Origin of the sequence: Halomonas saccharevitans, from assembly GCF_900116405.1 — a bacterium.
Taxonomy (GTDB): domain Bacteria; phylum Pseudomonadota; class Gammaproteobacteria; order Pseudomonadales; family Halomonadaceae; genus Halomonas; species Halomonas saccharevitans.
On the sequence record NZ_FPAQ01000002.1, the window covers coordinates 1 to 56,130 of the forward strand.

The 56,130-nt window shown below is 67.5% G+C and carries 55 protein-coding genes (1 of these 55 only partly in view); 31 read left to right on the forward strand and 24 right to left on the reverse strand.

What is annotated here, in order from left to right; genetic code table 11:
- From BM388_RS01155 to BM388_RS01195, 10 genes are all read left to right on the forward strand, one after another.
- A partial coding sequence (locus BM388_RS01155) for an integrase core domain-containing protein (protein ID WP_139233882.1) occupies positions 1-293 on the forward strand: 293 nt, incomplete at its 5' end.
- A 275-nt stretch (positions 294-568) separates the two neighbouring features.
- On the forward strand, positions 569-1,060 hold the full coding sequence (locus tag BM388_RS01160) for a cupredoxin domain-containing protein (RefSeq protein ID WP_089846348.1): 492 nt from the start codon (positions 569-571) through the stop codon (positions 1,058-1,060).
- A gap of 10 nt (positions 1,061-1,070) precedes the next feature.
- Positions 1,071-1,736, forward strand: coding sequence for a response regulator transcription factor (locus BM388_RS01165; RefSeq protein WP_089846350.1), 666 nt, complete (start codon positions 1,071-1,073; stop codon positions 1,734-1,736).
- Positions 1,717-3,051, forward strand: coding sequence for an ATP-binding protein (locus tag BM388_RS01170; protein WP_089846352.1), 1,335 nt, complete (start codon positions 1,717-1,719; stop codon positions 3,049-3,051). Before BM388_RS01165 ends, BM388_RS01170 begins: the two co-directional genes overlap by 20 nt.
- 97 nt (positions 3,052-3,148) lie before the next feature.
- Positions 3,149-4,858, forward strand: a complete 1,710-nt coding sequence (locus BM388_RS01175; RefSeq protein ID WP_089846354.1) for a copper resistance system multicopper oxidase — start codon at positions 3,149-3,151, stop codon at positions 4,856-4,858.
- Positions 4,859-4,895: 37 nt separating this feature from the next.
- Positions 4,896-5,666 (forward strand): copper resistance protein B, encoded by a 771-nt coding sequence (locus tag BM388_RS01180; RefSeq protein WP_089846356.1) that lies wholly within the window; start codon positions 4,896-4,898, stop codon positions 5,664-5,666.
- A gap of 184 nt (positions 5,667-5,850) precedes the next feature.
- Entirely contained in the window at positions 5,851-6,624 is a 774-nt protein-coding gene (locus tag BM388_RS01185; protein WP_217641026.1) for a glutaredoxin family protein, read from the forward strand.
- Between the two features lie 188 nt (positions 6,625-6,812).
- Positions 6,813-7,151, forward strand: coding sequence for a hypothetical protein (locus tag BM388_RS01190; protein ID WP_089846668.1), 339 nt, complete (start codon positions 6,813-6,815; stop codon positions 7,149-7,151).
- Positions 7,152-7,186: 35 nt separating this feature from the next.
- Positions 7,187-7,309: a hypothetical protein gene (locus BM388_RS18145; protein WP_281245162.1), complete on the forward strand. Its 123-nt coding sequence runs from the start codon at positions 7,187-7,189 to the stop codon at positions 7,307-7,309.
- A 43-nt stretch (positions 7,310-7,352) separates the two neighbouring features.
- Positions 7,353-7,655, forward strand: coding sequence for an amino acid permease (locus tag BM388_RS01195; protein ID WP_425431899.1), 303 nt, complete (start codon positions 7,353-7,355; stop codon positions 7,653-7,655).
- Here BM388_RS01195 and BM388_RS01200 read toward each other — a convergent pair.
- Positions 7,629-8,786, reverse strand: coding sequence for an IS30 family transposase (locus BM388_RS01200; RefSeq protein ID WP_089846359.1), 1,158 nt, complete (start codon positions 8,784-8,786; stop codon positions 7,629-7,631). The two genes, BM388_RS01195 and BM388_RS01200, sit on opposite strands and share 27 nt — an antisense overlap.
- Positions 8,787-8,821: 35 nt before the next feature.
- On the opposite strand from BM388_RS01200, the gene BM388_RS01205 reads away from it, so the two are divergent.
- The 3 genes from BM388_RS01205 (at position 8,822) to mntP (ending at position 13,102) form a co-directional block, all read left to right on the forward strand.
- Positions 8,822-9,931: an APC family permease gene (locus BM388_RS01205; RefSeq protein WP_342714216.1), complete on the forward strand. Its 1,110-nt coding sequence runs from the start codon at positions 8,822-8,824 to the stop codon at positions 9,929-9,931.
- Entirely contained in the window at positions 9,928-12,240 is a 2,313-nt protein-coding gene (locus tag BM388_RS01210) for a heavy metal translocating P-type ATPase (protein WP_139233883.1), read from the forward strand. Before BM388_RS01205 ends, BM388_RS01210 begins: the two co-directional genes overlap by 4 nt.
- 286 nt (positions 12,241-12,526) lie before the next feature.
- Positions 12,527-13,102 (forward strand): manganese efflux pump MntP, encoded by a 576-nt coding sequence (gene mntP / locus BM388_RS01215; RefSeq protein WP_089846364.1) that lies wholly within the window; start codon positions 12,527-12,529, stop codon positions 13,100-13,102.
- Positions 13,103-13,194: 92 nt separating this feature from the next.
- Here mntP and BM388_RS01220 read toward each other — a convergent pair whose 3' ends face one another.
- From BM388_RS01220 to BM388_RS01230, 3 genes are all read right to left on the reverse strand, one after another.
- Entirely contained in the window at positions 13,195-13,758 is a 564-nt protein-coding gene (locus BM388_RS01220; protein ID WP_245781423.1) for an invasion associated locus B family protein, read from the reverse strand.
- A 253-nt stretch (positions 13,759-14,011) separates the two neighbouring features.
- Entirely contained in the window at positions 14,012-15,679 is a 1,668-nt protein-coding gene (locus BM388_RS01225; protein ID WP_245781424.1) for a BCCT family transporter, read from the reverse strand.
- 50 nt (positions 15,680-15,729) lie between these two features.
- Complete coding sequence (locus tag BM388_RS01230) at positions 15,730-16,152, reverse strand: universal stress protein (protein ID WP_089846367.1); 423 nt, start codon at positions 16,150-16,152, stop codon at positions 15,730-15,732.
- Positions 16,153-16,615: 463 nt separating this feature from the next.
- Here BM388_RS01230 and BM388_RS01235 point away from each other — a divergent pair, with 463 nt between their 5' ends.
- The 3 genes from BM388_RS01235 (at position 16,616) to ahpF (ending at position 19,435) form a co-directional block, all read left to right on the forward strand.
- Positions 16,616-17,008 (forward strand): ribonucleotide reductase subunit alpha, encoded by a 393-nt coding sequence (locus tag BM388_RS01235; protein ID WP_089846369.1) that lies wholly within the window; start codon positions 16,616-16,618, stop codon positions 17,006-17,008.
- 137 nt (positions 17,009-17,145) lie between these two features.
- Positions 17,146-17,709: an alkyl hydroperoxide reductase subunit C gene (ahpC, locus tag BM388_RS01240; RefSeq protein WP_089846371.1), complete on the forward strand. Its 564-nt coding sequence runs from the start codon at positions 17,146-17,148 to the stop codon at positions 17,707-17,709.
- 172 nt (positions 17,710-17,881) lie between these two features.
- Entirely contained in the window at positions 17,882-19,435 is a 1,554-nt protein-coding gene (ahpF, locus tag BM388_RS01245) for an alkyl hydroperoxide reductase subunit F (protein WP_089846375.1), read from the forward strand.
- Positions 19,436-19,558: 123 nt separating this feature from the next.
- Here ahpF and BM388_RS01250 read toward each other — a convergent pair whose 3' ends face one another.
- From BM388_RS01250 to BM388_RS01295, 10 genes are all read right to left on the reverse strand, one after another.
- Positions 19,559-19,924 carry a DUF6164 family protein gene (locus BM388_RS01250; protein WP_089846377.1) on the reverse strand — a complete coding sequence of 122 codons (366 nt, stop codon included), beginning with the start codon at positions 19,922-19,924 and terminating at the stop codon, positions 19,559-19,561.
- A 12-nt stretch (positions 19,925-19,936) separates the two neighbouring features.
- The gene (locus BM388_RS01255) at positions 19,937-20,524 is read right to left on the reverse strand and encodes a hypothetical protein (protein WP_245781425.1); all 588 of its coding nucleotides are present in this window, start codon (positions 20,522-20,524) and stop codon (positions 19,937-19,939) included.
- 234 nt (positions 20,525-20,758) lie between these two features.
- Positions 20,759-21,322 carry a nitrous oxide reductase accessory protein NosL gene (locus tag BM388_RS01260; protein WP_089846379.1) on the reverse strand — a complete coding sequence of 188 codons (564 nt, stop codon included), beginning with the start codon at positions 21,320-21,322 and terminating at the stop codon, positions 20,759-20,761.
- Between the two features lie 28 nt (positions 21,323-21,350).
- Complete coding sequence (locus BM388_RS01265; RefSeq protein ID WP_089846381.1) at positions 21,351-22,175, reverse strand: ABC transporter permease; 825 nt, start codon at positions 22,173-22,175, stop codon at positions 21,351-21,353.
- Entirely contained in the window at positions 22,172-23,116 is a 945-nt protein-coding gene (locus tag BM388_RS01270) for an ABC transporter ATP-binding protein (protein ID WP_089846384.1), read from the reverse strand. Before BM388_RS01270 ends, BM388_RS01265 begins: the two co-directional genes overlap by 4 nt.
- Positions 23,113-24,459, reverse strand: a complete 1,347-nt coding sequence (locus BM388_RS01275) for a nitrous oxide reductase family maturation protein NosD (protein WP_089846386.1) — start codon at positions 24,457-24,459, stop codon at positions 23,113-23,115. The genes BM388_RS01270 and BM388_RS01275 overlap by 4 nt, the downstream gene beginning before the upstream one ends.
- A 58-nt stretch (positions 24,460-24,517) precedes the next feature.
- Complete coding sequence (gene nosZ / locus BM388_RS01280; protein WP_089846388.1) at positions 24,518-26,392, reverse strand: TAT-dependent nitrous-oxide reductase; 1,875 nt, start codon at positions 26,390-26,392, stop codon at positions 24,518-24,520.
- Between the two features lie 3 nt (positions 26,393-26,395).
- Positions 26,396-28,495 (reverse strand): transcriptional regulator NosR, encoded by a 2,100-nt coding sequence (nosR, locus tag BM388_RS01285; RefSeq protein WP_245781426.1) that lies wholly within the window; start codon positions 28,493-28,495, stop codon positions 26,396-26,398.
- A 121-nt stretch (positions 28,496-28,616) separates the two neighbouring features.
- Positions 28,617-28,934: a c-type cytochrome gene (locus BM388_RS01290; RefSeq protein WP_089846391.1), complete on the reverse strand. Its 318-nt coding sequence runs from the start codon at positions 28,932-28,934 to the stop codon at positions 28,617-28,619.
- 186 nt (positions 28,935-29,120) lie between these two features.
- A complete protein-coding gene (locus BM388_RS01295) occupies positions 29,121-29,573 on the reverse strand; it encodes an RrF2 family transcriptional regulator (RefSeq protein ID WP_089846393.1) in 453 nt (150 codons plus the stop codon).
- A gap of 203 nt (positions 29,574-29,776) precedes the next feature.
- Between BM388_RS01295 and BM388_RS01300 the strand changes: the two genes are divergently transcribed.
- A complete protein-coding gene (locus BM388_RS01300; RefSeq protein ID WP_245781427.1) occupies positions 29,777-30,925 on the forward strand; it encodes an NnrS family protein in 1,149 nt (382 codons plus the stop codon).
- Positions 30,926-31,039: 114 nt separating this feature from the next.
- Positions 31,040-32,425: an oxygen-independent coproporphyrinogen III oxidase gene (gene hemN / locus BM388_RS01305; RefSeq protein ID WP_089846397.1), complete on the forward strand. Its 1,386-nt coding sequence runs from the start codon at positions 31,040-31,042 to the stop codon at positions 32,423-32,425.
- Between the two features lie 124 nt (positions 32,426-32,549).
- Here the strand turns inward: hemN and gdhA are convergent, their stop codons facing one another.
- Positions 32,550-33,902, reverse strand: a complete 1,353-nt coding sequence (gdhA, locus tag BM388_RS01310; RefSeq protein ID WP_089846399.1) for an NADP-specific glutamate dehydrogenase — start codon at positions 33,900-33,902, stop codon at positions 32,550-32,552.
- A gap of 614 nt (positions 33,903-34,516) precedes the next feature.
- On the opposite strand from gdhA, the gene ubiT reads away from it, so the two are divergent.
- The 3 genes from ubiT to BM388_RS01325 all read left to right on the forward strand — a co-directional run bounded on the left by ubiT (position 34,517) and on the right by BM388_RS01325 (position 38,105).
- Complete coding sequence (gene ubiT, locus BM388_RS01315) at positions 34,517-35,002, forward strand: ubiquinone anaerobic biosynthesis accessory factor UbiT (protein ID WP_089846401.1); 486 nt, start codon at positions 34,517-34,519, stop codon at positions 35,000-35,002.
- A 73-nt stretch (positions 35,003-35,075) separates the two neighbouring features.
- Positions 35,076-37,187 carry an adenosylcobalamin-dependent ribonucleoside-diphosphate reductase gene (locus BM388_RS01320; protein ID WP_089846403.1) on the forward strand — a complete coding sequence of 704 codons (2,112 nt, stop codon included), beginning with the start codon at positions 35,076-35,078 and terminating at the stop codon, positions 37,185-37,187.
- A 174-nt stretch (positions 37,188-37,361) separates the two neighbouring features.
- Entirely contained in the window at positions 37,362-38,105 is a 744-nt protein-coding gene (locus BM388_RS01325; protein WP_089846405.1) for a ribonucleoside-diphosphate reductase, read from the forward strand.
- A 153-nt stretch (positions 38,106-38,258) separates the two neighbouring features.
- Here BM388_RS01325 and BM388_RS01330 read toward each other — a convergent pair whose 3' ends face one another.
- The 6 genes from BM388_RS01330 to ubiU all read right to left on the reverse strand — a co-directional run bounded on the left by BM388_RS01330 (position 38,259) and on the right by ubiU (position 44,043).
- Positions 38,259-38,978 (reverse strand): anaerobic ribonucleoside-triphosphate reductase activating protein, encoded by a 720-nt coding sequence (locus BM388_RS01330; RefSeq protein ID WP_089846407.1) that lies wholly within the window; start codon positions 38,976-38,978, stop codon positions 38,259-38,261.
- 79 nt (positions 38,979-39,057) lie between these two features.
- Positions 39,058-39,228, reverse strand: a complete 171-nt coding sequence (gene nrdD / locus BM388_RS01335) for an anaerobic ribonucleoside-triphosphate reductase (protein WP_089846409.1) — start codon at positions 39,226-39,228, stop codon at positions 39,058-39,060.
- A gap of 189 nt (positions 39,229-39,417) precedes the next feature.
- On the reverse strand, positions 39,418-41,181 hold the full coding sequence (locus BM388_RS01340; protein WP_089846411.1) for a ribonucleoside triphosphate reductase: 1,764 nt from the start codon (positions 41,179-41,181) through the stop codon (positions 39,418-39,420).
- A 200-nt stretch (positions 41,182-41,381) separates the two neighbouring features.
- A complete protein-coding gene (locus BM388_RS01345) occupies positions 41,382-42,122 on the reverse strand; it encodes an anaerobic ribonucleoside-triphosphate reductase activating protein (RefSeq protein ID WP_089846413.1) in 741 nt (246 codons plus the stop codon).
- Complete coding sequence (locus BM388_RS01350) at positions 42,119-43,039, reverse strand: U32 family peptidase (protein WP_089846415.1); 921 nt, start codon at positions 43,037-43,039, stop codon at positions 42,119-42,121. Before BM388_RS01350 ends, BM388_RS01345 begins: the two co-directional genes overlap by 4 nt.
- Positions 43,040-43,047: 8 nt before the next feature.
- On the reverse strand, positions 43,048-44,043 hold the full coding sequence (gene ubiU / locus BM388_RS01355; protein ID WP_089846417.1) for a ubiquinone anaerobic biosynthesis protein UbiU: 996 nt from the start codon (positions 44,041-44,043) through the stop codon (positions 43,048-43,050).
- A gap of 198 nt (positions 44,044-44,241) precedes the next feature.
- On the opposite strand from ubiU, the gene BM388_RS01360 reads away from it, so the two are divergent.
- The gene (locus tag BM388_RS01360) at positions 44,242-44,673 is read left to right on the forward strand and encodes a globin (protein WP_089846419.1); all 432 of its coding nucleotides are present in this window, start codon (positions 44,242-44,244) and stop codon (positions 44,671-44,673) included.
- 79 nt (positions 44,674-44,752) lie between these two features.
- On the opposite strand, the gene BM388_RS01365 is transcribed toward BM388_RS01360, so the two are convergent.
- The 3 genes from BM388_RS01365 to BM388_RS01375 form a co-directional block, all read right to left on the reverse strand.
- Positions 44,753-45,922, reverse strand: coding sequence for a globin domain-containing protein (locus BM388_RS01365; protein WP_089846421.1), 1,170 nt, complete (start codon positions 45,920-45,922; stop codon positions 44,753-44,755).
- A 136-nt stretch (positions 45,923-46,058) separates the two neighbouring features.
- Positions 46,059-47,261: a cytochrome D1 domain-containing protein gene (locus tag BM388_RS01370; protein ID WP_089846423.1), complete on the reverse strand. Its 1,203-nt coding sequence runs from the start codon at positions 47,259-47,261 to the stop codon at positions 46,059-46,061.
- 52 nt (positions 47,262-47,313) lie between these two features.
- Entirely contained in the window at positions 47,314-47,649 is a 336-nt protein-coding gene (locus BM388_RS01375; RefSeq protein WP_089846425.1) for a c-type cytochrome, read from the reverse strand.
- Positions 47,650-48,050: 401 nt separating this feature from the next.
- Here BM388_RS01375 and BM388_RS01380 point away from each other — a divergent pair, with 401 nt between their 5' ends.
- From BM388_RS01380 to BM388_RS01420, 9 genes are all read left to right on the forward strand, one after another.
- Positions 48,051-49,781: a nitrite reductase gene (locus BM388_RS01380; RefSeq protein WP_342714215.1), complete on the forward strand. Its 1,731-nt coding sequence runs from the start codon at positions 48,051-48,053 to the stop codon at positions 49,779-49,781.
- A gap of 70 nt (positions 49,782-49,851) precedes the next feature.
- A complete protein-coding gene (locus BM388_RS01385; RefSeq protein WP_089846427.1) occupies positions 49,852-50,352 on the forward strand; it encodes an Lrp/AsnC family transcriptional regulator in 501 nt (166 codons plus the stop codon).
- Positions 50,349-50,882 carry a siroheme decarboxylase subunit beta gene (gene ahbB / locus BM388_RS01390; protein WP_089846429.1) on the forward strand — a complete coding sequence of 178 codons (534 nt, stop codon included), beginning with the start codon at positions 50,349-50,351 and terminating at the stop codon, positions 50,880-50,882. The genes BM388_RS01385 and ahbB (BM388_RS01390) overlap by 4 nt, the downstream gene beginning before the upstream one ends.
- Positions 50,879-51,337 (forward strand): Lrp/AsnC family transcriptional regulator, encoded by a 459-nt coding sequence (locus BM388_RS01395; protein ID WP_217641027.1) that lies wholly within the window; start codon positions 50,879-50,881, stop codon positions 51,335-51,337. The genes ahbB (BM388_RS01390) and BM388_RS01395 overlap by 4 nt, the downstream gene beginning before the upstream one ends.
- On the forward strand, positions 51,312-51,869 hold the full coding sequence (ahbB, locus tag BM388_RS01400) for a siroheme decarboxylase subunit beta (RefSeq protein WP_175535011.1): 558 nt from the start codon (positions 51,312-51,314) through the stop codon (positions 51,867-51,869). The genes BM388_RS01395 and ahbB (BM388_RS01400) overlap by 26 nt, the downstream gene beginning before the upstream one ends.
- An 18-nt stretch (positions 51,870-51,887) precedes the next feature.
- Positions 51,888-53,105 (forward strand): heme d1 biosynthesis radical SAM protein NirJ, encoded by a 1,218-nt coding sequence (nirJ, locus tag BM388_RS01405; RefSeq protein ID WP_089846431.1) that lies wholly within the window; start codon positions 51,888-51,890, stop codon positions 53,103-53,105.
- Positions 53,106-53,120: 15 nt separating this feature from the next.
- Complete coding sequence (gene cobA, locus BM388_RS01410; RefSeq protein WP_089846433.1) at positions 53,121-53,969, forward strand: uroporphyrinogen-III C-methyltransferase; 849 nt, start codon at positions 53,121-53,123, stop codon at positions 53,967-53,969.
- A complete protein-coding gene (locus tag BM388_RS01415; protein ID WP_089846435.1) occupies positions 53,969-55,549 on the forward strand; it encodes a nitrite reductase in 1,581 nt (526 codons plus the stop codon). Before cobA ends, BM388_RS01415 begins: the two co-directional genes overlap by 1 nt.
- 96 nt (positions 55,550-55,645) lie before the next feature.
- On the forward strand, positions 55,646-56,130 hold the 5' end (the start) of the coding sequence (locus tag BM388_RS01420; RefSeq protein ID WP_089846438.1) for an NnrS family protein. Its footprint extends 727 nt past the window's final position; only the first 485 of its 1,212 coding nucleotides appear in the window; it begins with the start codon at positions 55,646-55,648; the stop codon falls past the right edge of the window.

Below are 56,130 nucleotides of genomic sequence, written 5' to 3' on the forward strand. Positions count from 1 at the left end.
ATCAGGGATGCCAGTTCACCAGCCAGGCCTTCACCGATGTCCTGGAGACTCATGGCGTGACCATCAGCATGGACGGCAAGGGTTGCTACCGGGACAACATTTTCGTGGAGCGACTCTGGCGCAGCGTGAAGTATGAATGCGTCTACCTGAAGGCCTTCAAGGATGGAGCGCACTTGAAGCAGGAGCTGGGCCGCTACTTCACCTGGTACAACCGGGATCGTCCCCACCAAGGACTGGACGATGCGACACCCGATGAGCTGTATTTCCCTCAACCACTGAACAAGGCGGCCTGACGCTGATAATGACCCGATCCGAGCTTAGATGACCTGTCAGGTGGTCCGAAGGATGGGGTCCACTTCAGTGCGTATGGTAGGAACGAGGCCTTCCCCGATGGGAAGACACTGGCAACTATCATTATGAGCTTACAACCGTTATGAGCTTACAACCCTTGGGTGGCCCCTAGGTCAAGCGTCCCGCCAGAGCGTGATGCCGAGGCCCGGTTTCAGTCTCGTTTCAGGTTGCTAGGGTACAAAGGACACTCCCCGATACGACGCGAGAGGTACCCGCGATGCGCAAGACGCTACTGGCCCTGACCCTGGGGCTTGTCACCAGCACCGCCTTCGCCGCCGGCGAGCACGGTGGTTCCCATGCGCCGGCCGGCGACGCCGAGGTCGACCGCACCATCCGCCTCGAGGCGGGCGACATGTGGTTCGATGCCGAATCGCTGAACGTTGAACCTGGCCACACGATTCGCTTCGAGATCACCAACACCGGTCATCTAGCCCACGAGTTCGTGATCGGCGACGCCCAGGCCCAGGAGGCTCACCGGGAAATGATGCAGCAGATGAGCGGCGGTCATGGCGGTCATGGCGATCATGGCGGCCACGACATGGCCGAGGGGCAGCACGGCGGCCAGATGCCTGCCGTGAACCTGGCACCGGGAGAGCGCGCCACACTCGTCTGGACCGCTCCGAAGAATGTGGATAGCCTCGAATACGCCTGCAACATTCCCGGGCATTACGAATCGGGTATGTCGGGCAACATCGATCTTCAGGGGTGATGCGCCGTCAATGAAACTGTTGCTTCTCGAAGATGACGACCTGCTGGCCGAGAGCCTGGTCGATTGCCTCAAGGACAACGGTTATCGCACGGACCTGGCCACGTCGTTGCACGTGGCCAGGTCGCTCATGGCCACCGAGCACTATGAGCTGGCGATCCTCGATCTCGGCCTGCCGGACGGCTCGGGACTGGAGCTTCTGAAGCAGTGGCGCCGGGCCGGCCATGACCTGCCGGTGCTGATCCTCACCGCGCGCGACACCTGGGAAGACAAGGTGGTCGGGCTCGAGGGCGGTGCCGACGACTACCTGACCAAGCCCTTCCACGACGCCGAGCTCATCGCCCGGATCATGGCGCTCTTGCGCCGCAAGTCCGGGCGCCTGTCCCAGGCGCTTTCGCAGGGCGGCGTCTCGCTGGACGAGGCGAACCGCTGCGTGCGCCTCGATGGTGGCCCCTGGCACTCGCTCACCGGCACCGAGTTCCTGCTGTTGCGCTACTTCATGCACCATCCCGGACGCGTGCTCTCCAAGGATCAGCTGCTCCATCAGCTCTATGCCCTGGAGCAGGACGCCGCGGCGCCCAACCTCATCGAGGTCTACATCGCGCGGCTGCGGCGCTACCTGGGCAAGGCGATCATCCAGACCCGGCGCGGCCAGGGCTATGTCTTCGTTGCGCGTTGATCGGCGCAGCCTGCGTGTCAGGCTGCTGGCCTGGCTGTCGGGCATCGCCTTGGTGGTCACCGGGATGACCTGGCTGCTGCACGGCATCCTGCTCAACGATCTGGCCCGTGACTTCCTCGGCGCGCGCCTGGAGCGCGAGGCCGCCCATGCCATCGAGCAGCTGCGCCGCGATGATCGCGTCTCTGCCGGCGTGCTGGAGTCGGCCAGTCGCGGCTTCCAGGTCTTCCATCATCTCTACGTGCTGCGCCTCGGTGACGACCTCTCGGCCTCCGACCCGCGCTGGCAGGTGGCGCTGCAACCGCTGCTCGAGGCGTCCCGGGATGCCCTGACGGAGGTGCGGGAAGATGGGCAGCACCTGCTGGTCTTTCGGCAGGCGTTCGTCCTCAACGGCGAGCGTGGCGTGCTGCTGATCGGCGAGGACTTCTCGCAGGTCGAGGCGGGGCTCCATCGGCTGCACGGGTGGGTCGGCGGCATCGCCGCGGCGGTATTGGTGATGCTGGTGGCGCTGAACCTGCTGGCCGTCAACCGCGGGTTGATTCCCCTCTCTCGGCTGCGCGACCAGCTGGGGGAGCTGCGCCGCGGCGAGCGTGAGCGGCTCTCCCCGGACGTGCCCTCCGAACTGGACGGCCTGGTCGTCCAGCTCAACCACTTCATGGACGAGATCGACGCCCGCCTGCAGCGCTCCCGCGACTCGGTGGCCAACCTCTCCCACGCGCTCAAGACGCCGCTGGCGGCGGTCACGCAGGTGCTGCGCGGCAACCGCCCCATCGACGCGACGCGTCGGCGGCGGCTGCTGGAGCGGCTCGACGCGGTGCATGCCCAGCTGGATGCCGAGCTGCGCCGCTCGCGCATCGCCGGCCCCCATGCCGGGCGCATGACCGAGCTCAGTCGCGACAGCGAGCGGCTGATCGAGATGTTCCGTTCCCTCTACCCCGACAAGCGCTTCACGCTGAGCCTGCCCGCGCAGCGCGACCTGCGGGTCGCGATCGACTCCCAGGATCTCTCCGAGATGCTCGGCATCGTGCTGGATAACGCCGGCAAGTGGGCCACCCGCGAGGTTCACTGCCGGCTGCGCCTCGAGCAGGGCCTCACCATCCTCATCGAGGACGACGGGCCGGGAGTGGCCGAGGCGGACATGGCGCGCCTGGGCCAGCGCGGCACCCGCCTGGACGAGCGCCGCCCCGGCTACGGGCTGGGGCTGGCGATCCTGCACCAGCTGCTGACCCGCTACGCGGGGCGGGTCGACTTCGCGCCGAGCCCTCTGGGCGGATTGCGGGTGGAAATCACGGTGCCGGTCGGCGCAAGCCTGGCCTGAGCCGCAGGGTCAGCGGCGAGAGTTCAGCGGCAAGATTCAGCGCTGATTCAGCTTGGCCCGTCAGGATGGCGCGATCAGTCATCGACGGGAGTCACCCATGCCAGGTTCCGGAGTCATCCATCACCCGCTGACGCGTCGGCAGATCCTCAAGGGCGGCGCGGCGCTGGGCCTGGGCTCGGCCGCCGCCCTGGGCGTGCGCCCCGGCTGGGCCGATCCCTGGGGGCGCACCAGCGTCTATGCAAAGGGCGCCGAGGAGGGGCCCGAGGTGGCGCTGGCCATCCGCCGGGAAGCCCTGCCGATCGACGGCCAGTCGGCCCGGCCGATGACGATCAACGGCACCAGTCCCGGACCGCTGATTCGTCTGAAGGAGGGCCAGGAGGCGGTGCTCAAGGTCACCAACCTGCTCGATGAGCCGACGTCCATCCACTGGCACGGCCTGATCCTGCCGCCCGGCATGGACGGCGTGCCGGGGGTGAGCTTCGCCGGCATCGCCCCCGGCGAGACCTTCACCTACCGTTTCCCGGTGCGCCAGAACGGCACCTACTGGTATCACAGCCACTCCGGCCTGCAGGAGCAGCTGGGCCACGCCGGCCCGTTGATCATCGATGCCGCCGAGCGAGAGCCGTTCCGCTACGACCGCGAGCACGTGCTGCTGCTCACCGACTGGACCTTCGAGGATCCGATGTCGGTCTTTCGCAACCTCAAGACCGCCGAGGGCTACTACAACGCCAAGGAGCGCACCGTCGCCGACTTCTTCGCCGACGTGCGCGAGAAGGGCTTCGCCGCCACCGCCGAGATGCGCAGCATGTGGGCGAAGATGCGCATGAGCTCCCGCGATATCGCCGACGTCACCGGCAGCACCTACAGCTACCTGCTCAACGGCCACGCTCCACAGGAGAACTGGACGGCGCTGTTCAAGCGCGGCGAGCGCGTCCGCCTGCGGGTGATCAACGGCTCGGCGATGTCCTACTTCGACGTGCGCATCCCGGGGCTCAAGATGACCGTGGTGGCGGCCGACGGCCAGCCCGTGCAGCCGGTTCCCGTCGACGAGTTTCGCATCGCCGTGGCCGAGACCTATGACGTGCTGGTCGCCCCCGAGGACGACACGGCCTATACGATCTTCGCCGAATCCATGGATCGCAGCGGCTACGCCCGCGCCACCCTGGCGCCCCGCGAGGGCATGAGCGCGGAGCTCCCCGAGCGTCGCGCCATCGCCGATCGCGGCATGGAGGCCATGGGCGCCCACGGCATGGCGGGCATGGATCACGGGACCATGGCGGGCATGGCGGGTGAGCGCAGCCGGATGAGCGCCAACGGCATGCTGGCGGCAGGCACGGCGCAGCCGGGCTCGCGCTTTGGCCAGGCGGGCATCGGCATCACGCCGGGTGAGCGTCGCACGCTGGTCTATGGCGATCTCAAGGCTTTCACTCCCTGGCCGGATCGCCGTGCACCTGCGCGTGAGCTGGAGCTGCACCTTACCGGCAACATGGAGCGCTATATCTGGTCCTTCGACGGCAAGACGTTCAGCGAGATGACAGGCCCCCTTCACTTCCACCACGGCGAGCGCCTGCGCCTGATCCTGATCAACGATACCATGATGGAGCACCCGATCCATCTCCACGGCATGTGGATGGAGCTCGAGAACGGCCACGGTGAGCTCATCCCTCGCAAGCACACCCTGAACGTCAAGCCCGGCGAGCGCGTCTCGGCGCTGATCACCGCCGATGCCGAGGGCAGCTGGGCCTTTCACTGTCACCTGCTCTATCACATGAAGGCCGGCATGTTCCGAGTCGTCCAGGTCTCGTGAACCCGCTCTCGTGAATCAGGTTTCGCAAGGAGAACGCATGAATACCAGAAACGTTGTGATCGGGATCAGCAGCGCCATGGCCCTGCTGGTGCTGCCCACCGCCCAGGCCGAGGATGGCTACGCGGCCCCCGCCGACTGGCCGCCCCCCATGGTCAAGCATCACCTGGGCATGGTGCTGATCGACCGGCTCGAGTATGCCCTGCCCGATGAGGGGCAGGAGGCGCTGGTGTGGGATCTCCAGGCCTGGTTCGGCGGCGACGTCAACCGGGTCTACCTCAAGTCGGAGGGCGAGAACGTCCAGGGCGACGGCGAGGACGCTGAATTCGAATCGCTGGAGCTGCTCTACAGCCGGCTGATTGCCGACTTCTGGGAGCTGCAGGGCGGCGTCGGCTATCAGGGCGGGGTGTTCTCGGACGACCATGCCGAGCGCGGCTATGGCGTGGTCGGCCTGCAGGGGGTGATGCCCTACGGCATCGAGACCGACGTGGTGCTGCGCCTCAGCGACGCTGGCGATGTCTCGGCAAGCATCGAGGGCGAGTACGACCTGCGCCTGACCCAGCGCCTCAGCCTGCAGCCGCGCACCGAGATCGCCCTGGCCGGCAGCGAGGTCGAGACCTTCGGCGTGGGCGAGGGGCTCAATTCCGTGCGGGTCGGCATGCGACTTGGCTATGCGGTGACGCGCCGCATCACCCCCTATGTGGGGGCCTACTGGGAGAAGCAAGTCGGCGATACCGCCGACCTGTCCCGGGCCGGCGGCGATGCCACCGAGGACAGAGGCGTCGTGGCCGGGGTCAGGCTGCTGCTGTGACCGGCCTCGGCGAGCATCGCCTTGACCCTTGGGTCACACAAGGGTTCTAGTCTGTAGGTAACGTGAGGGGCACCGCCGCGGCCATCGGCAAAAGGAGGGTGGCGGGCAATGGCCCGACGGCGCCATGGCCTTGAGCGTCCGGTCGCCCCGATCCGTTCTCGTTACCGCAAGGAGGTCGATGATCATGAGCAGCACTACCTCGGCAGCGTCTTCGCAGCACGAGTCCGCTCGCCTCTACCGCATGAAGACGGACGAGCATCTGTGCCCGTTCGGCCTCAAGACCCTGGATCTGCTCGAGCGCAAGGGCTACCGGGTGGACGATCACACTCTCGGTTCGCGCGAGGCGATCGAGGCGTTCAAGGAAGAGGCCGGCGTCGACACCACGCCCCAGGTCTATATCGGCGATCGGCGCGTGGGGGGCTACGAGGAGCTGCGCGAGTATCTCGGCATGAGCGTGCCCGGCGAGAAGGAGATCAGCTATCAGCCGGTCATCGCCATCTTCGCGACCTCCCTGCTGATCGGCCTGGCGGTGAGCTGGACGGCCGGCGGTACCCTCGTCTCCGGGCGCATGCTGGAGTATGCGATCGCCGCCGCCATGACCCTGCTGGGGCTCCAGAAACTGCAGGACATCGAAAGCTTCAGCACCATGTTCCTCAACTACGACCTGCTCGCCCAGCGCCACGTCCGCTACGGCTACGTCTACCCCTTCGCCGAGACCCTCGCCGGTGTCCTGATGCTGGCCGGCGCCTGGATCTGGCTGGCCGCGCCTCTGGCGTTGTTCATCGGCACGGTGGGCGTCGTCTCGGTCTTCAAGGCCGTCTATATCGATAAGCGCGAGCTGAAGTGTGCCTGTGTTGGCGGCAACAGCAATGTCCCCCTGGGCTTCGTGTCCCTGACCGAGAACCTGGTGATGATCTTCATGGGACTGTGGATGCCCTTGAAGCAGTTCATCCTGTGATGAGAAGCAGGCAGGGATGATCGAATTCACGGGCGACCGGCCATCGACTGACCCTCTATCCGGCGCTACCGCTGCCGTTACTGGTCGCCTGTCCCTGATGCATCGGCTCATGCGCCGGTGTCATGGCGGGCACGGCGATGGCAGCGGTAGTGATCAACCCTGAGACTTCTGCTGACGAGAGGTTAATCATGTCGAAGAGAGAGCATCGCCTGGGTGTTTCGGAGGCCACGCTGGTCACGCGGACGTTGAAGCTGAAGCCACACGAGTCATGGCGTATGGAGGCCGCCATTGCCCAAGTCGATAATCTATTTGGAATGGATAAGGCATTCTATGATGACGAGCTCAGTCAGCTCCGCCTTGCCTACGATGCCCAGCGGCTATGCATCGATGATGTCGAGAAGGTTCTTGAGCGGCACGGTGTCGATATCAGTTCAGGAAGATGGAACCGGATCAAGGAAGAATACTATCGCTTCGTCGATCAGAATGTGAAGGATAACGCCAAGCAGAAACCCTGGAGCTGCCATTGAGAAGTGCTGGAGGTGCCCTTCAGGAAAAGGGCTGCATGACACGCTTTCCTGGCCTCCAACCACTGCTGCCGTCACCGGAATTTCAGGTGGTGACGTCCACCCTCCGGCCGAACCTGTTCCGGGAGATCCTGTCGCGGCCCTGTGCGGCCATGTCCTGAGGAAGTGCGCGGTTCCATTATCCTGTGACGAGATGAGGTGTGAATGGATAGATCGCCCGAGTATCAGGAGAACAGCCTCTCGCTCATCGGGGCCATCGCGCTGGGGACGGGGGTGATGATCGGTGCCGGCATCTTCGCCCTGACGGGCCAGATGGCGGAGATGACGGGGAAGTTGTTTCCCCTGGCCTTCTTGTCGGCGGCGTTCGTCGTCGCCTTCAGCGCCTACTCCTATGTCAAGTTGTCCAATGCCTATCCGTCAGCTGGTGGCATCGGCATGTACCTCCACAAGGCGTACGGGGCAACACTGCCGACCTTATGCTCAACCGGTCAATGCAACAGTGGTTGATAAGACCTCAGCAGGTGTCTTGTAGCCCAGCGTTTTCCTGGGGCGCTCGTTCAGTCGCATGGCCACCTGATCAAGGTCTTGCTGAGTGAACGTGGATAAATCCATCCCCTTTGGGTAGTACTGTCTCAGCAAACGGTTGGTATTCTCATTGGTCCCCCGCTGCCATGGGCTCTGTGGGTCACAGAAGTAGACCTGGATGTCCGTCGCAACAGTGAAGTCCTTATGTGCCGCCAGCTCTGTGCCCCGATCCCATGTCAGAGATCCCTTCAGAGCAGCCGGCAGGCGCTGTGCCTCTCTTACCAAGCCAGCGATCACACTGGTCGTGTCCTTGCCATCTACCTGAACCAACATGGTGAAACGAGAGTGACGCTCGACCAGGGTAGCGATATGGGAGTTTTTGGCACCGGTGATCAAGTCACCTTCCCAATGCCCCGGAATCGCCCGATCCTCCGCCTCTGGAGGACGCTCGCGGATAGAGACCGCGTCCTTGATCTGCCCGCGTGGCTGGCTCATGGCACGCTTGGAGCGGCGCATCATGCGCTTGGAACGCAGATGCTGCATCAGCTCTTTCTTCAGCACACCACGCGCTTGGATATACAGGCTACGGTAGATCGTCTCATGTGATACCTGCATGCGCCGGTCTCCCGGGAAGCGGAGTTTCAGCCAGCCTGAGATCTGCTCGGGGGACCACTGTAGGGAAAGCTTTTCCACCACGAGCTGTCGTAGTTCGGGAACGGTCGCCAGATGGCAAACCTTGGGGCGCTTTCCCTGCTCCCATGCGGCTTCATCAGCCGTGCTAGCCCGATACTGGTCTCGTCCTCCATGGCGGGCGACTTCCCGGCTCACCGTGGAAACAGAGCGGTCCAGCTGCTTGGCGATGCGCCGAAAGGTTAGGCCTGTGGCGAGACCACGAGAGATCGTTTCCCTCTCGGATAGCGTCAAGTGCCGGCTGGACCGTGAACGCGATTGCGGCGCGATACCACCGTTGCTGGACAGGACACGATGTATCGAGCCAGGGTTCTCGCAAAGCAGGCGACTGATCTCGCTTAAGGATTGCCCCTCCTGCCACTGCTCCCACAACAGCTGCTTCTGGCTTGCGGAAAGTCCTCCAGGGCGTCCTCGTCTGGCCATGTCACTCCTACAAGGTGGCAGTGTTGCGATGATCAATTGAGCGTAAGACCGCCTTCCATGCGCTGCTGATGTATTTTTCCATGGTGATCGCCCAGAGCTTCCTGGCGAGAACCTTCGGCTCCTACACGCTGGAGCTGGTTGACGTAGAAGATAGGGCGTTGCTGGTGCCCCTGCTGGGTGTCGGGCTCTTGCTGTCGGCATTCTTGATCAACCTCTCGGCGAACAAGCTTATCCAGGGGGTAGCGTCAGTCCTCGGCATCATCAAGATAGGCGGCATTATCCTGTTCGGCGTGGCGGGGGTTCTGGTGGCTGATTCCCTCGGCATGGAGACGACGGGAGCGGCACCGGATCCTTCCCTGTCCGGATTCCTTGGGGCAACCGCGCTGGGCATTCTGGCCTTCAAGGGCTTTACCACCATCACCAACAGCGGCGCCGAAATTCAGGACCCCCACCGTAACGTCGGGAGGGCGATCGTCATCTCGATCATCCTCTGTGTCGTGATCTACGCCATGGTCGGGTTTGCCGTATCAACCAACCTGTCGCTGACGGAGATTATCGAGACACAGGATTACTCCCTGGCGGCCGCCGCCAGACCCGCAATCGGTGAGGCGGCCGTCTGGTTCACCGTCGTTCTTGCCATGCTGGCCACTGCAGGAGGGATCATTGCCAGCATTTTTGCGGTATCACGAATGTTGGCCATGCTGACCGAGATGCAGCTGGTTCCCCATCGCCATTTTCACATGCCCGGCAGTATTCAGAAGCACACCCTGGTCTACACGGTAGTGCTCGGTCTGTTCCTGACGGCATTTTTCGATCTCAGTCGTATAGCGGCCCTCGGCATCATCTTCTATCTGGTCATGGATATCGCCATCCACTGGGGGGTGTTCCGCCACCTGCGCGAAGAGGTTGAGGCAAAACCGGCCATACTGCTGGTCGCCATCGTCCTGGACATGGTCGTACTGACCGGCTTCATCTGGGTGAAAGTGATCACGGATCCACTGGTGCTGCTCGTCGCGGCGTGTGCCATGGTCGTCATTCTGGCAGCGGAATACGTGTTTCTTTCCGGGCGTCCCGCACAAGACGCCGACCACCATGCCCATTCGCATGATGCGAAGGGGAACCGTAGCAGGGAGGATGGAACATGACCCAGGAACACGCGGATAAGGTGACGGATCCCGTTTGCGGTATGCAGGTCGATCCTCATGAGACGGCCCATCGCACCACCCACGCGGACACGACCTGGTACTTCTGCTCCGCGAGATGTCGGGAGAAGTTCGAGGCGGATCCCGAGTCTTACCTGGGCGACAGGCCATCGGCGGAATCGGCGCCACCCGGCACGATCTACACCTGCCCGATGCACCCCGAGGTCCGTCAGGAGGGCCCCGGCGACTGCCCCATCTGCGGCATGGCGCTGGAACCCGAGACGGTCAGCGCCGATACCGGGCCTTCCGAAGAGCTGAAGGACATGACGCGCCGCTTCTGGATCGGCCTGGCGCTGGCCCTGCCGGTGCTGGTGCTGGAGATGGGCGGTCACCTGGTCGACCTCGATCATTTGATGGCCCCGCAGGTCTCGAACTGGATCCAGCTCGTGCTGGCCACGCCGGTGGTGGCCTGGGCGGGCTGGCCTTTCTTCGTGCGCGGCTGGCGCTCCGTCGTTCGGCGTAGCCTCAACATGTTTACCCTGATTTCCATCGGCACCGGGGCGGCGCTGGTCTACAGCCTGCTGGCGACGATCGTGCCGGGCATCTTCCCCGCCACCTTCCGCCAGGCCGATGGCTCGGTGGCCGTCTATTTCGAGGCGTCGGCGGTGATCGTGGTGCTGGTGCTGCTGGGCCAGGTGCTGGAACTGCGCGCCCGGGAGAAGACCTCGGGGGCGATCCGTGCGCTGCTCGACCTGGCCCCGGCCACCGCCCGAAGCCTCGACGAGCAGGGGCAGGAGGAGGAGGTCTCCCTCGACCAGGTCCAGGTGGGGGATCGCCTGCGGGTGCGTCCCGGCGACAAGGTGCCGCTGGATGGCGAGGTGCTGGAGGGACGCTCCAACATCGATGAGTCGATGGTCACCGGCGAGCCGCTGGCGGTGCGCAAGGCCGCCGGAGACGGTGTGATCGGCGGCAGCATCAACGGCCAGGGCTCCTTCATCATGCGCGCCGACAAGGTGGGCCGCGACACCATGCTGTCGCAGATCGTGCAGATGGTGGCCAGCGCCCAGCGCAGCCGCGCGCCCATCCAGGGACTGGCTGACAAGGTGGCCGGCGTCTTCGTGCCGGTGGTGATCCTGGTCGCGGTGCTGGCCTTCATCGCCTGGTCGCTGTGGGGGCCGGCACCGCCCATGGCCTTCGGCCTGATCGCCGCGGTCAGCGTGCTGATCATCGCCTGTCCCTGTGCCCTGGGGCTGGCGACGCCGATGTCGATCATGGTGGGCGTGGGTCGCGGGGCCCAGGCCGGCGTGCTGATCCGCGATGCCGAGGCGCTGGAACGCCTGGAGAAGGTCGACACCGTGGTCGTCGACAAGACCGGCACCCTGACCGAAGGCAAGCCGCGGGTGACCGAGCTGCGGCCGGTAGAGGGCGGCGACGCAACCGACCTGCTGCGCCTGGCCGCGGGGCTGGAGCGCGGCAGCGAGCATCCCCTGGCGCAGGCGATCGTCGAGAGGGCCAGGGAGGAAGGGCTCGAACTCTCCGAGGCCACGGACTTTGATTCGCCCAACGGCAAGGGCGTGGTGGGCCGGATCGGTGATCATCGTGTCGCCCTCGGCAATCGCCTGCTGATGGAGAGCGAAGCGGTGAACCTGGCCGAGCTGGAGGACGAGGCCGAACGGCTGCGGGGCGATGGTGCCACCGTGATCTTCGCCGCCGTGGACGGGCGTCTGGCCGGCCTGGTGGCGATTGCCGATCCGGTCAAGGAGACCACCGAGGAGGCGATTCGCGCCCTGCAGGCCGACGGATTGCGGGTCGTCATGCTCACCGGTGACAACCGCACCTCCGCCGAGGCCGTGGCCCGTCGCCTGGGCATCTACGAGGTGGAGGCCGAGGTGCTGCCCGAGGACAAGGGGCGAGTGGTGCAGCGGCTGCGCGATGAGGGGCGGATCGTCGTGATGGCCGGCGACGGCGTCAACGACGCGCCGGCTCTGGCAACCGCCGACGTGGGCATGGCCATGGGCACCGGCACCGATGTCGCCATCGAGAGTGCCGGCGTGACCCTGCTGCGCGGCGATCTGACCGGCATCGTCGAGGCGCATCGCCTCTCCCGGGCCACCATGCGCAACATCCGCCAGAACCTCTTCTTCGCCTTCGTCTACAACGCCGTGGGCGTGCCGATCGCCGCCGGCGTCCTCTATCCCTTCACCGGCCTGCTGCTGTCGCCGATCATCGCGGCGGCGGCCATGTCGCTCTCCTCGGTCAGCGTGATCGCCAATGCCCTGCGACTGCGCATGATAGCCCTGAAGGCGAGCTGACACCTCGAGGCGGGGCGACCTCGAGCCATCGATGGCCCCAGCCTGCTGCATGGCAACATCAAGACTTGGTATACTCCCGCATCGAGGACGGCGGCACGCCCGCCGATCCTCATGCCCTTCGTTGGGGAGTAGCCGGCTCACGGCCCTCGTGAGCATGCTTGTCAACACAGTCGGCCAGATGCCGTGGCAGGTGTACCTCCGGGTTGGCGAGACCATCGATGGTGCGGTGCCCCAGGCCGGGCGCGCCGTGTCGTCGTGGTGACCGCCCGGCCGGGATCGATTCAGGATGACGCTGCTCTCCACCACCTTGCTGGCCTTCTCCATGTCCACCGATGCCTTCGCCGTCGCCATCGGCAAGGGCGCCGTGCTGCGACAGCCGCGCTTTCGCGAGGCGCTGCGCACCGGCCTGATCTTCGGCGTGATCGAGGGCCTGACGCCGCTGATTGGCTGGGCGCTGGGCTACGGGGCCTCGCGCCATATCGAGGCCTGGGATCACTGGGTGGTCTTCGCCCTGCTGCTGCTGCTGGGCGGGCGCATGATCCTCGCCGGTCTCGCCGCGCCCGAGCCGGCGGGCGAGGCGTCGGACCCGCCGCGCCGCCACGGCGGCTGGCTGCTGGTCGCCACCGCCGTCACCACCAGCATCGATGCGCTGACCGTGGGGGTTGGGTTGGCCTTCATGGAGGTCAATATCCTGGTCACCGCCCTGGCCATCGGCCTGGCCACCACCCTGATGGCCACCCTGGGCGTGATGCTGGGCCGCCGCCTGGGCGCGCTGATCGGCAAGCGTGCGGAGCTGCTCGGAGGGGTCGTGCTGATCGGTATCGGTACCGCCATCCTGCAGGACCACATGGGCTTCTGGTAGGCCTGGCCAGGCGGCGCAAGGCGCCGACCCTGCTCAAAATGAAACGCCCCGGCTGAGTGCCGGGGCGTTTGCGTAGCGGGGCGGTGAGTGGCTCAGGGCGCGATGCGCGCGCTGGCGTCGGTGAAGCCCATCAGCGAGATGTCCAGGTCCATGCGGTTGCCGCGTGGGCCGACCAGGCTCAGCGTCGCGTTGCTGCCGCCGCGCAGATCGCTGAGCAGCGCTGGCGGCACCGGCAGGTCGGCGCGGCAGCCCTGCTGCAGGCAGACCTGATAGGGGAACTGGGCCGGCTCACCGCCGCCCACGGCGAGCTGCAGGCCCGCGGCGAGGCGCACCCCCAGCGGCAGCAGGAAGGTCATCGCCGGCCGACCCTCGAGCTCCGGCGGATAGCCCAGGATCACCCGCATCAGCGGATCGTTGCTGTTGGGGTTGGTGACCAGCTGGCTCATGGTGCAGGGGCCCTGGCTTCCCTCGGCCGGGCAGAGCACCTGCCAGTCACGGAACTGCTCGGTCTGGACATTGGCCCCGGTGGCACCCGGCGTCGCCTGCTGGGCGAAGGCCGTGGGCGCGATGGCCAGCAGCGACAGCAGCAGGGTCGTGCACAGGCGTCTGGTCAGACGGTTCGACATCGGTGTTTCCTCCTCGGCCTTCTGGGCCATGAACGCTCGTTGGGTCGCGGCGTTCGGGTCTTGCCCGCTGCGGGGAGGGGGCCTCCATCGCGGCGAGAATCCCGAAGCGAGAGCACAACCATGCCTGTTCGGCCCGGCGAGGTCGAGCCCGTACGCCGCACAGGCTCGATGAACGGACCAGGCATCGGCCCGACCCGCTCATCGCGTGATGGCCCCGCACGGGGGCCATGGGGTTCGACGTGGAGAAGCGGCCCTTCCCCGGCAGGGCCGGGGAAGACCAGGGTCAGCCTCGCGGCTCGGAGAGCAGTCCCTTGATGATGGCGTAGCAGGCCGCCACCAGCACCAGCGTGAACGGCAGGCCGGTGGTGATCACCGCGGTCTGCAGCGCGGCCAGACCGCCACCCAGCAGCAGGGCGATGGCGATCACGCCCTCGATGATGGCCCAGAACATGCGCTGGGGCTTGGGCGCATCGACCTTGCCGCCGGCGGTGATGGAGTCGATCACCAGCGAGCCGGAGTCCGAGGAGGTGATGAAGAACACCATCACCAGCACGATCCCCACGAACGACGTGATCGAGGTCAGCGGCAGCTGGCCCAGCATCGTGAACAGCTGCAGCTCGAGGGCCGCGTCCTTGACGCCCTGGAAGTTGTCGGTGATCACTTGGTCGATGGCGGTGCCGCCGAAGGCGGTCATCCACAGCACCGAGACCAGCGACGGCACCAGCAGCACGGCGATCAGGAATTCACGCACGCTGCGGCCACGGCTGACGCGGGCGATGAACATGCCGACGAACGGTGACCAGGAGATCCACCACGCCCAGTAGAAGGCGGTCCAGCCCTGGCTGAAGTTGGCATCTTCACGCCCGAAGGGCATCGACAGCGCCGGCAGGTGGACCAGGTAGGCCCCCAGGTTCTCGAAGAAGCCGCTGGCGATGGCCAGTGTCGGACCGACGGCAATCACGAACGCCAGCAGCAGGAAGGCCAGCACCATGTTGAGCTGGGAAAGGCGCTGCACGCCCTTGTCGACGCCAGCCAGGACCGAGAGCAGTGCCACCGCGCTGATCCCTACGATCAGCAAGACCATGGTGACATCGTTGTCGGGAATGCCGAACAGGTAGGCAAGGCCGGCAGACGCCTGCGAGGCCCCCAGGCCTAGCGAGGTCGCCAGACCGAACAGGGTCGCGAACACCGCCAGGATGTCGATCACATGGCCCGGCCAGCCCCAGATCCGCTCACCCAGGATCGGGTAGAAGACTGAGCGCATGGTCAGCGGCAGGCCCTTGTTGAAGGAGAACAGCGCCAGGGCCAGCGCCACCACCGCATAGATGCCCCAGGGGTGCAGGCCCCAGTGGAAGATGGTGGCCGCCATGGCCAGCGAGATCGCCCCATCGGTGTCACCGGCAGCGGCGGCCAGCGGTGCCCAGTCGGTCCGGGCGCCGTTCTCCATGCTGGTACCGCCCAGCGCGGTGCCGAAGTGGGTCAAGGGCTCCGAGACGCCATAGAACATCAGGCCGATGCCCATGCCGGCGGCGAACAGCATCGCGAACCAGCCCGTGTAGCTGAAGTCCGGCGTGGCGTGGGCTCCGCCGATTCGGATCTTGCCCAGGGGCGTGAAGATCAGCCCCACGGCGAGCAGCACGAAGATATTGGCTGCCAGCAGGAAGAACCAGGACATGTTGCCGGTCAGGAAGGCGAAGACCGCATCGAAGATCGGTTCTACCTGATCCTGCAGGGCCAGGGTGATGAACACGAAGAACAGGATCGTCAGGGCGGATATCGAGAACACCTTGCCGTGCAGGTCGACATCGAGGCCGAACCGGCTGGCGGTCACGTTGTCCTGGCCGATCACGTAGTCGGTATCGATCAGGTTCGCCGGGCCTTCCGGCTTGGGCACGCCGTCAGAGACAGGGGCATCCTTGCCTCTGGGCGTATTGGGGGAGTCATTTTCCACGGGGAAATCTCCGATGGGTGAACGAAAGGAGTGTTGCCTGGTGCAGGCGGTCAGTCGCGATGCCGCACCAGGAACACGGATACGTCGGTGTGCGTGGCGACCTTGCCACCGTTGGATGGCACGACGACGTCCAGCCGCCTGGGCAGGTGCGTGCTCATGATGACCAGGTCGGCACCCGTGTCATGGATGGCCTGAATGATGGCGTCATCCATGTCGGCGATGGGGTCGGGAGCGGTGACGACCCTGGAGCTGACCTCTTGGCCATGCAGCTTGCCCTGTGCCTTGGCGAAGTCCGCGAGCTTGTGCGCATACTCTTCCGGGGTCCTGGCCAGGGCGCCGGGAGTGTTCGCGGTCACGCTGACGTAGCAGGTCTCGGCCTGGTACCGCTTGGCGAGATCGGCCGCGAGGTCGATGGAGGACTGCAAGAGAGCCGCGTGTGCCAAATCCACGGGAACCATGATTTTCTTGAACATGTTCGTGACTCCTTGAGGTTGTCTCGAGAACGGTGTTGGTGAAGATACCTCCACGTCACGATCTTCCGGTCCAAAAAAGCTGCACAATTTTGAGGATGTGCCAAGGCAAACACCACTCCAGGCCTCAACGATGGGTCTACGCTGAAGGGCGGCTCGACCGAGGGATGAGCCGAGGGGGCGACATGGCCGACGTCTGCGGCCGGCGCCACGATAATATGTACGCGCGACACCGTATCGCGTCCTGTCGGTGGCGTAACGGCGCGTGTTGGTCGCCTGCCTCAACCTGCCGCAGGCGGTGGCGACTCTCTCCTCGGGTGGAAACCTGATCTGGATCGCGCGGGTCGCCATTCTCACTTCACGAAGCGGGGGGCGGCCCGTTACGCTGTTCGTAGCTTTCAGCCCTATACCCCACAGTCTTATGTTTTTCAGTCGTATATCCGCCCTGTCATCTTGAGGAGAGCCCGTGGCCATTTCCCGTTTTGCCGACCTGCTGGACGAGGCGCGCGCTCAGCCTGAGCCCCAGCGCCTGCTGTTCGTCTTCACCCGCGCCGAACTGCCCGACCACCCCAGCGAGGAGCAGCGGCGCCGCTTCGAGCAGGGCGAGGGCGGTGTGCTGACCCCGGTGGTCTGCGTCGACAAGGCCCCCGAGGCGCTGACCGACATGGCGGCGCTGGTCGCGGAGTCCCGCGAGACCGGCGCCGAGTGGGACATCGTCTTCGTGGCCGCCTTGGCCGGCCAGGACGCCGAGGCACAGGCCGAGCAGCACCTCAACCGCATGGTGGAATCGCTGAAGATGGGCAATGTGGCGTCGTTCCTGGCCTTCGATCGCCAGGGCGAGGCGCTGAGCCTCGGCTGAACCTCCTCACCATGGGTCATAGGGTTGAATTATCAGATCCATGGCACTATTCAATTTACGCTATCAAAAGATACGGGCTAACATGCGTCCCGTATTGCCGCCAATCACTCTACGAAAGTCGAAAGGAGCACCACCGAATGTCCCTGCTGAACACCGAAGTCAAGCCGTTCAACGCCACCGCCTACCACAATGGCGAGTTCGTCGACGTGTCCGACGAGAACCTCAAGGGCCAGTGGAGCGTCTTCTTCTTCTATCCGGCCGACTTCACCTTCGTCTGCCCGACCGAGCTGGGTGACCTGGCCGACAACTACGCAGAGTTCAAGAAGCTGGGCGTCGAGATCTACAGCGTCTCCACTGACACCCACTTCACCCACAAGGCGTGGCACGACAGCTCCGAGACCATCAACAAGCTGACCTACCCGATGATCGCCGACCCGACTCACGCCATCTCGCGCAACTTCGAGGTGCTGATCGAGGACGCCGGCATCGCCGAGCGCGGCACCTTCGTGGTCGACCCGGACGGCAAGATCCAGATCATCGAGCTGAACGCCGGCAACATCGGCCGTAACGCCGAAGAGCTGCTGCGCAAAGTCAAGGCCGCCCAGTACGTGCGCGCCAACCCGAACGAAGTCTGCCCGGCCAAGTGGGAAGAAGGCGAAGAGACCCTCTCCCCCTCTCTGGACCTGGTCGGCAAGATCTAAACGATCTGCCCCTGCCGGCGAGGCCCCTCTCGGCCTCGCCTGTCCCCACCCGGGCATCCCCTGCCCGGGTCTCTATTCAGGAAGCTTGAGCGAACCGAGGCGCCCCGCGCGGGAAGCCACGGGATCCTCATGCCTCCGTCTTGAACCCCGAACATGAAGGAATGCCGCTGTCATGTTGGACGACAATCTGAAAAGCCAGCTCAACGCCTATCTGCAGAAGGTCACTCAGCCGTTCGAGATCGTCGCGTCCCTCGATGACGGCGACAAGTCCAAGGAACTGCACGGTCTGCTGACCGACATCGTCGGTCTCACTGACAAGATCACTCTGAAGCTCGACGGTCAGGACCCCCGCACGCCCTCCTTCGCCCTGAACCGTCCCGGCGAGGAGAGCGGCGTGGTCTTCGCCGGCATCCCCATGGGCCACGAGTTCACCTCGCTGGTGCTGGCGCTGCTGCAGATCGGCGGCCATCCGCCCAAGGCCTCCGACGAGGTGATCGAGCAGATCAAGAGCCTCGACGGCGAGATGCGCTTCGAAACCTACTTCTCGCTCTCCTGCCAGAACTGCCCGGACGTGGTCCAGGCGCTGAACCTGATGGCGATCCTCAACCCGAACGTGCACCACGTGGCCATCGACGGCGCACTGTTCCAGGACGAGGTGAAGCAGCGCGAGATCATGTCGGTGCCGAGCGTCTACCTCAACGGCGAGCCCTTCGATCAGGGCCGCATGAGCCTGGAGCAGATACTGGCCAAGGTGGACACCGGCGCCGCCAAGCGCGAGGCCGCCAAGCTCAACGACAAGGCCACCTTCGACACCCTGATGATCGGCGGTGGCCCCGCCGGCGCCGCGGCAGCCGTCTACGCCGCGCGCAAGGGCATCCGTACCGGCGTTGCCGCGGAGCGCTTCGGCGGCCAGGTGCTCGACACCATGGGCATCGAGAACCTCATCTCCGTGCCCCGCACCGAGGGCCCCAAGCTGGCCGCGGCGCTGGAGGAGCACGTCAAGGAGTACGAGGTCGACATCATGAATCTGCAGCGGGCCGTCCAGCTGGTGCCTGGACAGCCGGGCGAGGAGCACGAGGTGGCGTTCGAGTCGGGCGCCCGCCTGCGCGCCAAGACCCTGGTGCTGGCCACCGGCGCCCGCTGGCGTGAGATGGGCGTGCCCGGCGAGGCCGAGTACCGCAACAAGGGCGTAGCCTACTGCCCCCACTGTGACGGCCCGCTGTTCAAGGGCAAGCGCGTGGCGGTGATCGGCGGCGGCAACTCCGGCGTCGAGGCGGCCATCGACCTGGCCGGCATCGTCGGTCACGTCACCCTGATCGAGTTCATGGACGAGATGCGCGCCGACGCGGTGCTGCAGAAGAAGCTCAGGAGCCTGCCCAACGTCGAGATCATCCTCGGCGCCCGTACCACCGAGGTGAACGGCGACGGCAAGCGCGTCGACGGCCTGACCTATGAGGAGCGCGCCACCGGCGAGCTGCGCCGGGTCGAGCTGGAGGGCATCTTCGTGCAGATCGGCCTGGTGCCCAACACCGAGTGGCTGCAGGAGTCGCCCATCGAGCTCTCCGAGCGCGGCGAGATCGTCGTCGATGCCCGCGGCATGACCTCGATCCCCGGCATCTTCGCCGCTGGCGACGTGACCACCGTGCCCTACAAGCAGATCGTCATCGCCATGGGCGAGGGCTCCAAGGCCGCCCTCGGCGCCTTCGATCACCTGATCCGCAGCTAATCGCGGCCGGGCGCCAGTCGCCCGGGTCCGTCACGACGCCCCCGCCGGCATTGCCGACGGGGGCGTTCTCGTTGCTAAGGCGAGGGACCGGCCGCCTGGCTGGGTGAGCGGAGACCTCGGCGCTCAGCCGTGCAGCCAGAGAAAGGGCAGCAGCGAGACGGCGAGCACGCCAGCGACCAGCAGGGCCAGCAGCAGCGTGCGGATCGGCCGATGCTTGAGGCGCCGCCACAGGGTCGGCGCCTCGCCGCGGGCGGCGAGGCTCGCCTGCTCATCGCGCATGCGCTCGCCGAGCGTCTGCTGGTAGGCGTCGATCAGCGACCGGGCCTGCTCCCGCTGGGCCTCGTCGCGCAGCCAGATGGCCGCCACGCCCAGCCCCCAGAAGCCGGCGCGGGTCTCGTAGGTCGCGATGGCATGCTCGTCGAGCAGCCGACGCACCTCCTCGGCCTCCTCGTCGGGCACGTTGCCCAGGTGAAACAGCAGCGTGGCCATCGTGGCCCTCCGTCAGTCGTTGCCTTCGTCGACGCCCGGGGCGGGCGCCTGTGCGCAGAGGCGCTGCATGCGCGCGATCGCCTCGCCGGCCCCGGCCAGGCTGAAGGCCATGAACCAAGGATCGTCCTCGCCGCGCATCAGCCGCAGGCGCAGCAGCTCGCCCGCGGCCATCTCGTCGAGCAGCAGGTCCAGTTCGGGCAGCGCGATGCGCACGTAGAAGCCGCGGTCGCCGCGCTCGGTGACGAAGGCGGCACGGCCGCTGTGGATGGTCTCGTGATCGACGCGCAGGTCGGCGGGCACGCGGTTCACCGTGGCGCTCTCGGGCTGGTAGGCGTCGAGCGCCACGCGAAGCTCCAGCCAGGGCAGATTACAGGCCCCGGCGCTGGCGTTGACGCTGAAGATCGAATCGCTGTAGCTGTGCTGGTCGATGGCGCGGAAGTGGCGCGCCTCGCCGAGCGACAGGGCCAGGGAGTGCCAGCCGCCATGGGCCCGGGCGTCACTGGTGTTGTAGTCCGTGGCCGCGGCGGGGCCGGCCAGCAGCAGGCATAGTGTAAAGAATAGCGGCAGCAGGGACGGGGCGAGACGGGAACGGCGTGGCATGACGGAGCTTCCTCGGACCGGGACGCGCCCGAGGCTAGCATGGCGGGGGCACTCTTTGGGAGCTCGGTTTACTGAGTGATGGACGTGCCGCCGGGAGACCTTCGGCCTCCATCGTGATCTGAAGATCACTCCCACAGGGTGGCAGTGCCATGCTCTTGTGGGAGCTCAATTCATTGAGCGATTGGCGCCGACAGGCGCCCAGCGGTATTACTCAGGACGGATGGCGCCTCGGGCTCAGTGGGCAGTCTCCATCGCGCCCTGGTCGTCCATTCCTTTCATTCCTTCTATGTCGCCGCCCAGCTCGCCGCGTCCCAGGCGCCCCAGCAGATCGAGATCGATCTCCTCATAGGCCACCAGCTGGCCGCCATGTTCCTCGCGGAAGGCCTCGGCATCGTCGCGTTCGGCGAAGGAGGCCAGGGTGTGACCCATGGCGCCGCGGCGATCGTGGCCGACCACGTACCAGGCGTCGCTGGCCGGCACGAAGGCCTCGTCCGCGGGCTGCTGCCAGGTCGTCTTGCCGATGTCGTGGACATAGGCGTGGGAGAGTCGGGTCTCGTTCTCCGGCTGCTTGAGGAAGGTGAAGAGCTCCAGGGTGGAGCAGAACTTGCTCGGCGTATCCTGCCCCTTGAGGAAGGCCTCGCCCTTGGGGCCGGGAAAGTTCTGGATCAGCATGCCGCAGACGTGACAGCTGTCGCCGTCCGCGATGGGCACCGGGGCGGCGAGGGTCTCGGGATCGGACTCGCTGCACCCGGTAAGCAGCACCAGGAGCAGCGTCAGCAGGATAGGTAAACGGGGCATGGGAAGACTCCGGAACGCGGGGATGGCCTCAGGCCGAACGGTGGCGGAAACGCAGCAGGGCCAGGCCCAGGGGGACCAGTATCCAGGCCATCAGTATCGGCACCAGCACGGCGGGCCGGAAGGCGCCGCCCTCGGCGATGGCGGTCAGGCCGATGTAGCTGCGGGCCGCTTCGAAGCCGGCCAGATTGATCAGTCGGAAGCACTCGGTGGGATTGAGCAGCAGCAGCCAGGGCAGCCAGTCGCCGCCTTGCTCGACGCTGACCAGCAGGGCCAGCAGCCCCAGGTCGAAGACCAGCACGAAGAGAAACCACACCACCAGGGCGAGGCCGGCGGCCCGGGCCTTCTCGGTGACACAGACGCTGATCAGATAGGCGAAGGCGATGAAGACCCAGCCCAGCAGCACGCTGCTGGCGATCAGCAGTCCCATGCCGGCGGCGAGCTCGGGGAGTGGCACGCCATCGGCGGCCAGCGCGATCACCGCCCCGGCGATGCCGAAGCCCAGCGTCGTCGCGGCGCCGAGGATCAGGCCGTGGCCGAGGAACTTGCCGAGCAGCAGCGAGGTACGACTGATGGGGTAGGTGAGCAGCAGCAGCAGGGTGCCGGCCTCCTGCTCGCCCACCACGGCGTCGTAGGCCAGTAGCAGGGCGATCAGCGGGATCAGGAACACCGCCAGGGTGGCCAGGCTGACCAGGGTCGTGGCCAGCGAGGTGAAGCCCAGCCCGCCGCTGGCCGCGGCGCCGAACCAGGCAATGCCCACGGCCAGCAGGGCCAGCACCAGGGCGATGGCCAGTACCCAGCGGTTGCGCAGGCCGTCGCGGAACTCCTTGCCGGCGATGGTCAGGATGGCAGTCATCGGGCGTCTCCCGAGGCGGGCCCCCGCGGGGCAGGCGGCGCCGCGGAGAAGTGGGTGTAGAGGTGTTCCAGGGTCGGCGGCAGCAGCTCGATGTCGTTCACGCCGGGCAGGGCGGTCAGGCGGCGCAGCACGGCGAGCTTGGCGTCGGCGGGCACCGAGAGCGTCACTTCGTGGCCGTTGACGGGCCTGGCCTCGATGCGCGGATCCTCCCAGCCGTGGCGCCAGTCGTGGTCGTGCATGGCCCCCCAGGCGCGGATGGTCAGCGGCAGCGACGCCTGTCGGCGCAGGGTCTCCATGTCGCCCAGCGCCAGGCGTCGTCCCCCGCCCAGGATCAGGGCGCGATCGATGTAGGGTTCCACCCCGGGGAGCATGTGGGAGGAGAGCAGCACCGTGCAGCCCCGCTCGCGCAGCTCGCGCACCGTGTCGTAGAAGTCGCGGGTGGCGGCAGGATCGAGCCCGGTGGTGGGTTCGTCCAGCAGCAGCAGGCGCGGCTCGCCGAGCAGCGCCTGGGCCAGCCCCAGGCGCTGGCGCATGCCCTTGGAGTAGGTCTTCACGCGCCGGTTGGCGGCGGCACCCAGGCCGACCCGCTCGAGCAGGGCCTCGACCTGGCGGCGATCGACCCGCTTGAGGCGGGCGAAGTAGTCGAGCACCTCGCGGCCGCTGAGCTGCTCGTAGAAGCTGACGTTCTCGGGCAGGTAGCCCAGCCGTCGGCGCAGGGTCTCGGCATGGGCGCCGTCGGGGGCGCCTCCGAGTACCGAGACGCGCCCGGCACTGGGCGAGAGCAGCCCGAGGATCAGATGCATGATGGTGGTCTTGCCGGCGCCGTTGTGGCCGAGCAGGGCCAGGACCTCGCCCTCGTTGACCGAGAGGTCGAGGGCGTCGAGGCGGACCAGGTCGCCGTGGCGCTTGGTCACGCCCTGAAAATCGATCACCGCGGTCATGCGTCGGCGTCTCCGAGATTGGGTTGATTCGAGCCGGGGGCTTTCATGGCGGGTTCCGTCATCAGGGGGGCGCTGTCCTTGACCCCCTGGGGGCGGAACACCGGGAACTGGCGCTGTATCCAGCGCAGCGCGAGCACCGCGGGGCTGTCCATCAGCAGGCGGGCGACCGGGTAGCGCCACAGCAGACGGTCCATGGCATCGTTGGGCTCGAAGGGGGTGTCGCCGATGCCGTCGCCGGCGAGATCCCAGCCCAGGTAGTTGCTCCAGTAGTTGCCCCGGCCCGCCTCGGACCACTCCTGGGGGCGGGTGGCCACATACATCACCTGCTGATGGTTGTCGACGAAGGCGTTGCCCACCACGGCATTGTCCTCAGAGCCGGCGGTGAGATGGATGCCGATGTCGCTGTCGGCGAAGCGGTTGCCTTCGAAGCGGTTGTATTGGGCGTTGTAGACAAACAGCGCCTTGCCGGCGGCGCCACTGACCAGCCCCTGGCCCTGGGCGTCCCGTCGCTGCTGGATGCCGGTGACGCGGTTGTCGCGCAGGGTAGAGTGGGTGATGTTGTTCATCAGGATGCCGTAGTGGCGGTCGTTATCCGAGCGGTTTCCAATCACCGTCAGCCGCTTGGACTGCATCAGGGCATAGCCGGTGCGGGTGCCCCGGGTGACATTGTTCACCAGCCGGTTGTCGTGGGCGTACATGTAGTGCACGCCGTAGCGCAGGTCTTCCATGTGATTGCCGCGCAGCAGGCTGTCGCGGCTGGTATCGATGTAGATGCCGTCGCGGGTGCCGCGGATGTCGTTGCCCTCCACCCGGACATCCACGACGTTGAACAGGTGGATGCCGTTGCCGCGGTCCTGGGAGCGCAGCGTGGCGTCGCCGCGGATGACGTTGTCGAGGACCTGCACGTCGCTCACGCCGTCCAGCCAGATACCGAAGGTGGGGCCCGTGAGGCGGGCGTCGCGTATCACGCTGCCGGCGGCGCGCTCCTCGACGAAGATGCCGGCGTCCATGTCGGTGAGGCTGGCGCCCCAGTTCTCGATGGTGAGGCCCTCCAGCACGATGCTCGGGGCGGCGAGGACCACGGCATGCCCCTCGCCGCCGCCGTCGATCACCGCCCCCGGCTCGCCCAAGAGGGTCAGCGTACGGTCGATGGTCACGGGGCCGGGGTAGCGGCCTTCGGGCAGCATCAGGCGGTCGCCGTCGCTGGCCTGGTCGACCAGCGGTTGCAGCGGCTCGCCGGGGCAGGCCGTCCAGTCGGCGGCCAGCAGGTCGCCCGGCAGCCACGCGAGCAGCCAGGCGACAAGAAAGAGTCGGGGGACGACGCGAGTCTGTCGTCGGGTCATGCGTCTCTCCGGGAAAGGGGGCCGGGCATGCCCGGCCCCTTGTCATCAGGCCTCGCGATCAGGCCTTCTCGACCAGCATGCGGCCGGTCATTTCCATGTGCATGGCATGGCAGAACCAGGAACAGTAGTACCAGTAAACGCCGGGCTTGTCGGCGGTAAAGGTGACGCTGGAGGTCTGCTGCGGGCCAATCTCCATGGAGGCGCCGTGGTTGACCATCACGAAGCCGTGGGTCAGGTCCTCCACCTGATCGAGGTTGGTGACCACCACGGTCACCTCGTCGCCCTGCTTGACCTTGAACTCGGTCAGGCCGAACTGCGGGGCTACCGAGGTCATGTAGACCCGCACCTGGTTGCCGTCGCGAATCACCTTGTTGTCGCCCTCGAGGGTGACCCCGTCCGCCTCGGCCATGGCACGCGTCTCGGCGAAGAACGGATCGTCACGCGTCCAGGTCCGGCTCGGGTTGAGCTGATCGGCGCGCAGCAGGATGCAGTCGTGGGGTTCGGCGAAGGTGGGGCCGTCGTGGACCAGCTTCATCTCCTCGCCGGAGATGTCGATCAGCTGATCGTTCTCCGGGTGCAGCGGGCCCACCGGCAGGAAGCGGTCCTTGGAGAACTTGGAGAGCACCACCAGCCACTTGCCGTCGGCGTCTTTGGACTCGGTGAGGCTGGCATGGTTGTGGCCCGGCTGATAGTGGACGTCGAGCTTCTGGCGCAGGTAGTTCACTTCCTCGCCGTTATAGGCGCGGATGGCGTCCTCGATGTTCCACTTGGCGATCTGGCTGTCGATGAACAGCGTGGTATAGGCGTTGCCGCGACCGTCGTAGGTGGTGTGCAGCGGCCCCAGGCCCAGCTCCGGTTCGCCGACCACGGCGTCGCGGGGCTCGATGGCGTCGTCGAACAGCTCGGGCAGCTTGGCGGTGGCGATGATCGAGACGGTGGGCGAGAGCTTGCCGTTGGCGACGAAGTACTTGCCGTCCGGCGAGGTGTTGAGGCCGTGGGGGTTCTTGGGGACCGGGATATAGCGGGTCAGCTTCGAGCCCTTGCGACCGTCGAGGACCGGCACCTCGCTGTCGCCCAGGGTCTCGAACTCGCCGGCGGCCACGGCGGCCTCGATGGCCTCGACGTCGAACACCACCACCCAGTCGCGCTCGGCGCGCATGGTATCGGCCAGCGTCATGCCCTTCTCGGAGTTGTAGCAGGTCGAGGCCACGAAGCGGCCGGTGTAGTCGGCATCGGTGTTGTCGAGGTTGCCATCGACGATCACCTGCCACGCCACGTCCATGCTCTCGGCATCGATGGCGTTGAACATGGTGAAGTAGTTGTCGGGGTTCTCCAGATCGCGGCCGTCGTTGATCTGCGGGATCGGCAGCTCGGCGTTGGCGAAGACGTACTTGGTGTGCGGCACCTTCTGCAGGCGCAGGCCGTGGATCGCCTGCACGTTGGGAATGCTGGTGATCTTGTCCGTCTTCATGATGTCGAGACGGATGCGGGCCACGCGAGTGTTGGCCTTGTCGTTGATGAACAGGTACTTGCCGTCGTAACTGCCATCGGTCATGGAGATGTGCGGATGGTGGCAGTCGCCGTTGAGGAAGCGTGACGAGTCGCCGAGGATGCGCTTCGACTCGTTGGTGATGCCCCAGCCGGTGGCGCTGTCGACGTTGAAGACCGGGATGCGCATCAGCTCGCGCATGGAGGGGATGCCCAGGACCCGAACCTCCCCCTGGTGGCCGCCGCTCCAGAAGCCGTAGTACTCGTCGAGTTCGCCGGGGGCGACCTCGATGCCGTTCTCGGCGGCGTGCGCCTCGCGGCTGCTCATCAGCGCGCTGGCACCGAAGCCGCCGGCCAGGCCGGCACCGGCGACGCCGGTCACCGCGCTATTGCGCAGGAAGTGGCGGCGACCGAGGCTTTCGATCTCTTTTTTCTTGTCTACCATGGTTCACTCCTCCTGAAGAGTCGGGATTCGCTGCAGCTTGCGGTCTCCGGCGGTGCCGGGGTCATGGGTCTCGACGCCGCCCTTGCCCGCGGCCAGGCGTGCCGCCTTCTCATAGCGCTTGCGGCGCTTGATCTCCGGCGGGCAGCGCTGGTCGTCGTGGTAGGTGATCTGGCAATCGAGACAGTAGTGACACTCGTTGGCATTGATGTGGCCGTCGGGGTGGATGGCGGCCACCTCGCATTCGTTGGCGCATATCTGGCACGGGCTGCCGCAGTCATTGCGGTGCCGCTTCAACCAGTCGAACAGTCGCAGGCGGGCAGGGATGGCCAGGCCGGCCCCCAGCGGGCAGACGTAGCGGCAGTAGAACTTGTGGTTGAAGGCCGAGATCGCCACCAGCGCCAGGGCGTAGAGCAAAAAGCCCCACTCGCGCTGGAAGCGCAGGGTGATGGCGGTCTTGAAGGGCTCCACCTCGGCGTAGCGCTCGGCGGTACCCAGCGAGTGCAGCGAGAGCGCGAACAGGCCCAGCAGGAGGATGTACTTCACCGCCCAGAGGCGCTCGTGGAGCCCGAAGGGCACCTCGATCTGCTTCACGCCCAGCTTGCGAGCGGCCTTGTTGACCAGGTCCTGCAGGGCCCCGAAGGGACACAGCCAGCCGCAGAAGACGCCGCGGCCCCACAGCAGCAGGCTGACCGCCACGAAGGACCAGAGGATGAACATCATCGGGTCGATCAGGAAGGAGCCCCAGCTGAAACCGCTGATCAGCGAATTGGTGAACGTCAGGATGTTGACCACCGAGAGCTGGGCCAGGGAGTACCAGCCGATGAACACCAGGGTGTAGACCAGGAAACCCAGGCGCAGCGGGCGCAGGATCCGCGGATGGCGCGCCAGCACGTCCTGGAACAGCATGACGATCGTCAGCACGATGAGGCCGGCGGCCAGCACGGCGATCTGGAACGCCTTGTCGCGCCATACCTGTACCCAGATCGGCTCCTCCACCGGCGGCTCGGGGCGTTCGATGTAGGCCTCGGGGACGCTATAGTCGGCGCTGAAGCGGCGGAACTCGGTGTCCAGGGGGCCGGAGGCGCGGCGCACCAGCAGCTCCAGCTGCCAGGGGCGGCCGGGATCGAAGGCGGCCTCATCGCGGACGATGAAGATGTCGCGCTCGTCGAGGCGCGGCGCCCCCTCGATGTCCAGCCTGCCCAGGCGGATATGGTCGCGGTCGTGAAAGCTGACCCTGGTGTTGCCCTGGGAGAGTTCGATGCGATCGAAGATGCCGCCGCGCACGTAGCCCGAGCCCTTGAAGGAGTAGTCGCCACGGCCCATAACCGCGATGGCGTGCTCACCCTCCTCCAGCTCCGCCATCAGCTGGTCGTACTCGGTGTCGCCCAGCAGGTTGCGGCCGGCCGTGGGCGGGTTCAGGTAGGTGATGAAGAGCTCGATGAAGGTCCGGTCGGCGGGCTGCGGGGTGTGCAGGTAGTCCTCGGCGGGGCTGCCGGCGAAGGCGGCGTCGACCTCGCCATGGGTCAGACGCAGGCGCCGGATGGTGCCGTCGCCGGTGAGCGTAGCCCAGTCGGCGGGTTTGAAGACGTCTTCCAGGACCGTCGCCGCCGGGGCGGCGGAGGGATCGGCGATCAATCCCTGCTCCGCGGCGACCTTTCGCGCGGCCCGGGTGATGGTGTCGCTGACGACGATGACGGTGACGGTGGCGCCGGAGATGGCGTCCAGTTCCTCACCGATCTTGAGACGGTCGTTGACGTGGGCGGGCACGTGGTCGTCGGCGAAGCCCTCGAGCTTCGACTCGGGGATACCCACCAGCATGATGGGTTCCTCGTGGCCGAGGATGTCGGCCTGGACGATGCGCCCCTCGAGGTCGATGCCCACCAGCACGTTGACCGGCTTGCCCGAGTAGGCCGGGATCGGCGCCACATCGACGCTCTCGAAGGCATAGCCGATGAGCTCGTCGCCGGCGTACACCTCGCTCACCGGCCACTGGGACTCGGCGGCTTCGAGCCGATCACCCTCAGGGAACCCCTCGCGAATCTGCGCCAGCTCCAGGGCGTGCAGCGATGAGGAGAGCAGCAACAGGCCAAGAGCGACTATCAACCCGAGCCATCGGGCTGTGATCCTGCGGCGTATCGACATGGTGGCTCCCCGAGGCAAAAGCAGGGGAAGGGCGGGCATGCCGCCCTTCAGGCAGAGGGCCGGCCCGAAGGCCGGCGCGGCCTCAGGGCGTGAGGCTGGCGTAGTAGGCGGCGATATCGGCGATATCCTCGTCGGACAGCGCCTTGGCCTGGGGGGTCATCATCGCGGACATGCCGCCACCGCGCTCGCCTGACCGGTAGGCCTTGAGGGAGCTCACAAGGTACTCGGCGTTCTGGCCGGCGAGATTCGGATAGATGGGAGCGGTGGCCTGGCCGTCGGTGCCGTGACAGGCGGCGCAGACGGCGACCTTGCCCTCTCCGGCGGCGGGATCACCGGCGGCCTGGGCGCCCATGGCGAGGAAGGCGCTGCCCAGCAGGGCCACAGCGATTAACGACTTCATAATGTACCTCCAAAATGCATCTTTAGCTGTTTGAAAAAGGCCTGTCTCGGGCAGACGCCGCGCCAGGCGAGTCATGTCATGATGCCAGCTGCCATCGAGATCAGGCTTGATGTGCATCATGTTCAGCCTAGCCCGCGAAGCGCGGAAGGTAAAAGGAGCCGCTAATGCAGGCGAGGGCCGAACGTCTCAAGCATCGGGCGGAGGATCATCGAGCTGCAGCAGCCGAACCAGCGTGGGACGCTGGGGGCCAAGCAGATCGGCCAGGGTGTAGCGATCGAGCACGGCGAGAAAGGCGCCGAGTGCCTCGGCCAGGATCGGCTTGAGCCGACAGGCGGGAGTGATCACGCACTCATTGCTGTCACCGAAGCACTCGACGAGCTCGAGGTCGCGCTCGGTGGCGCGTACCAGCTCGCCCAGCGGAATGCTCTCGGGGCTGCGCTTGAGCACCAGGCCGCCGTTCTTGCCGCGAATGGCAGTGAGGTAGCCCTGGTGGTTGAGATCCTGCACCACCTTCATCAGGTGGTTGCGGGAGATCTCGAAGCGCTCGGCGATCTCGTTGATGGTCGAACGCTCCTCGCCTTTCACGGCCAGGAAGAGCAACACTCGCAGCGAATAGTCGGTGAAACGGGTCAGGTGCATGAGAATCCCGGCGCCTCGGGCGCCTTGATAGGCTGGATGGGCGGAAAGACTCGCCATTCTATCATTATGCCAATCTGAGCTGCTGCGCGGCGGCATTCGGTCACGGAGGCGGCCGCTTGGGCAGGATTGGCAAGGTCACGATTAAGATGTAATTTACATGCATGTTAAAGGTCCCTGTCAATGCGCCAGGTCAATTTTCGGGCGTGCGCCGGCCCGACCGGCGTCCCGCCTGGCCGCTGTTCTTTCCGCTCGCCGCCCTGCAGGCGGCGCTGGCGCTGCCGCTATCGCTGGCGGCGATGGTGACGGGATCAGGGTGGCTCTCCGGGCTGGCGACGCCGGCCGCCCATGGGCGAGAGCTGCTGTTTGGCTTCGCCCTGGCGGTGATCGCCGGCTACCTGCTGGGACCGCTGCCGATACGGCGACTGACTCTCCTGGCGGGGCTGTGGCTGATCGGGCGCCTCGGGTGGCTGGCCCTGCCCATGGCCTGGCCGGCGCTGCTGGCCGATGCAGCCTTCGCCCTGCTGCTGGCCGTGGGAGTGGTGCCACGTTTCCTGGCGGCGAAGAAGTGGCGTAACCGCCTGCTCTCCCCGCTGCTGGGGCTGCTCTGCCTGTTGGCCGTGGCCAGTCTCGCGGCGCGCGCGCTCGCCCCGGGGCTGCTCTCGCCGCTGCTCCATCAGGGCGTGCTATGGCTGCTGTTGCTGATGGTCTTCATGGGGGGACGGGTGATCGCACCGGCGGTCAATGGCCACCTGGTGGTCCGCGGCCGGGCGGCGGGGGGCGGCGTACAGCCGCGGTTGGAAGCCACCCTCCTGGGGCTGCTGGTAGCCGTCGGCATCACCGTCACTCAGCGCGCGCTATGGCCGCTGGCCGGCGTGTTGCTCGTCCTGGCGGGCCTCGTGATCCTGGTGCGCCTGTGGCGCTGGGCGCCCTGGCGGCTGCAGGGCCGTCCCGACCTGCTCGCCCTGCTGCTGGGTTACGCTTGGCTGGGCGTGGGGGCATGGCTCCTGGCGGCCGATCTGCTGTCCGGCACCGCGCCGGCGGCTCGACTGCATGCCGTGACGGTCGGGGCGCTCGGCACGCTGGCAAGCGCCATCATGCTGCGCCAGGCCATCCTGAGGGCCAAGGGGCACCCGGCCGGCGAGCCGTGGCTGGCGGTCCTGGCGGGGCTGTTTGCCCTGGCGGCCGGGCTGCGTCTCGCCATGCCTCTGGCGGGGAGCGGCTGGCACCTGCTGCTATGGGGCTCGGCCGGCTGCTGGAGCCTGGCCTGGCTGCTGGTGGCCTGGCGGCTGCGGTACTGGTCACGCCGAGCGGCCTTGCGCGCCGCGGCGCGAGCCGCGACGCCGGCAACTTGATCTGGGTCAGCTACCCCTTCGAGGGTACCGACGCGCGCGGTCGCGGCTGGCATAATTCGCCCAACGGTGACGGCTGTGGCCGCCGCCCTCCGGTTAAAGAGGCTCGATTCGATCATGCAAGATACCCTGCCGTTCATCCGCCCCCTGGTCGAGAAGTACGATCGCCCCGGCCCGCGCTACACCTCCTATCCCACGGCGCCGCAGTTCCAGGCGGCCTTCGCCGAGGATGATTACCGGGCCGCCGCCGAGCGCAGCAACGCGGCCGCGTCGCCCAAGCCGCTGTCGGCCTACGTGCACATCCCCTTCTGCGAGAGCCTCTGCTACTACTGCGCCTGCAACAAGATCATCACCCACAATCGCGAGCGGGCGGCGGAGTACCTGGCCTGGCTCAAGCGCGAGATCGAGCTGCAAGGGGCGCTGTTCGACGAGTCGCGGCGCATGACCCAGCTGCACCTGGGCGGCGGCACCCCGACCTACCTCGACAACGACCAACTCGGCGAGCTGATGGCGGCGCTGGACGCGGCCTTCCACTTCGCTGCCCCCGAGGAGAGGGAGTTCTCCCTCGAGGTGGACCCGCGCACCGTGACCCCCGCGCAGATCCATGAGCTTTACGCCCTGGGCTTCAATCGCCTGAGCTTCGGCGTGCAGGACTTCGACACCCGGGTGCAGGAGGCGGTCAACCGCCTGCAGAGCGAGGAGCAGGTGCTGGAGCTGGTGGCGGCGGCCCGTGAGGCGGGCTTCCAGTCGGTGAGCGTCGACCTGATCTACGGCCTGCCGCTGCAGACCGTGGCGAGTTTCGACGAGACGCTTGCCAAGATCATTGCCCTGCGCCCGGATCGCATTGCCACCTACAGCTATGCCCACCTGCCGGAGCTGTTCAAGGCGCAGCGGCTGATCCGCCCCGAGGACATGCCGCCGCCGGAGCGCAAGATCGAGCTGCTGGAGCTGATCATCCGCCGCCTCACCGCGGCGGGCTATGTCTACATCGGCATGGATCACTTCGCCCTGCCCGAGGACGAGCTCTCGCGGGCCCGCGAGAACGGCACCCTGCAGCGCAACTTCCAGGGCTACTCGACCCATGCCGACTGCGACCTGATCGGCCTGGGCAACACCGCCATCGGCAAGGTCGGCGACAGCTACAGCCAGAACGTCAAGGAGACCGCCCAGTACCAGGCGCGCCTGGAGGCGGGGCGGCTGCCGGTGATGCGCGGCTACCGCCTCAACGCCGACGACGTGCTGCGCCGCGACGTGATCAACGCCCTGATGTGCCATGGCCGCATCGACTTCGCCGCGATCGAGGCGGCCCACGGCATCGTCTTCCGCGAGACCTTCGCCGAGGCCCTCGAGGAGCTCGAGGAGATGGTCGACGACGGCCTGCTGGCCATCTCCGACACCGCCATCGAGGTGCTGCCCGCCGGGCGGCTGATGATGCGCAACGCCGCCATGGCCTTCGACGCCTACCTGAGCCACAGCACCGGGCGCTATTCGCGCACCGTTTGACCCCGGCGGCCATTCTGCTCGGTGCGGTTTTATCCTGCCCAACGTAGTGCGGCGCCCCGAGGGGCGCCGCACTTCTTATTGCTTCAGTCTGGCCTCTTCTGGCCTCTGTCCAGGCTTCTCGGGATCAGCAGACGCCCTGCTCGATCATGGCGTCGGCGACCTTGCGGAAGCCGGCGATGTTGGCGCCCAGCACCAGGTTGGTGGGGTCGTCGAACTCGGCGGCGGTCTCGGCACACTGCTGGTGGATGTTGGCCATGATCGCCTTGAGCTTGGCGTCGACCTTCTCCAGCGGCCACTGCTCCATGCTGCTGTTCTGCGCCATCTCCAGCTGGCTGGTCGCCACGCCACCGGCATTGGCCGCCTTGCCCGGGCCGTAGGCGATCTTCGCCGCCAGGAAGCGATCCACGGCCGCGGCGGTGGAGGGCATGTTGGCGCCCTCGCTGATGCAGGTCACGCCGTTGCCCAGCAGCGTCTCGGCGTCGGCCTCGGTCAGCTCGTTCTGGGTGGCGCAGGGGAAGGCGACATCGCCCTGGAGTCGCCACACCGCATGGCCGTCGGCCGGGTAGTCGCCCGCGGGGATGTAGCAGGCCTCGGGGTGCTGCGCCAGGTAGGCCTCGAGCGTGGTGCGCTGGACCTCCTTGAGCTCGCACAGCAGCGCCAGGTCGATGCCGTTCGGGTCATGGAGGGTGCCGCGGGAGTCGGAGCAGCTGACGGGAATCGCGCCGAGCTCAAGGAGCTTCTCGATGGTGTAGATGGCCACGTTGCCGGCGCCGGAGACCAGGCAGGTCTTGCCGGCGAGGGTTTCGCCGCGCGCCTCGAGCATGTTCTCGGCGAAGTAGACGGCGCCGTAGCCGGTGGCCTCCTTGCGCCCGATGGAGCCGCCCCAGTTGAGGCTCTTGCCGGTCAGCACGCCCTCGTAGCGGCCGGTCAGGCGCTTGTACTGGCCGTAGAGGAAGCCGATCTCGCGCGCCCCCACGCCGATGTCGCCGGCCGGCACGTCGGTGGTCGGGCCGATGTGGCGGTAGAGCTCGCTCATGAAGGCCTGGCAGAAGCGCATGATCTCGCCGTCCGAGCGCCCCTTGGGATCGAAGTCCGAGCCGCCCTTGCCGCCGCCGATGGGCAGGCCGGTGAGGGCGTTCTTGAAGATCTGCTCGAAGCCCAGGAACTTGATGGTTCCCGAGGTCACGCTGGGGTGGAAGCGCAGCCCGCCCTTGTAGGGACCGAGGGCCGAGTTGAACTGGACGCGGTAGCCCTTGTTGACCTGCACCTTGCCGGCGTCGTCGGTCCAGCAGATGCGGAACATGATCTGCCGCTCGGGCTCGACGATGCGCTCGATGATGTTGTGATCGAGGTAGTGGGGGCTGCGCTCGAACAGCGGACGCAGGCACTCGAGCACCTCCTCGGCGGCCTGGTAGAACTCGGTCTGAGCAGGGCTGCTCTTGCGAAGCGCCTCGAGGGTGTCGTGAACGTAGGGCATGGTGCACTTCCTGTTCGGTGGAAAAAGGTTCCACGCACTATAAGGCAATGCACCATTATGCAGCAAGCGCATGGGTCATGCGGGTATTGGACATAGTATTGACGCGAAATGCCTTTAAAAGCGCAAAAAACTATGCACCAAGATAAGGCATTAGGATAATTTAATAGATGGTGAGTCAACGTAATGACGGTCCGATCCGGCCGGTATGCGTGAATCGTCCCGGAAGGGGGAGAGGCTGGTGAGTGAGCGAGAATGCCTCGGGGGGCGCGGAGGGTGAGGGCAGGAGGGTGAGGCCGCGCAGGCGCGGCCATCTCCTCGGCACCGGCCCGCCGTCACCTCGCGTTAGCCTCGATACCGCTCCGCGGTGGCCCATTCGGGACGCGCCGTAAAGGCGCCGAGGGGTCGCGTACGGCCCCGCGGCGACATCGCCTGCGTTGAGGCAATTTCTATACATCTTGTGCTTGAGTCTTTCCGTTAGTCTATATATGGTACGCAGCCCTCGGGAAACGCGCTGCTGGCGACGGCTTGACGCACGTCAGTGCAGGCGGTTTAGATGCCCCCTAGGATGAGCGCTCCGGCGGCCCAGCCGCACCGACGTCATCAGGAGAATCCGCATGTCTCTGCCCCATCCGCCGTTGTCGCTTCCGCGCCCACCCGCCCCGAGCCGCCTGATCCGCGCCCTGGATCCCCGGGTGCCGCTGGGCGTCAAGCGCCGGCTGGTGGAGCCGCTGCTCAACCGCACCTTCGCCGAGCCGCTCGCGGAGGGCGAGTTCGATGCCCTGGAGGGGCGCCGGATCAGCCTGACCATCGAAGATCTCGGCGTGACGCTGACCCTGGGCCTCGCGGATCAGCGCCTGGTGCTCTGCCGTGAGCCCGGCGAGGCGACCATCCGCGGCGGCTGGCGCGAGTTTTTATGCCTGGCCACCCGGCGCGAGGATCCCGACAGCCTGTTCTTCCAGCGCCGCCTTTTGATCGAGGGCGACACCGAGCTTGGCCTGACGGTCAAGAACCTGCTCGACGGGCGCGAGGAGGGCTTCGCCCAGGGGCGCCTCGGCGAGTGGCTGCTGCGCCTGGAGCGCCTCACGACGCGCGATCGCTGATCTCGCCGCCCGCGCCGGCCCGTATTTCTCTATCGATACCGATTCACCACGACACCGCTCTGGAGACCCCGACATGAGCACATCCGCCAAGGCCCTCAAGACCTCCAACGAGGTGCCCCTGCAGGTGCCTTCCCGCGATATCTGGGACGCCAAGTATCGCCTCAAGGACCGCCACGGCCACGCCGTGGACCAGGACGTCCACGCCACCTGGGAGCGTGTCGCCAAGGCCCTGGCGGCGGTCGAGGGCGATCAGGCCGAGGCGTGGCTGCCGAAGTTTCGCTGGGCGCTGGAGAACGGCGCCATCCCGGCCGGGCGGATCATGTCCAATGCCGGCGCCGAGGCCTACAAGCCGGCGGTGAGCCTGATCAACTGCACCGTCTCGCGCACCATCCGCGACTCCATGCACGACATCCTCGACTCGGTGGTGGATGCCGGCATGACGCTCAAGGCGGGCTGCGGCATCGGCTACGAGTTCTCGACCCTGCGCCACAAGAACGCCTTCGTGTTCGGCGCCGGTGCCGGCACCAACGGCCCGCTGGCGTTCATGGATATCTACGACAAGATGTGCTTCACGGTGGCCTCGGCGGGGGGGCGCCGTGGCGCCCAGATGGGCACCTTCGACGTCGGCCATCCCGACGTGAAGAGTTTCATCGAGGCCAAGCGCGAGGCGGGCCGGCTGCGCCAGTTCAACCTCTCTCTGCTGATCACCGACGAGTTCATGGAGGCGGTGAAGCAGGACGCCGACTGGCCGCTGGCCTTCCCGCTCCACCCCGGCGAGAAGGACGACGTCGAGGAGAGCGAGCTGATTTACCGCGACTGGCCGGTGATCGAGGAGGGCTACACGGTCGATGACGAGGGGCGCGTGGCCTGTCGCATCGTCGAGGTGATCCGTGCCCGCGAGCTGTGGGACACCATCATGGCCTCGACCTACGACTTCGCCGAGCCGGGCTTCATCCTGATCGATCAGGTCAATCGCATGAACAACAACTGGTTCTGCGAGGAGATCCGGGCGACCAACCCCTGCGGCGAGCAGCCGCTGCCGCCCGAGGGCGCCTGCCTGCTCGGCTCGGTGAACCTGACCCGCTTCGTCATCGATCCCTTCGGCAAGAAGCCGCGCTTCGACTGGGAGCGCTACCGCCAGGTGGTGGCGATCTTCACCCGCATGCTCGACAACGTGGTGGAGATCAGCGGCCTGCCGCTGGAGGGCCAGCGCCGCGAGATCGAAGCCAAGCGTCGCCACGGCATGGGCTTTCTGGGGCTTGGCTCGACGATGACCATGCTCAAGATCCCCTACGGCTCGCCGGAGTCGCTGGCCTTCACCGAGGAGGTGAGCCGCAACCTGGCCCTCGAGGGTTGGAAGCAGGCGCTGGAACTCGCCCGCGAGAAGGGCGCGGCGCCGGCGCTCAGCGAGGACTACGCGATCACCCCGCGGATGATGCGCGAGCGTCCCGAGCTCAAGCAGGACGGCTACGAGGTCGGCGACAAGGTGCCGGGGCGCATCCTCCACGCCCGCTACAGCCGCTACATGCAGAAAATCGCCGAAGTGGAGCCCAAGCTGGTGGCGGCGCTCGCCGAGCACGGCGCGCGCTTCACCCACCACAGCTCGATCGCCCCCACGGGCACCATCTCGCTGTCGCTTGGCAACAATGCCTCCAACGGCATCGAGCCGTCGTTCTCGCACCGCTACTTCCGCAACGTCATCCAGGCGGGCAAGAAGACCAAGGAGCAGGTCGAGGTGGTCTCCTTCGAGCTGGCGGCCTATCGCCACTTCATCGCCGCCGAGGCGGTGGAGAGCGACCTGCCCGACTACTTCATCACCGCCGACGCGGTGAGCCCCAAGCAGCACGTGGCGGTACAGGCGGCGGCTCAGGTGTGGGTCGACTCGGCGATCTCCAAGACGGTCAACGTGCCCACCGAGTTCCCCTTCGAGGAGTTCAAGGACCTCTACCTCGACGCCTATGCCAGCCAGCTCAAGGGCTGCACCACCTTCCGCTTCAACCCCGAGGCCTTCCAGGGCGTGCTGGTGCGCGAGGACGACCTCAAGAACACTACCTACGTCTTCGAGCTGGAGAACGGCGAGACCGTCGAGCTCGCCGGCGACGAGAAGGTCATCTACGACGGCGAGGAGCACAACGCGGCGAACCTCTATGACGCGCTGAAGGAAGGCACCTATGGAAAGTGGTAAGCCACGACCTACTGCGCTCGCCGAGGCGGCGTTGCAGTCTTACTCGGAATGCTCATTTACGGCTCGTAAACTCCGCTTCCTCGAAAGCCTGCGCCTTGCCTCGCCTTCGCTCGTAACGGCCGTGGGTGGCCGTTACTCGAGCGTCACAGCACACTTTTCCGGAGGAGCCTCCTGATGGCCGTCGAGATCAATTCCAAGATCGTGTCCTATAGCGTCAAGAAGGCGGTGGAAGAGCCGCCGTTGGCCGAAGAGAACCCGCTCACGGTGCGCATCCCGTCGCGCCCTGAGGGCACCCTGGAGGCCGTGTCGGAGAAGATCTCCTACGTCGGCGCCGAGGGGCGCAAGAAGGTCTACCTGCTGGTGTCGTTCATGCCGGTGGAGGGCGTGGTCAACGGCAAGCGGGTGGTGATCGAGCGCCCAGTGGAGTTCTTCTTCCCCTCCGGCCAGCTCTCCAGCGAGCATCAGTGGATCACCGCCACCATGCGCAGCCTGTCGCTGGCCGCCCGGGGCGGCTACGTCACCCAGGCGGTGGCCGACCTGCGCAAGGTGGCCTGGGACAAGGGCCTGGTGCGCTGCGGCATGAACCGCTGGGGCAAGCCGGTGTTCCATGACTCCGAGGTGGCGGCCATCGCCTGGTCGATCCAGCAGATCCTCTACCGTCGCGGTTTCCTCGACCAGGACGGCCACCAGGTGCCGGTGGAGGAGCTGGTCGCCCGCTACGCCCAGCGCCTGGCGAGCGGCCAGCCCTGGCATCCGCCCACCCCGGAGGAGGTCGAGCAGGCCGAGCGCAAGGCGCAGGACCAGAGCGGCGGCGGTCCCGCCGTGGTCGGCCACTGCCCCGAGTGCAACGGCGAGCTGATCATGATGGACGGCTGCCCCACCTGCTACTCCGGCTGCGGCTGGTCCAAGTGTGGATAAGCGGGCCCGCTAGAGGGCCTGTGGATAACGCAGACCGGCCGGGCTGATCGTCCACCCTGGCCAGTAGACGCCCCGGAACGCAGTGCGCTCCGGGGCGTCTTGCGTTGGTATCTGCTCGGAGAGTCGTTCCCTTGCGGCGGACCCGCTGCGGGATCAGGCGCGCAGTGCCAGGGTCTCGAAGCGTGGCGCCAGCCGGGCGACCAGGCCCTCGAGATCGGCCCGGGAGGGCCCGCCGGGTACCGGCGCAGCGTAGCGCGGGTCCAGGCACTGGTCGTGGCGGGCGAGCTGCAGCGCATAGTGGCGCACGCCACGCGCGGCCAGCGTCAGGGCCAGGCGCTCGATGTCGGCCAGGGTGAAGTCGCGCCCGTGCAGCGTGGTGCGACACTCGAAGTCGACGCCGCCCTGGAGCATCACGTCGAGGCTCTGGGCCAGCCGCGGGGCGATGCCGGGGCGCCCGACGATCGTCTCGACCCGGGATGCCTGGCCCTTCACGTCCAGCCCCACCCAGTTCAGTGTCGGTAGAAGCGTGGCCAGTCGGTCCGGGTAGGCGCCGGCGGTATGCAGCCCCACGGCGAAGCCCAGCGCCCTGACCTCGCGCACCGCCGCGGGCAGGTCGCGGTGCATGACGGGCTCGCCGCCGCTGAACACCATCCCCTCCAGCAGCCCACGGCGCCGCTCGAGGAAGTCACGCACCCTGGCCCACTCCGCGGCCTCGCCGCGTCGCGGGGTGAGCATCTGGGGGTTGTGGCAGTAGCCGCAGGCGAGCGGGCAGCCCTGCAGGAAGATCACGCCGGCCAGGCGCTCGGGAAAGTCCAGGGTGGTCAGCCGGGTCAGCCCGGCGACCGGCAGGCGAATCTCGCGGGGTGCGTCCATGGCGGGGCTCCGGTGTGACGAGGGGCAGGGTGGCGAGGGGGATGTGAACACCGCCGGGGCGTTCCCCGGCGGCTCGGGATCAGCGGGCGGCGGCGCGCTCGGTGAAGGGGGTGCGCTCGCGGTGCTCGCTGCGCTTGCCGAGGTTGAATTGGCTGACCGGGCGGTGATAGCCCATCACCCTGGTCCACACCTCGCAGGGCTGGCGGCGGTCGGTGGGCAGGGCATCGCGCTGGGTCTGGATCGTGCTCATAAAAATCTCCTAACTTTGCTCTGGGCTCCTTTCACACTCCAGCAGAGAGCTGGGCTTTGCCGGCGTTAAGCCTCAGCGAGGGCGCTGTGGACCCATCCTTGGGCGCTACCTTTGCCATCCATGGCAAAGGACCCTCGCTTCGCCTTGCCCCGGCGCCCAGCATCACTGGAAGTCTGGCAATGAAAGCCCTCAGTGGGTCTCGGCGTCGGCCACGGCGGCCTGCGCCTGTTGCTCTGCCAGCAGGGCGTCATCGCACTTCGGGCAGAATTCATGCTCGCCGGCCAGGTAGCCATGGACTGGGCAGATCGAGAAGGTCGGGGTGATGGTCAGGTAGGGCAGCCGGAAGCGCGATAGGGCGGTGCGCACCAGCTGCCGGCAGGCGCGCACCGAGGAGAGCCGCTCGCGCATGTAGAGATGCAGCACGGTGCCGCCGGTATAGCGGGTCTGCAGCGGGTCCTGGTGGAGCAGCGCCTCGAAGGGGTCGTCGGTGTGGCCCACCGGCAACTGGCTGGAGTTGGTGTAGTAGGGCGCCTCCGGCGTGCCGGCCTGGAGGATCGCCGGGTAGCGCTTCAGGTCCTCCCGGGCGAAGCGATGGGTGGTGCCCTCGGCCGGCGTGGCCTCGAGGTTGTAGAGGTGCCCGGTCTGCGCCTGGAAGTCGCGCATCCGCTCGCGGACGTGGTCGAGCAGCTCGAGCGCCAGCGCCTGGCCCTCGGGGTCGGCGATGTCGTGGGTGTCCTCGCTGAAGTTGCGCACCATCTCGTTGAGCCCGTTCACTCCCAGGGTGGAGAAGTGGTTGCGCAGGGTGCCCAGGTAGCGCTGGCTGTAGGGGTAGAGCCCGGCGTCCATCCACTGCTGGATGCACTCGCGCTTGAGCTCCAGGCTGTCGCGGCCCAGCGCCAGCAGGCGGTCGAGCTCCTCGAGCAGCTCGGGCCGGTCGCCGGCGAAGCGGTGACCGAGCCGCGCGCAGTTGATCGTGACCACCCCCAGCGAGCCGGTCTGCTCGGCGCTGCCGAACAGGCCGTTGCCGCGCTTGAGCAGCTCGCTGACGTCGAGCTGCAGCCGGCAGCACATGGAGCGCACCATGTGCGGCTCCAGGTCGGAGTTGAGGAAGTTCTGGAAGTAGGGCAGCCCGTAGCGCGCGGTGAGCGCGAAGAGCCGCTCGGCATTGTCGCTCTCCCAGTCGAAGTCGTGGGTGATGTTGTAGGTGGGGATGGGGAAGGTGAAGACGCGTCCCTGGCGGTCGCCCTGTGCCATCACCTCCAGGTAGGCGCGGTTGAGCAGGTCCATCTCGGCCTGCAGCTCGCCGTAGGTGAAGGGCTGCTCCTCGCCGCCGATGATCGGCACTTGATCGCGCAGGTCCGCCGGGCAGGTCCAGTCGAAGGTCAGGTTGGTGAAGGGCGTCTGGCTGCCCCAGCGGGAGGGCACGTTGAGGTTGTAGATGAACTCCTGGATCGCCTGGCGAACCGCCGGATAGCCCAGGCCGTCCCGGCGCACGTAGGGCGCCAGGTAGGTATCGAAGGAGCTGAAGGCCTGGGCGCCGGCCCATTCGTTCTGCAGGGTGCCGAGGAAGTTGACCATCTGCCCCAGGGCGCTTGAGAGGTGGCGCGGCGGGGCGCTCTCGGCCCGACCCGGCACGCCGTTGAAGCCCTCGATGAGCAGGGTGCGCAGCGACCAGCCGGCGCAGTAGCCGGTGAGCATGTCCAGATCGTGGATATGCAGGTCGCCCACGCGATGGGCTCGTCCGACCGCTTCGGGATAGATCTCGTCGAGCCAGTAGTTGGCGATCAGCTTGCCGGAGACGTTGAGGATCAGGCCGCCCAGGGAGTAGCCCTGATTGGCGTTGGCATGGACGCGCCAGTCGGCGCGTTGCAGGTATTCGTCGACGGTGCTGGCGACATCGACACGCGCCCTGTCGCGACGGGGAGGGGGTGTGGTCTTGTCTATATGTGCCATTGAAATAGATCCTGAGCACTACATATGGTATGTGAAGGCTAATCGCTCGGGCCGGCGAGAGACATGATCCAGGTCAGCAAAAGCCGCGCTCGGGGCGCGTGGCGGGCAAGAGGAGGAGCAGGGGGAGACGCCGTCGGACGCGGCGCCCTATCGAGGGTCGGGCAGCCGCTCAGGACGAGAGGCTCAGGAATATCGGGGCGTCACGAACGCAGGTCGAGCCGCGCGAAGTGGGGGGCGAGCCGGCGCACCAGCGCCGCCAGGGCCTCCCGGGGCGGGGCGCCGGCCACCGGGAGGCAGTAGTCGGGGTCGCGGCAGCGTTCGAGGCGCGCCAGCTGCAGGGCGTAGTGGCGCACGCCGCAGTCGGCCAGGGTCATCGTCAGGCGCTCCAGGTCGTCCAGGGCGAAGTCCCGCCAGTGCACCGTGGTGCGACACTCGAAGGGCGTCGCGCCCTCCAGCAGCAGCGAGAGGCTGCGGGCCAGCGGCTGCCAGATGCCGCGACGCCCGCAGATCCGGTCGAGGTCGCGCCCGCGGCCCTTGACGTCCAGGGCCACCCAGTCGAGTTGCGGCAGCAGCTCGGCCAGGCGCTCCGGGTAGGGGCCGGCGGTGTGCAGCCCCACGGCCAGCCCCAGCGCGCGGGCCTGCTCCACGGCGCGCGGCAGATCGGCATGCAGGGTGGGCTCGCCGCCGCTGAACACCACGGCGTCGAGCCACTCGGCCCGGGCCGTCAGGAAGGCGTGCATCGCCGGCCATTCGGCGGGATCGCCGCGGCGGGGCGTGGCCATCTCGCTGACCTCGCAGTAGCCGCACTGCAGCGGGCAGCCCTGGAGATGGATCACCGCGGCGCGCCGACCGGGGAAGTCCGTCGTGCTCAGCGCGGTCAGGCTCGCCACCGGCAGGCGGATGTCGCCGGCGCCGTGCCGACCCCGGTCCTGCTCGTTCACGGCGCGCTCACGCCGCGGGTGTTGTCCATGCCGGGTCGGCCGTACCAGTAGCCGTCGCAGACCTCGGCCTCCACCAGCGCCAGCGGATCGGGGGCGGGAAGCGCGCCGCGCCGCGCCGCATCGAAGGCCGCGACCACCTCGGCCATGCCCTCGGCGCGTGGGCTCAGCCGGGCGCTCGCCACGCCCATCTCGGCCATGGTCGGCAGCTCGTGGCGCAGGTCCTGGCAGGCACCGGAGAGGGTCTGGATGCCGTTCAGCGTGAACACCTCCCGCGACGCCTCTTGAGTGCGCAGGGCGAGGCCCTCGGGGTACTTCTGGCAGACGAACTGGCAGCGGTCCTTGGGCTTCTGGTGGCGCCGCGCGGTGAAGCAGCGCGACGACCAGGCCAGCGGCAGGTGGCCGTAGGCGAAGACTTCGCAGGGCGCCTCGAGGCCCTGCTCGCGGCAGTCGGCCAGCAGCCGGGTCAGATCGTCCCGGGACATCTCCACCGGCGCCTGCCAGCCCTGCATGCCGGCCCGCGCCAGCACGGCGAGCGAGGCCGGGTTGTAGAGGTTCAGCGCGGCCCCGGCGACGAAGGGCAGCCCGGCGGCGGCGAGGCGCTGCACCGCGCTCTGATCGTTGGCCTCGACCCTGAACTCGCCGTTGTCGCACAGCCTGCGCAGGTCGCGCAGGTCCGCCTCGGACTCGATCAGGGTCTGGCTCGCCAGCACCACCCGCTTGCCGCTCTGGGCGAGCTCGCGGCCGATCCCCAGCCAGTCGTCGAGCTTCATGTCGCGGCGCCGGGAGCAGACCGACTCGCCCAGGGTGACGGTCTCGACGGGCCAGTCGGCGGCGGCGCGGTAGAAGGCGGCGTAGTCGTCGCGGGTCCAGTAGAAGAGCACCGGGCCCAGGCTCAGTTCCAGGGTCGTGGCGGTCATGAGGCCTCCTATTTCCAGCGCCGCTCGTAGGCGCCCAGAGTGGTGGTGGCGCCCTCGGAGAGCTCGCCGAGGCCGGCCATCCAGGCGGGGTCGGTGCGGAAGTGGCCGGGGGCGCGCGCGACGCGGTCCAGGGCCTGGCGCCAGATGCCGGCGACCTTCGAGACGTAGGCGGGGCTGCGCTGGCGACCCTCGATCTTCACCGCGCTGATGCCGAGCTCGGCGAGCTCGGGGAGCAGCTCCAGGGTGTTGAGGCTGGTCGGCTCCTCGATGGCGTGGTAGGTCTCGCCGTCGACGGCGAAGCGCCCCTTGCACAGCGTCGGGTAGCCGGCCCGCTCGCCCTCGGCGTAGCGGTCGATCAGCACCCCGTTCAGCCGCGACTCCAGCCCCCGGGGCGTCTCCTCCCAGCGCACGTGGGCCGCCGGCGAGCAGACGCCGCGGGTGTTGGGCGATTCGCCGGTGAGGTAGGAGGAGAGGTAGCAGCGCCCCTCGGCCATGATGCACAGGCTGCCGAAGGCGAACACCTCGAGCTCCACCGGGCTCTGCTTCGCCAGGTCGCGGACCTGGGTGATCGAGAGCACCCGGGGCAGCACGGCGCGCTTGATGCCGAACTGCTCGTGATAGAAGCGCAGCGCCTCATGGCTGGTCGCCGAGCCCTGCACCGAGAGGTGGCGGTCGAGGCCGGGGTGTCGCCGGGCGGCGTAGTCGAGCAGCCCCATGTCGGCCATGATCAGGGCGTCGACGCCGAGCTCGGCGGCCTGGTCCACGGCGCGGGTCCACATCGCCCAGCCGTCCGGCTGCGGGTAGGTGTTGATGGCGCAGAACACCCGCTTGCCGCGGGCGTGGGCGTACTCGATGCCCTCCCCGGCGCGCTTGTCGGTGAAGTTGAGCCCGGCGAACTGACGCGCGTTGGTGGTGTTCTGGAAGCCGAAGTAGACGGCATCGGCGCCCTCGTTCACGGCTCGCTTCAGGGCGGGCAGGTTGCCGGCGGGGCAGACGAGCTCCATGGCGCGACTCCTCTCGATGAAAACCCGGCCATGCTAGTCGACCCTCCCGGCCCCGCCCTTGACGGGCGTCATGCCGGGCGGGCATTCGCGGCCGGCATGATCCAGGTCATGTCCTGCCCACCGTTCGGCCCCCGGCCATGGCGGGCGCGCGCGCCTGGCCTAGGCTGTGATCAGGTTCGTTCACCATGCGGGGTGGCCATGGATATCGAACGCCTCTTCGATGAGAGCTACGTGCGGGTGCTCGACCGCGAGGTCGAGGGGCGGGCGTTCTTCGCGGCCTTCTATGAGCGCTTCCTCGCCGCCTCGCCCCAGGTCGCCGAGAAGTTTCGTCACACCGACATGGCGCGCCAGCAGGCGATGCTCAAGAAGGCCTTCTATCACCTGCTGGCGTTCTACGCCTCGAGCCACGCCGACTACTACCTGCAGCAGGTGGCGATCAGCCACGATCGGGCCCACCGGGATATCCCCCCGGCGCTCTACGATCTCTGGCTCGAGAGCCTGATCGACACGGTGCGCGCCTTCGACGAGCAGTTCGATGACGACGTCGAGCTGGCCTGGCGGCTGGTGATGACGCCGGGCATCGTCTTCATGACGTTCCATTACGACCGGGGTGGCGGTCGCGGCGCCTGACGCCATCGCGCCGTCCCGATGCCAGACCGCCCCAGCCATGCCGGGGCGGTCTGGTGTGGGTCGTGGTGTACTGCCAGTGTCAGGCGGCGTCGAGGGGGCGCGAGGGGCCGAAGTGCTCGTAGTGGCGGCGCTCGTCGGGCACGCCGAGCGCGGCCAATGTCCGGTCCATGGCGGTCATGAAGCCTTGGGGGCCGACGAAGTAGCAGCGGGCGTCCTCGGGCAGCAGGCTCGCCAGCAGCTCGCGGTCGATACGCCCGATATGGTCGGCGTCGGCGCCGCGCTCGTGGACGCTCACGGCCCGCAGCCGCTGCGGATTCTCGGCGGCCAGGGCCGCCACCTCGTCGCGGAAGGCGTGGTGCTCGGCGTCCAGGGCGGCGTGCAGGTAGATCACCCGGCGCCCAGCGGCCAGGGCGTGGCGCGCCATCGGCAGCAGCGGGGTCTGGCCGACGCCGCCGGAGGCCAGCAGCAGCGGCTCGTCACCGCCCTGTAGGGTCAGCTCGCCGGCGGGCGGCAGCAGCTCCAGGGTATCGCCGATGCTCATCGCGTCATGGAAGTGTCGGCTCGCCCGGCCCTCGGCCTCGCGCTTGATCGAAATCCGATAGGAACGGCCGTTGGGCACGTCCGAGAGGCTGTAGTGGCGATAGACCGGCTCGCCGTCGAGGGTCAGCCGCACGCCGATGAACTGGCCCGGCGCGTGATCGGCCACCGGGCCGCCGTCCTCGGGCTCCAGCACGAAGGAGCGGATCACCGCGCTCTCGCGGCGGATGTCGGCGATGCGAAAGCGCCGCGTGCCTCGCCAGCCGCCCGGGCGCCGGGCGAACTCGTGGTAGCGATGGTCCTCCAGCTCGATGAGCAGGCCGGCGAGCTCCTCGTAGAGGGCGCTCCAGGCCGCGGCGATCTCCGGCGTCACCGCCTCGCCGAGCACCTCGCCGATGGCGGCCATCAGGCACTCGCCGACGATGGGGTACTGGTCGGGCTGGATGCCGAGAGCGACGTGCTTGCCGACGATGGTGCCCATCGCGCCCCGCGCCTGCTGGGGATCCTGGCGCAGCTGCACGTAGGCGAGCACCGCGCCGGCCAGCGCCCGGGGCTGGCCGCCGTCGCGCTGGTGGGTCTCGTTGAACAGCGGCTTCACCTCGGGATAGCGCGAGAACATCAGCGGGTAGAAGCATTGGGTGATGGCGTCGAGGTGTTCGGCCACCACGGGGGCGGTGGCGGCGATCAGGCGTTCCTGGTCTGGCGTCAGCATGGCAGGGCTCCGGTCAGGGGGTGTCTTTTAAGATGCAAATAAAATACATCTTTAAGAGCGCCGCCGATACCCCGCGGGGCTGATGCGAAATGTCGCAGGGCGAGCGGCGCCGCCCGCTGCTCGTCCTGGCGCGCGCTTATAACCCGATACGGTGGGCCCGGTCGGTGAAGAAGATGCCGCTGGGCGATTCGCTGTCAAGCGTCGCCAGCACCTCGAAGGTGCGGGTGTCGTAGACGGTGATCCGGTCGCTGTCCCGGGCCGAGACCCAGGCGTGTTCGCCCTTGGGGGTGAATTCCATGTGCAGCACCGCCTCGCCCGGGGAGAGGGTGCGGATAACCTCTCGCGTCTCGGTATCGATCACCTGCACCACGTCGTTGTCGGGGTGGGCGAAGTTGACCCACACCTGGCGCTCGTCGGGGCGGCTCATCACGAAGATCGGCTGGCCGTGGACGGGGATGCGCTCCTTAAGCGACCAGTCGTCGGTGTCGGCGAGGAGCACCTCGTGGCGGCCCACCGCCGGTAGCCAGGCCTCGTCGCCGGCCACCGCCCAGCCCTCCAGGTGCGGCATCTTGTAGACCGGCAGGCGCGCCTCGCCGCGGCCGTAGTCGGGCAGGATACGCGTGACGCCCTCCTCGACGTGCCACAGGTCCAGCAGCGCCAGGCCGTCTTCGCCGAACAGCCCGGCGATGTAGTAGCGCCCGTTGGGGCCGATCAGGGCGTCGTAGGGCGCCTCGCCGATATCGGGGAAGCGCGTCACCTTGGGCGCCTCGCCGTTCATGTCGATCATGGCGATCTCGCCGGCCTCGAACAGGCTGTAGACGAAGCGGTTGCCCGGCGCGTCCACCAGCCCCACCACCTTGGAGCGCACGGTCTCGCCCTGGGCGTTGCGATAGGTGGCCGGAATCTCGGCCACCGGTGCGAGGGTCTCGCTGTCGAAGAGCCGCACTCCACCCGGCTCGTAGTTGGCCACCGCCACCAGCGAGCCGTCCTGGGAGATGGCGCCGCCGATGCTGTTGCCGGACTGCATCACCCGATGGGTGATCTCGCCGCTGAGCAGGTCGATCCGGCTGAGCCCGCCGTCGCGGCCGAAGACGAAGGCGTAGCGGGCGTCGCGGGAGAACTTCACCGAGGCGTGGGACAGGTCCCCGAGCCCCTCGACGCGCCCGAGAATCCGCCGCGCGCTGGTGTCCACCACCGCCAGGCTGCCGGTGGCGCGCTCCACCACCACGCCGAGATCCCCGGTGCCGCGCGGCTCGAGCGGCGGGGTGGCCTGGCAGCCGGCCAGCAGGGCGGCCAGGCCGAGAGCGATCAGGGGCGTGCGCAGTCCAGAGAGCATCATGGCGATTCCTTGTCGTGTCGAGGGCCGAGTCGAGAGCCGGGGCGGCGAACGGTCACTCATCCAGGGGGGTGTCGTGCTGCAGGTGATCGGCGAGCCAGCGGGCCTCCTGCTCGCTGAGCAGTCCCGCCCAGCCGGGCATGGCGGTGCCGGGCACGCCGTGGAGGATCAGCGCGGCCAGGCCGTCGCGATCATAGGCGTTCATACGCGATTGCGGCAGGGGCGGTCCCAGCCCTCCGCGCAGGGTCATGCCGTGACAGGAGCCGCAGTCCTGATAGAGCAGCGTCTCGAGCTCGGCCTGTCGCGCTGGTGAGAGCGCGCCATCGGCGAGCGTCGCGGCCGGCAGCCAGCAGAGGGCCAGCAGCAGAAGGCGGGGGGCGGGCAGGGGCATGGCATCTCCTCGGGCAGGGCTCCTCGTTCAGGGCACCTTTCTGTCGACAGGACACTCTCCAGCGGGGCCCTCGCCAGTCTCGCGGCTCTCGGGGCGTCGCGCCATGACGGCGGTCAAGACGGCGGTCAAGACGGCGTCTAGAGGACACTTCAAGCACGACGCGCGACGGCTCGCAACGCCTCTTTGGAGGTAGGGGCCGATGGCCGTTGACGCAGGTCAATAACGGCGGGGAAAGCGAGGCGGGAATCGTTAAAGATGCATGAATTATACGCGTTAATGGACCACGCTCAGGGCCAGGAGGGTCATCGACCATGCGTTCGCGTCGGCTGGCCGTCCGTCGAATAACGACAGCGCCATGGCCTGACGACAGTGCATCCAAGGATCATGACAGAGGTGGAACGATGATGAAGAAAGACTGGTATCTAAAGCCCCTGGCGGTAGCGGTGGCCACCGTCGCCCTGGGTATCACGACGGCCCAGGCTCAGGATGGCCACAAGGATGTCGACGAGGCCAAGAGCGCCTATCAGGGCACCGAGTCCGCCGTGGATCCGGGTTCCGCCAAATCGGTGCGGACCCCAGGGGCGCCGGACCTGACCGAGGCCGAGTTCGAGCAGGCCAAGGAAATCTACTTCCAGCGGTGTGCCGGCTGCCACGGTGTGCTGCGCAAGGGAGCCACCGGCAAGCCGCTGACCACCGACATCACCCAGGAGCGCGGCCTCGATTACCTCAAGGCCTTCATCACCTACGGCTCACCGGCCGGGATGCCCAACTGGGGCACCTCGGGCGATCTCTCCGATGATGAGGTCGAGCTGATGGCCAAGTACATCATGCACGAGCCGCCGGTGCCGCCGGAGTTCGGCATGCCCGAGATGATGGATACCTGGGAGGTGCTGGTCGCCCCCGAGGACCGCCCCACCGAACAGATGAACGATCTCAACCTCGATAATCTGTTCTCGGTCACCCTGCGTGACGCCGGCCAGATCGCGCTGATCGACGGCGGCTCCAAAGAGATCGTCAAGATTCTCGAGACCGGCTATGCGGTGCACATCTCGCGGATGTCCGCCTCCGGGCGCTACATCTTCGTCATCGGTCGTGATGCCAAGGTGGACATGGTCGATCTGTGGATGGAGGAGCCGAGCATCGTGGCCACCATCAAGATCGGCATGGAGGCACGCTCCGTCGAAACCTCCAAGTACAAGGGATATGAAGATCAATATGCGATTGCCGGTGCCTACTGGCCGCCGCAGTACGTGATCATGGACGGTCAGACCCTGGAGCCGAATAGGATCGTCAGCACCCGCGGCATGACCGTCGATACCCAGGAGTACCATCCGGAGCCTCGCGTGGCGGCTATCGTGGGGTCGCACCAGCACCCCGAGTTCATCGTCAACGTCAAGGAAACCGGCAAGGTCCAGCTCGTCAACTATGAGGACCTGGAGGCGCTCTCTACCGTCGAGATCGAGACCTCGCGCTTCCTGCACGACGGTGGCTGGGACGCCTCCGGCCGCTACTTCCTTACCGCGGCCAACGAGTCCAACCAGATCGTGGTCATCGACGCGCTCGAGCGTGAGCTCGAAGAGATCGTCGATGTGGGCAAGATTCCCCATCCGGGTCGCGGCGCCAACTTCGTCGATGCCGAGCATGGGCCGGTATGGGCCACCAGCCACCTGGGCGACAACACCATCTCGCTGATCGGCACCGACCCGGAAGGGCACCCCGACAACGCCTGGAAGGTGGTGCGCACCCTGGAAGGCCAGGGCGGCGGTTCGCTGTTCATCAAGACCCATCCGGAGTCCGACAACCTCTACGTCGATACCGCCCTCAACCCGGGCGAAGGGCCCAGCCAGAGCGTGGCGGTCTTCGACATCAACGACCTCGAGGCCGGCTATGAGGTACTGCCGATCGCCGAGTGGGCCGACGTGGGCGAGGGCGTCAAGCGGGTCGTGCAGCCGGAGTACAACCAGGCCGGCGACGAGGTGTGGTTCTCCGTCTGGAATACCATGGAAGAGACGTCCGCGCTGGTGATCGTGGATGACGAGACCCGCGAGCTGAAGCACGTGATCAAGGACGAGCGTCTGGTCACCCCGACCGGCAAGTTCAACGTGATCAACACCCAGAAAGATATCTACTGAGCCGAGCGGGACACGGCGGCGGGCCCTTCGGGGTCCGCCCGCCTTCCCCCGCCTTGAGTGAGCTGTGCCGATGCATTGCCGACCCCAACCTTGCCACGTTCAAAATCTCGATGCGCTGGACCGTCGCCTGATCGACAGCTATCAGCGCGGCCTGCCGGTCTGCCCCCGGCCCTTCGCGCGGATCGCCGAGCGCCTGGGCGCCGCCGAGGACGAGGTGATCGCGCGCCTGGAACGCCTGCAGGCGCGGGGCGTACTGAGCCGCGTGGGGCCGGTCTTCGACCATGCCCGAGCCGGCGCCAGCCTGCTCGCCGCCGTGGCCGTGCCCGAGGCCGAGCGCGATGCCTTCGCAGAGCTCATCAACGCCGCCCCCGGCGTCAACCACAACTACGCAAGGGAGCACGACTACAACCTCTGGTTCGTGATGACCGCCCCCGACGCATCCGCGCTCGACGCGCGCCTCGACACCCTCGAGGCGCGCCTGGGCGTGCCGATCCTGCGCCTGCCGATGCTCGAGAGCTTCCATATCGACCTGGCGTTTCCCATTCCCTGGGCCGAACTGGAGCGCACATGAGATCCGTGACCCCGCTGTCCCTCGAGACCGCCCCCTCGCTCGACGAGCCGGCGGCCCATCGTCGCCTGCGCGCGCTGCTCGAGCGGGGCCTGCCGCTCACGTCGCGCCCCTGGCAGACCCTGGCCGAGCAGGCCGGGCTCGCCGAGGAGGAGGCGATGGCCTGCGCGCATCGCTGGCAGGCCGAGGGGCTGATCAAGCGCCTTGGCCTGGTGGTGCGCCATCGCCGGCTCGGCCTCGAGGCCAACGCCATGGTGGTGTGGGATGTGCCGGACGAGCGGGTTGCCCTGGTGGGCCGACGCCTGGCCCGCGAGACCGCCGTGACGCTCTGCTACCGGCGCCCGCGACGGCTGCCCGACTGGCCCTACAACCTCTTCTGCATGATCCACGGTGCTCGCCGCGAGCGGGTGCTCGAGGAGCTCGCGGCGATCGTCGCGCGGCTCGGCCTCGATGACATCGCCCATCGAGCGTTGTTCAGCACCCACGCCTACCGCCAGTGCGGCGCCCGCTATGCCCGTGAGGAGGATGCATGAGCCTTGCCGAGCTGGACGGCGTGGATCGCCGCCTGATCAATCGCCTGCAGGAGGGCCTGCCGCTGGTGGCGCGCCCCTATGCGGCCGTCGCCGAGGCGCTGGGCGTCACCGAGGGCGACCTGCTCTATCGGCTGGAGCGCCTGCGCGAGAGCGGCATGCTCAGCCGCTTCGGCCCCATGTACCACGCCGAGCGCCTGGGCGGCGGCCTGACCCTGGCGGCGCTCGCGGTGCCGGAGCCCGACTTCGAGCGCGTCGTCGAGGCGGTCAACGCCTTTCCGGAGGTCGCCCACAACTACCGTCGCGAGCACGCGCTCAACATGTGGTTCGTGCTGGCCACCGAGACCCCGGCGCGCATCGGTGAAGTGATCGCGGCCATCGAGGCGGCCACTGGCCTGCCGGTCTTCAACATGCCCAAGGAGGAGGAGTTCCATGTCCGTCTCCATCTGCCGGTCTAGTCAGGGCTCGGTCCGCGATGCCCTGAGTCCCGACGAACGGGGCCTCGACGAACGTGACCGCGCCATCGTGCTGGCCACCCAGGCCGGGCTGCCGCTGGTCCCCGATCCCTGGGGCGCGGTGGGTCGCGAGCTGGGCCTCACTGGCGAGGAGGTGCTCGCGCGCATGCGGGCGATGGAGGCGCGCGGGGTGATCCGGCGCATCGCCGCGGTGCCCAACCACTATCGCCTGGGTTACGTCGCCAACGGCATGACCGTCTGGGACGTCGATGACGCCGAGGTCGAGCGGCTGGGCCGCGAGGTGGCCGCCATCGAGGGAGTCAGCCACTGCTACCGTCGCCCGCGCCACCTGCCTCACTGGCCCTACAACCTCTTCGCCATGCTCCACGGGCGCAGTCGCGAGGAGGTCGAGAGCCAGGCCGAGGCGCTGCGGGCCCGCCTCGGCGAGGCCTGTCGGGACCACCGCATCCTCTACAGCTCGCGCATCCTCAAGAAGACCGGGCTGCGCCTGGCGCGCCGCGCCCCGCAAGCCTAACGACGGCAGGAGAACGCCATGTTTCGCGTCACCCGCTATATCCAGAGCCTGATGGAGCCGGCGCCTCCGGGACATGCCCCACGAGGGGCGTCCCGCAAGCCGCCCGGGCCGGTGGTGATCTGGAACCTGATTCGCCGCTGCAACCTGACCTGCAAGCACTGCTATACCACCTCGGCGGACATCGACTTCGCCGGCGAGCTCTCGACCGCCGAGGCGCACGCCGTGCTCGACGACCTCGCGGCCTTCAAGGTGCCGGCGCTGATCCTCTCCGGGGGCGAGCCGCTGATGCGCCCCGACATCTTCGAGCTGTCGCGTCGGGCGCGCGAGCTCGGCCTCTATACCGGGCTCTCCACCAACGGCACCCTGATCACCGAGGCCAACATCGACGCCATCGCCGACGTCGGCTACGACTACGTGGGCATCAGCATCGATGGCCTGGAGGCCACCCACGACGCCATCCGCCAGCGCAATGGCGCCTTTCGCGAGTCGATGCACGCGGTGCAGCTGTGCAAGGCACGCGGCATCAAGGTGGGGCTGCGCTTCACCCTGACCCGCGAGAACGTCGAGCAGCTCGACGACATCCTGGCGCTGATCGACGAGCACGACGTCGACAAGTTCTACCTCTCGCACCTCAACTACGGCGGGCGCGGCCGGCGCCACAGCAAGCAGGACGCCTGGTACCGCATGACCCGCGACGCCATGACCCGGCTGTTCGATCATTGCCGCAGTGAGCTAGAGCGCGGCGTCCGGCGCGAGTACGTCACCGGCAACAACGACGCCGACGGCCCCTTCCTGCTGATGTGGGCCCGCGAGCACTTCCCCGAGCGGGCCGAGGCCCTGGAGCGGCAGCTGATCGACTGGGGCGGCAACGCCTCGGGCGAGCACATCGCCAACATCGACAATCTGGGCAACGTGCACCCCGACACCTTCTGGTGGGACCACACCCTGGGCAACGTCCGCGAGACGCCCTTCTCGGCGATCTGGCGCGACACCCAGGACCCGCTGATGGTCGGCTTTCGCCAGCGGCCGCGGCCGCTCAAGGGGCGCTGCGGCGAGTGCCGGTTCCTGCCGATCTGCAACGGCAACACCCGGGTGCGGGCCTGGAAGGTCACCGGCGACCCCTGGGAGGAGGATCCCGGCTGCTACCTGACCAACCGCGAGATCGGGATCGCCGAGGCAAACGAACGGCGCATCGGCGCGCCCTTTGCTCCCATCCAGGCCATCGAAATCCAGTAAGGCGAGGACACCTCCATGCCGTCACGTCGTGTTTCCTATGATCTCGCCGAGGCGCCCATGGCGCCCGGCGAGGTGGCCATCGTCGGCGCCGGCCCGGGCGACCCCGGGCTTCTGACCCTGCGCGCCCTGTCGCTGCTCGAACAGGCCGACTGCCTGGTCTTCGATCGCCTGGTCTCCAAGGAGGTGCTGGCCCTGGCGAGCCCTCGGGCCCGGCGCTTCTACGTCGGCAAGGCGTCGCGCTGCCACGCCCTGACCCAGGACGAGACCAACGCGCTGCTGGTGCGTCTGGCCGAGGAGGGCCGGCGGGTGGTGCGGCTCAAGGGCGGCGACCCCTACATCTTCGGGCGCGGCGGCGAGGAAGCCGAGGTGCTGATCGAGCACGGCATCGACTTCCGGGTGGTGCCGGGCATTACCTCCGCCCAGGGCTGCGCGGCCTATGGCGGCTTCCCGCTGACCCACCGCGATCACGCCCAGAGCGTCACCTTCGTCACCGGCCACTGCAAGGCCGACGGCGAGCTGGCCCTGGACTGGAGCGCCCTGGCGGTGCCCCATCACACGGCGGTGTTCTACATGGGCCTGGCCAATGCCGGGCTGATCAGCCGCCGGCTTCAGGACCACGGCCTGCCGGCGAGCCACCCCGTGGCCCTGGTGGAGCGCGGCACCACCCCCGAACAGCGCCGGGTGATCACCTGCCTGGGCGCACTGGTCGAGACCATCGCCCGCGAGAAGCTCCAGCCGCCGACGCTGATCGTGGTGGGCGAGGTGGTGCGCCTGGCCACGACCCTCGCCCAGCCCACCCCGGCCGAGGCCATCTTCATCGAGGGCGAGACGCTCGAACTGGTGCCCCAGCGGGTGGCGCTCTGATGCGATCGCTCTCGTTCCCCCGCGGCCTCGCGACCCTGGCCGGTGCCGCACTGCTGACGATCATCGCACCGGCGCTGGCCGAGGGTCCCGAGTCGCTCTACCGGGCCCAGTGCGCGTCCTGCCACGGCGAGGATCGCCTGGGCGGCATCGGCCCGGCGCTGCTGCCGAGCAACCTCTCGCGGCTCACGCCCGAGGCCGCCGAGACGGTGATCCGCAACGGCCGGGCGGCCAGCCAGATGCCCGGCTTCGGCGAGCGGCTGGACGACGCGGCGATCGCCTCGCTGGCCGAGTGGCTCTACCGCGAGCCCGAGGTGGCGCCCACCTGGGGACGCGATGAGATCCTCGCCAGCCAGGCGGTCCCGCATCCGGACGGCTCACTGCCCGACGCGCCGCGCTTCGACGCCGACCCGCTCAACCTCTTCGTGGTGGTGGAGACCGGCGACCATCACGCCAGCGTGCTCGACGGCGACACCTTCGAGCGGATCCACCGCTTCCCGACCCGCTACGCCCTGCACGGCGGGCCCAAGTACACCCCGGATGGGCGCTACGTCTTCTTCGGCTCCCGGGACGGCTGGATCACCAAGGTCGACCTCTACAACCTCGAGGTGGTGGCCGAGGTGCGCGCCGGCATCAACATGCGCAACATCGCCGTCTCCGCCGACGGCCGCTACGTGATGGCCGCCAACTACCTGCCCCACAGCCTGGTGCTCTTCGATGCCCACGACCTCGACCTGATGAAGGTCTACCCGGTGGTCGGCGAGCAGGGCGAGAGCTCGCGGGTCAGCGCCGTCTATGCCGCGCCGCCCCGGGGCAGCTTCATCGCCGCGCTCAAGGACATCGAGGAGGTGTGGGAGATCCCCTGGCCGCTGCCCACCGAGCCCGTGGTCGCCACCGGACACATGGCCACCCCGCTCGAGCCGGTTCGCCGCCACGACACGCAAAGCTTCCGGGTGCGCCGCCTCCCGGTGCCGGACTACCTGGACGACTTCTTCTTCGACCCGGCCTATCGCCACGTGATCGGTGCCTCCCGAGGTGGAGAGAGTGACGGCCAGGGCGGCATGGTGATCGATCTGGACAGCGGCGAGAAGGTCGCCGACCTGCCGCTGGAGGGCATGCCGCACCTCGGTTCCGGCATCACCTGGGAGCACGAGGGGCGCCGCGTCATGGCCACGCCCCACCTGACCCGGGCGGCCGTGTCGATCATCGACATGAGCGACTGGACGGTGATCAAGACCCTCGAGACCGACGGCCCCGGCTTCTTCATGCGCAGCCACGCCAACTCCCCCTACGCCTGGGTGGACGTCTTCTTCGGCCCGAACCGCGACCGGGTGCACGTGATCGACAAGGCGAGCCTCGAGATCGTCGAGACCCTGATTCCCGAGCCCGGCAAGACCGCTGCCCACGTGGAGTTCGACCGTGACGGCGAGAAGCTGCTGCTGAGCCTGTGGGAGGAGGACGGCGCGGTGATCGTCTATGACGCCGTCACCCTCGAGGAGGAGCAGCGCATCCCGATGAGCCGGCCCTCGGGCAAGTACAACGTCTGGAACAAGACGCGCTACGAGGAGGGCACCAGTCACTGAGGCGCTATAAGAAGTATTCTTGATACCTGTCAAGGAAGGGGGCGGGGGGCTGGGCCACAATGGCCATCACCAAGCGTTTTAGTCGGGTATAGCGCCATGCAATCGACCTCCTCCTCCGTTAGCTCCTCCTCGCTGTCGCGCCTGCCGGTGGCGAGGCTGGCTTTTCGCCCCTTCTTCCTGCTGGCCGCGCTTTACGGCGTGGTGGCGATGGTCGTGTGGCTGGCCTTCTGGCACGGCGACATCCTGCTGCGACCCGTCGGCGGGCTGATGTTCTGGCACCAGCACGAGATGCTGTTCGGCTTCGCGACCGCGGTGGTGGCGGGCTTTCTGCTCACCGCAGTGCAGAACTGGACCGGACTGCCAAGCCTCAAGGGCGGGCCGCTGCTGGCGCTGGTCGCGCTCTGGCTGGCCGGGCGAGCCCTGATGGCCTTCCCGCCGGAGACGGCGGAGTGGCTGCCGATGCTGGTCGACCTGGCGTTCCTGCCGGTGGTGGCCGGCGTCATGGCTCGCCTAGTGATTGCCGCGAAGCGCTGGCGCAACCTGATCTTCCTGCCGGCGCTGGGGCTGTTGACCCTGGCCAA

Coding starts and splice junctions, on each gene's coding strand:
- ubiT (WP_089846401.1), top strand. CDS start 34,517: ATGTCTCTGCCCCATCCGCCGTTGTCGCTTCCGCGCCCACCCGCCCCG.
- BM388_RS01330 (WP_089846407.1), bottom strand. CDS start 38,978: ATGGACGCACCCCGCGAGATTCGCCTGCCGGTCGCCGGGCTGACCCGG.
- nosZ (WP_089846388.1), bottom strand. CDS start 26,392: ATGGTAGACAAGAAAAAAGAGATCGAAAGCCTCGGTCGCCGCCACTTC.
- BM388_RS01375 (WP_089846425.1), bottom strand. CDS start 47,649: ATGCCCCTGCCCGCCCCCCGCCTTCTGCTGCTGGCCCTCTGCTGGCTG.
- BM388_RS01175 (WP_089846354.1), top strand. CDS start 3,149: ATGCCAGGTTCCGGAGTCATCCATCACCCGCTGACGCGTCGGCAGATC.
- BM388_RS01185 (WP_217641026.1), top strand. CDS start 5,851: ATGAGCAGCACTACCTCGGCAGCGTCTTCGCAGCACGAGTCCGCTCGC.
- ahbB (WP_175535011.1), top strand. CDS start 51,312: ATGTCCGTCTCCATCTGCCGGTCTAGTCAGGGCTCGGTCCGCGATGCC.
- BM388_RS01220 (WP_245781423.1), bottom strand. CDS start 13,758: ATGGCCCAGAAGGCCGAGGAGGAAACACCGATGTCGAACCGTCTGACC.
- BM388_RS01290 (WP_089846391.1), bottom strand. CDS start 28,934: ATGAAGTCGTTAATCGCTGTGGCCCTGCTGGGCAGCGCCTTCCTCGCC.
- nrdD (WP_089846409.1), bottom strand. CDS start 39,228: ATGAGCACGATCCAGACCCAGCGCGATGCCCTGCCCACCGACCGCCGC.
- BM388_RS01320 (WP_089846403.1), top strand. CDS start 35,076: ATGAGCACATCCGCCAAGGCCCTCAAGACCTCCAACGAGGTGCCCCTG.
- BM388_RS01270 (WP_089846384.1), bottom strand. CDS start 23,116: ATGACCGCGGTGATCGATTTTCAGGGCGTGACCAAGCGCCACGGCGAC.
- BM388_RS01265 (WP_089846381.1), bottom strand. CDS start 22,175: ATGACTGCCATCCTGACCATCGCCGGCAAGGAGTTCCGCGACGGCCTG.
- BM388_RS01190 (WP_089846668.1), top strand. CDS start 6,813: ATGTCGAAGAGAGAGCATCGCCTGGGTGTTTCGGAGGCCACGCTGGTC.
- hemN (WP_089846397.1), top strand. CDS start 31,040: ATGCAAGATACCCTGCCGTTCATCCGCCCCCTGGTCGAGAAGTACGAT.
- nirJ (WP_089846431.1), top strand. CDS start 51,888: ATGTTTCGCGTCACCCGCTATATCCAGAGCCTGATGGAGCCGGCGCCT.
- BM388_RS01295 (WP_089846393.1), bottom strand. CDS start 29,573: ATGCACCTGACCCGTTTCACCGACTATTCGCTGCGAGTGTTGCTCTTC.
- BM388_RS01180 (WP_089846356.1), top strand. CDS start 4,896: ATGAATACCAGAAACGTTGTGATCGGGATCAGCAGCGCCATGGCCCTG.
- gdhA (WP_089846399.1), bottom strand. CDS start 33,902: ATGCCCTACGTTCACGACACCCTCGAGGCGCTTCGCAAGAGCAGCCCT.
- BM388_RS18145 (WP_281245162.1), top strand. CDS start 7,187: ATGACACGCTTTCCTGGCCTCCAACCACTGCTGCCGTCACCGGAATTT.
- BM388_RS01255 (WP_245781425.1), bottom strand. CDS start 20,524: ATGCCACGCCGTTCCCGTCTCGCCCCGTCCCTGCTGCCGCTATTCTTT.
- BM388_RS01250 (WP_089846377.1), bottom strand. CDS start 19,924: ATGGCCACGCTGCTGTTTCACCTGGGCAACGTGCCCGACGAGGAGGCC.
- BM388_RS01340 (WP_089846411.1), bottom strand. CDS start 41,181: ATGGCACATATAGACAAGACCACACCCCCTCCCCGTCGCGACAGGGCG.
- BM388_RS01350 (WP_089846415.1), bottom strand. CDS start 43,039: ATGACCGCCACGACCCTGGAACTGAGCCTGGGCCCGGTGCTCTTCTAC.
- ahpC (WP_089846371.1), top strand. CDS start 17,146: ATGTCCCTGCTGAACACCGAAGTCAAGCCGTTCAACGCCACCGCCTAC.
- BM388_RS01260 (WP_089846379.1), bottom strand. CDS start 21,322: ATGCCCCGTTTACCTATCCTGCTGACGCTGCTCCTGGTGCTGCTTACC.
- BM388_RS01165 (WP_089846350.1), top strand. CDS start 1,071: ATGAAACTGTTGCTTCTCGAAGATGACGACCTGCTGGCCGAGAGCCTG.
- BM388_RS01380 (WP_342714215.1), top strand. CDS start 48,051: ATGATGAAGAAAGACTGGTATCTAAAGCCCCTGGCGGTAGCGGTGGCC.
- BM388_RS01365 (WP_089846421.1), bottom strand. CDS start 45,922: ATGCTGACGCCAGACCAGGAACGCCTGATCGCCGCCACCGCCCCCGTG.
- BM388_RS01170 (WP_089846352.1), top strand. CDS start 1,717: ATGTCTTCGTTGCGCGTTGATCGGCGCAGCCTGCGTGTCAGGCTGCTG.
- BM388_RS01395 (WP_217641027.1), top strand. CDS start 50,879: ATGAGCCTTGCCGAGCTGGACGGCGTGGATCGCCGCCTGATCAATCGC.
- BM388_RS01360 (WP_089846419.1), top strand. CDS start 44,242: ATGGATATCGAACGCCTCTTCGATGAGAGCTACGTGCGGGTGCTCGAC.
- ahbB (WP_089846429.1), top strand. CDS start 50,349: ATGAGATCCGTGACCCCGCTGTCCCTCGAGACCGCCCCCTCGCTCGAC.
- mntP (WP_089846364.1), top strand. CDS start 12,527: ATGACGCTGCTCTCCACCACCTTGCTGGCCTTCTCCATGTCCACCGAT.
- BM388_RS01275 (WP_089846386.1), bottom strand. CDS start 24,459: ATGACCCGACGACAGACTCGCGTCGTCCCCCGACTCTTTCTTGTCGCC.
- BM388_RS01200 (WP_089846359.1), bottom strand. CDS start 8,786: ATGGCCAGACGAGGACGCCCTGGAGGACTTTCCGCAAGCCAGAAGCAG.
- BM388_RS01160 (WP_089846348.1), top strand. CDS start 569: ATGCGCAAGACGCTACTGGCCCTGACCCTGGGGCTTGTCACCAGCACC.
- BM388_RS01230 (WP_089846367.1), bottom strand. CDS start 16,152: ATGTTCAAGAAAATCATGGTTCCCGTGGATTTGGCACACGCGGCTCTC.
- BM388_RS01325 (WP_089846405.1), top strand. CDS start 37,362: ATGGCCGTCGAGATCAATTCCAAGATCGTGTCCTATAGCGTCAAGAAG.
- ubiU (WP_089846417.1), bottom strand. CDS start 44,043: ATGGAGCTCGTCTGCCCCGCCGGCAACCTGCCCGCCCTGAAGCGAGCC.
- BM388_RS01195 (WP_425431899.1), top strand. CDS start 7,353: ATGGATAGATCGCCCGAGTATCAGGAGAACAGCCTCTCGCTCATCGGG.
- cobA (WP_089846433.1), top strand. CDS start 53,121: ATGCCGTCACGTCGTGTTTCCTATGATCTCGCCGAGGCGCCCATGGCG.
- BM388_RS01385 (WP_089846427.1), top strand. CDS start 49,852: ATGCATTGCCGACCCCAACCTTGCCACGTTCAAAATCTCGATGCGCTG.
- BM388_RS01210 (WP_139233883.1), top strand. CDS start 9,928: ATGACCCAGGAACACGCGGATAAGGTGACGGATCCCGTTTGCGGTATG.
- ahpF (WP_089846375.1), top strand. CDS start 17,882: ATGTTGGACGACAATCTGAAAAGCCAGCTCAACGCCTATCTGCAGAAG.
- BM388_RS01415 (WP_089846435.1), top strand. CDS start 53,969: ATGCGATCGCTCTCGTTCCCCCGCGGCCTCGCGACCCTGGCCGGTGCC.
- BM388_RS01370 (WP_089846423.1), bottom strand. CDS start 47,261: ATGATGCTCTCTGGACTGCGCACGCCCCTGATCGCTCTCGGCCTGGCC.